56 protein-coding genes, 1 tRNA gene and 1 pseudogene (2 of these 58 cut by a window edge) are annotated in these 56587 nt (G+C 58.7%); 17 read left to right on the top strand and 41 right to left on the bottom strand.

Annotated elements, in window-relative coordinates; all coding sequences use genetic code 11:
- The 5 genes and pseudogenes from E0502_RS12710 to E0502_RS15325 all read right to left on the bottom strand — a co-directional run.
- On the bottom strand, window positions 1–873 hold the beginning of the coding sequence (locus E0502_RS12710) for a hypothetical protein (RefSeq protein ID WP_240049067.1). Its footprint begins 4029 nt before the window's first position; only the first 873 of its 4902 coding nucleotides appear in the window; it begins with the start codon at window positions 871–873; its stop codon lies beyond the left edge, outside the window.
- Window positions 874–1057: 184 nt separating this feature from the next.
- Window positions 1058–2122 (bottom strand): DUF11 domain-containing protein, encoded by a 1065-nt coding sequence (locus E0502_RS12705; RefSeq protein ID WP_137678362.1) that lies wholly within the window; start codon window positions 2120–2122, stop codon window positions 1058–1060.
- A gap of 71 nt (window positions 2123–2193) precedes the next feature.
- Window positions 2194–2673 carry a hypothetical protein gene (locus E0502_RS12700; protein WP_137678361.1) on the bottom strand — a complete coding sequence of 160 codons (480 nt, stop codon included), beginning with the start codon at window positions 2671–2673 and terminating at the stop codon, window positions 2194–2196.
- Between the two features lie 29 nt (window positions 2674–2702).
- Window positions 2703–3680 (bottom strand): DUF11 domain-containing protein, encoded by a 978-nt coding sequence (locus E0502_RS12695; protein ID WP_137678360.1) that lies wholly within the window; start codon window positions 3678–3680, stop codon window positions 2703–2705.
- A 540-nt stretch (window positions 3681–4220) separates the two neighbouring features.
- A pseudogene (locus tag E0502_RS15325) lies at window positions 4221–4436 on the bottom strand (IS3 family transposase); the annotation flags it as partial.
- A 679-nt stretch (window positions 4437–5115) separates the two neighbouring features.
- Here E0502_RS15325 and E0502_RS12690 point away from each other — a divergent pair.
- A complete protein-coding gene (locus tag E0502_RS12690) occupies window positions 5116–5331 on the top strand; it encodes a hypothetical protein (RefSeq protein ID WP_137678359.1) in 216 nt (71 codons plus the stop codon).
- 9 nt (window positions 5332–5340) lie between these two features.
- Here E0502_RS12690 and E0502_RS12685 read toward each other — a convergent pair whose 3' ends face one another.
- From E0502_RS12685 to E0502_RS12675, 3 genes are all read right to left on the bottom strand, one after another.
- Complete coding sequence (locus E0502_RS12685) at window positions 5341–5946, bottom strand: response regulator transcription factor (protein WP_137678358.1); 606 nt, start codon at window positions 5944–5946, stop codon at window positions 5341–5343.
- A gap of 339 nt (window positions 5947–6285) precedes the next feature.
- Entirely contained in the window at window positions 6286–7428 is a 1143-nt protein-coding gene (locus E0502_RS12680) for a tyrosine-type recombinase/integrase (RefSeq protein WP_137678357.1), read from the bottom strand.
- Between the two features lie 9 nt (window positions 7429–7437).
- On the bottom strand, window positions 7438–7917 hold the full coding sequence (locus E0502_RS12675; protein WP_137678356.1) for a hypothetical protein: 480 nt from the start codon (window positions 7915–7917) through the stop codon (window positions 7438–7440).
- A 266-nt stretch (window positions 7918–8183) separates the two neighbouring features.
- Here E0502_RS12675 and E0502_RS12670 point away from each other — a divergent pair, with 266 nt between their 5' ends.
- Window positions 8184–8363: a helix-turn-helix domain-containing protein gene (locus E0502_RS12670; RefSeq protein WP_137678355.1), complete on the top strand. Its 180-nt coding sequence runs from the start codon at window positions 8184–8186 to the stop codon at window positions 8361–8363.
- Window positions 8364–8843: 480 nt separating this feature from the next.
- Here the strand turns inward: E0502_RS12670 and E0502_RS12665 are convergent, their stop codons facing one another.
- A complete protein-coding gene (locus E0502_RS12665; RefSeq protein WP_137678354.1) occupies window positions 8844–9389 on the bottom strand; it encodes a hypothetical protein in 546 nt (181 codons plus the stop codon).
- A gap of 364 nt (window positions 9390–9753) precedes the next feature.
- Between E0502_RS12665 and E0502_RS12660 the strand changes: the two genes are divergently transcribed.
- Complete coding sequence (locus E0502_RS12660) at window positions 9754–10344, top strand: PilZ domain-containing protein (protein WP_137678353.1); 591 nt, start codon at window positions 9754–9756, stop codon at window positions 10342–10344.
- Window positions 10345–10972: 628 nt separating this feature from the next.
- Here the strand turns inward: E0502_RS12660 and E0502_RS12655 are convergent.
- The 4 genes from E0502_RS12655 to grxC form a co-directional block, all read right to left on the bottom strand.
- Window positions 10973–11049: transfer RNA gene (locus E0502_RS12655), tRNA-Arg, on the bottom strand.
- A 192-nt stretch (window positions 11050–11241) separates the two neighbouring features.
- Window positions 11242–11712 carry a DUF1178 family protein gene (locus tag E0502_RS12650; RefSeq protein WP_137678352.1) on the bottom strand — a complete coding sequence of 157 codons (471 nt, stop codon included), beginning with the start codon at window positions 11710–11712 and terminating at the stop codon, window positions 11242–11244.
- 6 nt (window positions 11713–11718) lie between these two features.
- The gene (locus tag E0502_RS12645) at window positions 11719–12534 is read right to left on the bottom strand and encodes a carbon-nitrogen hydrolase family protein (RefSeq protein ID WP_137678351.1); all 816 of its coding nucleotides are present in this window, start codon (window positions 12532–12534) and stop codon (window positions 11719–11721) included.
- On the bottom strand, window positions 12535–12798 hold the full coding sequence (gene grxC, locus E0502_RS12640; protein WP_137678350.1) for a glutaredoxin 3: 264 nt from the start codon (window positions 12796–12798) through the stop codon (window positions 12535–12537).
- Between the two features lie 168 nt (window positions 12799–12966).
- On the opposite strand from grxC, the gene E0502_RS12635 reads away from it, so the two are divergent.
- Complete coding sequence (locus tag E0502_RS12635) at window positions 12967–13446, top strand: Hsp20 family protein (protein ID WP_137678349.1); 480 nt, start codon at window positions 12967–12969, stop codon at window positions 13444–13446.
- A gap of 324 nt (window positions 13447–13770) precedes the next feature.
- Here the strand turns inward: E0502_RS12635 and E0502_RS12630 are convergent, their stop codons facing one another.
- The 3 genes from E0502_RS12630 to tpiA form a co-directional block, all read right to left on the bottom strand.
- Window positions 13771–15405 (bottom strand): CTP synthase, encoded by a 1635-nt coding sequence (locus E0502_RS12630; protein WP_137678348.1) that lies wholly within the window; start codon window positions 15403–15405, stop codon window positions 13771–13773.
- A 92-nt stretch (window positions 15406–15497) separates the two neighbouring features.
- Entirely contained in the window at window positions 15498–15860 is a 363-nt protein-coding gene (secG, locus tag E0502_RS12625; protein ID WP_137678347.1) for a preprotein translocase subunit SecG, read from the bottom strand.
- Window positions 15861–15962: 102 nt separating this feature from the next.
- Entirely contained in the window at window positions 15963–16733 is a 771-nt protein-coding gene (gene tpiA / locus E0502_RS12620) for a triose-phosphate isomerase (RefSeq protein ID WP_137678346.1), read from the bottom strand.
- Window positions 16734–16925: 192 nt separating this feature from the next.
- Here tpiA and E0502_RS12615 point away from each other — a divergent pair, with 192 nt between their 5' ends.
- From E0502_RS12615 to lexA, 10 genes are all read left to right on the top strand, one after another.
- Window positions 16926–18857 carry a peptidylprolyl isomerase gene (locus E0502_RS12615; RefSeq protein ID WP_137678345.1) on the top strand — a complete coding sequence of 644 codons (1932 nt, stop codon included), beginning with the start codon at window positions 16926–16928 and terminating at the stop codon, window positions 18855–18857.
- An 18-nt stretch (window positions 18858–18875) separates the two neighbouring features.
- A complete protein-coding gene (gene trpE, locus E0502_RS12610) occupies window positions 18876–20423 on the top strand; it encodes an anthranilate synthase component I (RefSeq protein WP_137678344.1) in 1548 nt (515 codons plus the stop codon).
- A 68-nt stretch (window positions 20424–20491) separates the two neighbouring features.
- The gene (locus tag E0502_RS12605) at window positions 20492–21250 is read left to right on the top strand and encodes a phosphodiester glycosidase family protein (RefSeq protein WP_137678343.1); all 759 of its coding nucleotides are present in this window, start codon (window positions 20492–20494) and stop codon (window positions 21248–21250) included.
- Complete coding sequence (gene pip, locus E0502_RS12600) at window positions 21247–22212, top strand: prolyl aminopeptidase (RefSeq protein WP_137678342.1); 966 nt, start codon at window positions 21247–21249, stop codon at window positions 22210–22212. Before E0502_RS12605 ends, pip begins: the two co-directional genes overlap by 4 nt.
- 49 nt (window positions 22213–22261) lie before the next feature.
- Entirely contained in the window at window positions 22262–22867 is a 606-nt protein-coding gene (locus E0502_RS12595; RefSeq protein ID WP_137678341.1) for an anthranilate synthase component II, read from the top strand.
- A complete protein-coding gene (gene trpD / locus E0502_RS12590) occupies window positions 22864–23856 on the top strand; it encodes an anthranilate phosphoribosyltransferase (protein WP_137678340.1) in 993 nt (330 codons plus the stop codon). Before E0502_RS12595 ends, trpD begins: the two co-directional genes overlap by 4 nt.
- A 4-nt stretch (window positions 23857–23860) precedes the next feature.
- Window positions 23861–24646, top strand: a complete 786-nt coding sequence (trpC, locus tag E0502_RS12585; RefSeq protein WP_137678339.1) for an indole-3-glycerol phosphate synthase TrpC — start codon at window positions 23861–23863, stop codon at window positions 24644–24646.
- A gap of 154 nt (window positions 24647–24800) precedes the next feature.
- The gene (gene moaC, locus E0502_RS12580; protein ID WP_137678338.1) at window positions 24801–25277 is read left to right on the top strand and encodes a cyclic pyranopterin monophosphate synthase MoaC; all 477 of its coding nucleotides are present in this window, start codon (window positions 24801–24803) and stop codon (window positions 25275–25277) included.
- The gene (locus E0502_RS12575) at window positions 25252–26451 is read left to right on the top strand and encodes a molybdopterin molybdotransferase MoeA (protein WP_240049066.1); all 1200 of its coding nucleotides are present in this window, start codon (window positions 25252–25254) and stop codon (window positions 26449–26451) included. The genes moaC and E0502_RS12575 overlap by 26 nt, the downstream gene beginning before the upstream one ends.
- Before the next feature lie 82 nt (window positions 26452–26533).
- Entirely contained in the window at window positions 26534–27220 is a 687-nt protein-coding gene (gene lexA / locus E0502_RS12570; protein ID WP_137678336.1) for a transcriptional repressor LexA, read from the top strand.
- Window positions 27221–27241: 21 nt separating this feature from the next.
- Here lexA and E0502_RS12565 read toward each other — a convergent pair whose 3' ends face one another.
- The gene (locus E0502_RS12565; protein WP_137678335.1) at window positions 27242–29422 is read right to left on the bottom strand and encodes a ComEC/Rec2 family competence protein; all 2181 of its coding nucleotides are present in this window, start codon (window positions 29420–29422) and stop codon (window positions 27242–27244) included.
- Between the two features lie 29 nt (window positions 29423–29451).
- Here E0502_RS12565 and gltX point away from each other — a divergent pair, with 29 nt between their 5' ends.
- On the top strand, window positions 29452–30876 hold the full coding sequence (gltX, locus tag E0502_RS12560) for a glutamate--tRNA ligase (RefSeq protein WP_137678334.1): 1425 nt from the start codon (window positions 29452–29454) through the stop codon (window positions 30874–30876).
- A 35-nt stretch (window positions 30877–30911) separates the two neighbouring features.
- Entirely contained in the window at window positions 30912–32198 is a 1287-nt protein-coding gene (locus E0502_RS12555) for a citrate synthase (RefSeq protein ID WP_137678333.1), read from the top strand.
- A 9-nt stretch (window positions 32199–32207) separates the two neighbouring features.
- On the opposite strand, the gene E0502_RS12550 is transcribed toward E0502_RS12555, so the two are convergent.
- The 4 genes from E0502_RS12550 to E0502_RS12535 form a co-directional block, all read right to left on the bottom strand.
- Entirely contained in the window at window positions 32208–33575 is a 1368-nt protein-coding gene (locus E0502_RS12550) for a sensor histidine kinase (RefSeq protein ID WP_137678332.1), read from the bottom strand.
- A 3-nt stretch (window positions 33576–33578) separates the two neighbouring features.
- The gene (locus tag E0502_RS12545; RefSeq protein WP_137678331.1) at window positions 33579–34526 is read right to left on the bottom strand and encodes a hypothetical protein; all 948 of its coding nucleotides are present in this window, start codon (window positions 34524–34526) and stop codon (window positions 33579–33581) included.
- 37 nt (window positions 34527–34563) lie between these two features.
- Entirely contained in the window at window positions 34564–35763 is a 1200-nt protein-coding gene (locus E0502_RS12540) for a hypothetical protein (protein ID WP_137678330.1), read from the bottom strand.
- Between the two features lie 66 nt (window positions 35764–35829).
- Window positions 35830–36144 (bottom strand): Hpt domain-containing protein, encoded by a 315-nt coding sequence (locus E0502_RS12535; RefSeq protein ID WP_137678329.1) that lies wholly within the window; start codon window positions 36142–36144, stop codon window positions 35830–35832.
- A gap of 70 nt (window positions 36145–36214) precedes the next feature.
- Between E0502_RS12535 and E0502_RS12530 the strand changes: the two genes are divergently transcribed.
- On the top strand, window positions 36215–38836 hold the full coding sequence (locus E0502_RS12530) for an ATPase (protein WP_137678328.1): 2622 nt from the start codon (window positions 36215–36217) through the stop codon (window positions 38834–38836).
- Here E0502_RS12530 and E0502_RS12525 read toward each other — a convergent pair.
- From E0502_RS12525 to E0502_RS12435, 20 genes are all read right to left on the bottom strand, one after another.
- A complete protein-coding gene (locus E0502_RS12525; protein ID WP_137678327.1) occupies window positions 38833–39117 on the bottom strand; it encodes a DUF1467 family protein in 285 nt (94 codons plus the stop codon). The two genes, E0502_RS12530 and E0502_RS12525, sit on opposite strands and share 4 nt — an antisense overlap.
- A 4-nt stretch (window positions 39118–39121) precedes the next feature.
- Window positions 39122–40765, bottom strand: coding sequence for a ribonuclease J (locus E0502_RS12520; RefSeq protein ID WP_240049065.1), 1644 nt, complete (start codon window positions 40763–40765; stop codon window positions 39122–39124).
- Complete coding sequence (locus E0502_RS12515) at window positions 40762–41538, bottom strand: type III pantothenate kinase (RefSeq protein ID WP_137678326.1); 777 nt, start codon at window positions 41536–41538, stop codon at window positions 40762–40764. Before E0502_RS12515 ends, E0502_RS12520 begins: the two co-directional genes overlap by 4 nt.
- An 11-nt stretch (window positions 41539–41549) precedes the next feature.
- Window positions 41550–42260: a biotin--[acetyl-CoA-carboxylase] ligase gene (locus E0502_RS12510; RefSeq protein ID WP_137678325.1), complete on the bottom strand. Its 711-nt coding sequence runs from the start codon at window positions 42258–42260 to the stop codon at window positions 41550–41552.
- The gene (gene nuoN, locus E0502_RS12505) at window positions 42257–43720 is read right to left on the bottom strand and encodes an NADH-quinone oxidoreductase subunit NuoN (RefSeq protein WP_137678324.1); all 1464 of its coding nucleotides are present in this window, start codon (window positions 43718–43720) and stop codon (window positions 42257–42259) included. Before nuoN ends, E0502_RS12510 begins: the two co-directional genes overlap by 4 nt.
- Window positions 43720–45285, bottom strand: coding sequence for an NADH-quinone oxidoreductase subunit M (locus E0502_RS12500; RefSeq protein ID WP_137678323.1), 1566 nt, complete (start codon window positions 45283–45285; stop codon window positions 43720–43722). Before E0502_RS12500 ends, nuoN begins: the two co-directional genes overlap by 1 nt.
- Window positions 45285–47294, bottom strand: a complete 2010-nt coding sequence (nuoL, locus tag E0502_RS12495) for an NADH-quinone oxidoreductase subunit L (RefSeq protein WP_137678322.1) — start codon at window positions 47292–47294, stop codon at window positions 45285–45287. Before nuoL ends, E0502_RS12500 begins: the two co-directional genes overlap by 1 nt.
- A 6-nt stretch (window positions 47295–47300) precedes the next feature.
- Window positions 47301–47606 (bottom strand): NADH-quinone oxidoreductase subunit NuoK, encoded by a 306-nt coding sequence (gene nuoK, locus E0502_RS12490; RefSeq protein WP_137678321.1) that lies wholly within the window; start codon window positions 47604–47606, stop codon window positions 47301–47303.
- 97 nt (window positions 47607–47703) lie between these two features.
- Entirely contained in the window at window positions 47704–48324 is a 621-nt protein-coding gene (locus E0502_RS12485) for an NADH-quinone oxidoreductase subunit J (RefSeq protein ID WP_137678320.1), read from the bottom strand.
- Between the two features lie 27 nt (window positions 48325–48351).
- Complete coding sequence (nuoI, locus tag E0502_RS12480; RefSeq protein WP_137678319.1) at window positions 48352–48840, bottom strand: NADH-quinone oxidoreductase subunit NuoI; 489 nt, start codon at window positions 48838–48840, stop codon at window positions 48352–48354.
- Window positions 48837–49898, bottom strand: coding sequence for an NADH-quinone oxidoreductase subunit NuoH (gene nuoH, locus E0502_RS12475; protein ID WP_137678318.1), 1062 nt, complete (start codon window positions 49896–49898; stop codon window positions 48837–48839). Before nuoH ends, nuoI begins: the two co-directional genes overlap by 4 nt.
- Window positions 49895–51904 carry an NADH-quinone oxidoreductase subunit NuoG gene (gene nuoG / locus E0502_RS12470; protein ID WP_137678317.1) on the bottom strand — a complete coding sequence of 670 codons (2010 nt, stop codon included), beginning with the start codon at window positions 51902–51904 and terminating at the stop codon, window positions 49895–49897. Before nuoG ends, nuoH begins: the two co-directional genes overlap by 4 nt.
- Window positions 51904–52668, bottom strand: coding sequence for a hypothetical protein (locus E0502_RS12465; protein WP_137678316.1), 765 nt, complete (start codon window positions 52666–52668; stop codon window positions 51904–51906). The genes nuoG and E0502_RS12465 overlap by 1 nt, the downstream gene beginning before the upstream one ends.
- Window positions 52665–53972 carry an NADH-quinone oxidoreductase subunit NuoF gene (nuoF, locus tag E0502_RS12460; RefSeq protein ID WP_137678315.1) on the bottom strand — a complete coding sequence of 436 codons (1308 nt, stop codon included), beginning with the start codon at window positions 53970–53972 and terminating at the stop codon, window positions 52665–52667. Before nuoF ends, E0502_RS12465 begins: the two co-directional genes overlap by 4 nt.
- Complete coding sequence (locus E0502_RS15135; RefSeq protein WP_161593777.1) at window positions 53969–54109, bottom strand: hypothetical protein; 141 nt, start codon at window positions 54107–54109, stop codon at window positions 53969–53971. Before E0502_RS15135 ends, nuoF begins: the two co-directional genes overlap by 4 nt.
- Complete coding sequence (gene nuoE, locus E0502_RS12455; protein ID WP_137678314.1) at window positions 54109–54777, bottom strand: NADH-quinone oxidoreductase subunit NuoE; 669 nt, start codon at window positions 54775–54777, stop codon at window positions 54109–54111. Before nuoE ends, E0502_RS15135 begins: the two co-directional genes overlap by 1 nt.
- The gene (locus tag E0502_RS12450) at window positions 54770–55081 is read right to left on the bottom strand and encodes a hypothetical protein (RefSeq protein ID WP_137678313.1); all 312 of its coding nucleotides are present in this window, start codon (window positions 55079–55081) and stop codon (window positions 54770–54772) included. Before E0502_RS12450 ends, nuoE begins: the two co-directional genes overlap by 8 nt.
- Complete coding sequence (locus E0502_RS12445) at window positions 55074–55256, bottom strand: hypothetical protein (RefSeq protein WP_137678312.1); 183 nt, start codon at window positions 55254–55256, stop codon at window positions 55074–55076. The genes E0502_RS12450 and E0502_RS12445 overlap by 8 nt, the downstream gene beginning before the upstream one ends.
- Window positions 55256–56161 carry a hypothetical protein gene (locus E0502_RS12440; protein WP_137678311.1) on the bottom strand — a complete coding sequence of 302 codons (906 nt, stop codon included), beginning with the start codon at window positions 56159–56161 and terminating at the stop codon, window positions 55256–55258. Before E0502_RS12440 ends, E0502_RS12445 begins: the two co-directional genes overlap by 1 nt.
- Window positions 56158–56587 carry the 3' end of an NADH-quinone oxidoreductase subunit D gene (locus tag E0502_RS12435; RefSeq protein WP_137678310.1) on the bottom strand. It continues 782 nt past the right edge of the window, so the window shows 430 of its 1212 coding nt (coding positions 783–1212); the start codon falls outside the window, past its right edge; it ends in the stop codon at window positions 56158–56160. Before E0502_RS12435 ends, E0502_RS12440 begins: the two co-directional genes overlap by 4 nt.

Below are 56587 nucleotides of genomic sequence, written 5' to 3'. Positions count from 1 at the left end.
AATGTCTATTTCGAGTGGAGTCGGATCGGAAAGAACGAGGTCTCCGCCATAAGATGCATCGAGTATGACAAACGAACGACCGTCCGGATGCCGGAGCAGAGCGATCTGGTCAGGCTGGACTTCAGATGGCGCGGTGTATGGCGCAGGCGGCGCTATTTCGAGGCGATAGGTTCCAAGTGCGGTCAACGGGAACCAGTACTCTCCGGGCGCCATCGGATAAACGTTGCCGGAAGCATCTGTAATCGGCTCGCCGGAAATGACGGTCGATGGCCATGGGGTCACGCCATCTTCCCCGAATACGGTGGCTGGCTGTCCTGTAACGGCATCTACAAGGGTAACGCGTGCTCCAGAAACGGGTTCGCCCGTTTCACTGTCGAACACTACTCCGAAAGGGTCGGCGAGAACTTCCACATTGGCTGTGACGATGATGGCGCTCTGACCTGGCTGTGTTATAGCAATTTGAATTGGATTGCCGTCGGCAACGCTCAACTCGCAATTGCCCGGTATGGCTGATGGCGGCATCCGGATCGTCGGAATTTCGCCAACGAAAATGTCAGTGTTTGGTCCGGTTTCGAAGATTGTGATTGATTCACGATCGCCCGTGCCAGTCGTGATGACGGCTTGCAGTCGGTCAACATTTGACGGGTCGAGATTGGCTGCTGACGCGCGGACTACGAAAATGACCCGCTCGCCAGAGCTAACCACATTCGTTTGTGTGACCGCTGAGTTGATAACGGTGTTGTTACCGCCCCTCTTGGTCGCGAATTGCTCCCCCCCGCATTCAGGGAAGCGATAGGACAAGACGTTGGAGGAACCGGTGGTTGGCCGGAAGGTCGTTATGGTTGGCGGCGCGTCATCGACAACAATCGACACCTCGTTGGATTCCGTAGAAAATTCCGCTCCCTGCGAAATCCAACGAGCTTTTGCGATATTGTCGATAGTCTGTGCATGCACTTGTCCTCCAAGCACGACCAGAGGCAGCAGCACTACAATGAGTGCTGCTGCCAAGGTGCGCAAAAAGAGGCTAAAACGCATATACACTCTCAACCGTGCTCGATCAGTCGATCGTCACACGGAAGTAAAGCGTACTCGTCGCTCCAGCCGCCACATCGGCAAGCGGATTGCTGACCGTTGTTGTGGAGACAGTGTACGATTTGTCGGTCGGGGTCCCACCTGTGCAGAACCCGCTACCGTCAAGCGAACCATTGATGACTATGTCACCTGTGCCACCGAACTGATCGGGTGCGAAGGTTACCTGCGTTGGCAACGGGTCAGATACGACGATTTCAGTGGCTGCGAAGCCGCCGGCATTGATTACGGCGATGCAGTACTCGACCACTGCGCCAGGCACGGCTTTTGGGTCAGTCGTTCCGTTGACCGGATCTGAAATCACACGGCTGATCTTGCTGACGGTAACTCCGGCATTGGCAACGACGAAGCTGTTGAGGTCGGAATGATCGCCCTCGTTCGCGTTGTCGACCGTACCAGCACCATCGGCGAGTACAGTATCCACGCCAGCTGTGTTGCCGCCCGCCGTATTCGCGAATTTGACGCCAGCACCCGTGCCGGTTGCGGCGATGGTAGCATGGGCATCAGCCACGAGATTTACATCAACTTGATCGCCAGCTGTCAGTGCACCGGGCAGATCGCCTACGACGTAAACCGTGCGGGTCTCATCTTCGGCCATGTCTTCAAGGTAAGTGACAAGGATGTCTTCACCGGCCTGGAAACCAGCGGTGGTGCCGTCTTCCACATAGAACTGCACGTTCGACAAGTCTCCGCTGTCCGTCGTCGACTGGTCGAGCGACAGAACGAGATCGACAGTGTCGTTGGTCAGGTTGGATACCTGGAACGCCACGGCGGCCCCGGTTTCGCCGGAAACGACGGTTGTCGTCCCATTGACGTCGGCTACGGTAAGGTTGACCTTGCGGTCGACCGTCAGCGTATCGGTGTCCTGCACTGCTGTCTGGGAAACATCGTTGACCTTGAAGTTCACGGTCACGGTGTTGGTGATATCAACACCGGCATTGGTGCCGAGATCGGCGGCCATTGCCGGACTGACGCTTAAGGCGACGAGCGCTAATGAGCTCACTGCCCCAAGCAATTGCTTGGATCGTGTCATTGTTAATGGTCCTCTTTTTTACCTTGCGATTAAGTTACCGCTCACAAGGCATGGCGGTAATCTCCCGCTGATCAGCGGATGATGGCTGGGTACTCGACGCGACCACGTTCGCCGGGTGCAACCTCGGCAAGCGTCCATCGAACATGAGTGACATCGGCATGCGTAGCGGGCCGGACTGAACCGTCGTCCGCTGCAACCGTAAGCGCTGCAAGAATCCCCCAACTTGCTCCGCCATCGACAGAGACAGCCAAGCCGGCATCGGCATCGGACGCGAGGCGAACTGCTGAAGGCAACGGGTTTGTCACCACAAAGTCGGTCACAGCCTCGGATCCGCTGTTGCTGTAGTCAGTGCTGAAGATCAATCGATCGCCAGGAACGACAACGTCCGGCTCGACGCGCTCGATTGTTGAAATCCCCGCTTCGTCGACGACGGTCTTCTCAACCATGACGTCACCCGAAAGCGCGATCGGCTGCTCTTGCGCAATTGCCGGTCCGGAGACTGCCCCAGCTGCCAAAATCGCTGCAGCCATTTTGATAAAATATGTCTTCATTGTCAGACCCTTATTTCTATTCGCCAACTTCAATCGATGACCACATCGAATGTGACTGAACTGTTCGAACCGCCAGCGACGGAGCCCAAATCGACTAGTATGCCGGATGCGGATGCTTCCCCGGCATCATCGCCGGTGGCATCGGTCAAACTGTTCCCATCGAGCGCAAGAGTTCCTGCCCGATACGAAGTGCCTGTCGGAAAAGTGTCGGTAATGACGAGATCATTTGCGGTTCCGGTGCCGCTTACATTTGCTGAAATCGTATAGGTTACGATCGAACCAGGCACTGCGCTCGTACCGCCGAATGGGTCGAGAATGCTTGCCGATTTGATCAGATCGACCGACGTAATACCTACGAGCAGCGAGCCTATGGCGTTGTCGCTTGCGCCCGTGAGACCGACTATGGCATTGCCGCCATCAACGCCCTGTCCCGCAAAGGTCGTGCCCGGTGCACCAGTTCCGGTCACGGCGTTGGCAAGAAGGTCTACATCGCTCGCATCGCCATCGGCCGCTGTGTTCGGAACGGTGACCAGAACAAATATCGTCAATGTAGAATCGGCATCCAGAACTGCGGTCGTCTCCGGTCCGGTGAGGATGGTGTCCACTCCAGGATCGTAAACGCCGTTGCCATTGGTATCGACTGCGATACCATCGACCGTCGTGTCGAAATCATTGCCTGCGACACTTGGGTTGGCGATCAGCTCGAATGCTTCGGGGCCGTTTCCGGTGTTGGTAAGCTCGAAAGTAAGAACTGCATCACCCGGGCTCGCGGCCACCGGGCCGGAGTTTAGCGACGTTACCGTGACATCAAGCAACTCGTCGACCCGTACGACTACCGTGTTTGAAGCGGTCGTCTGCTTCCCAGAGCCATCATCGTATGATGCGCTCGCAGTGTTCTCGATCAATGTTCCCGCGCCTACGCCGTCGGCGTTGGCTGGAATTGCCCAGAAGGTCGCAACAATCGCACCAACGCTGGACAAACGGTAAAGGTTTCGCTCGGTTTTCATACCGAACTTCTACCTAATTTTGGTTACCAAACTGTTAGGATTTGGAGGCGTATGTCAGCTAAATTCCTGAGCAAAATGGCTCGAACGACGGGTCTGCATGCGCAGTCGTCAGAACCATTGGCACAGCCCGCGGCGTAAATCAGCGGAGCGTTGGCCTCGTCTTGTTGGTTTATATTATGCGGCGAGCTTGCGGTGTTGCTAGCGGCGATGTTGGACGTCTTTCGTTTGATCGCTTCTCATCGTTTGATGATGGCTTGAGCCCTGCCGAATTAGGCATCGGCAGGTGTCACAATCCATGCTCTTGTAGAGATGGCTGAGCACCGTACGCTGTGCTCCGGTTCGCTTTGCCAAGGACAGCGCCATTTCGAGATTGGCGTGAGTCGGAAGAGGTTCGCGGCGCAAACAGTGGGTTAAGAGCAGATCAAGGCATTCAAGCAATTCAAACATCGACCGGATAATTCTACTGAAGTTCGCCGCATATTTTATTGATTTAATGTCTAATTCACACCGAATTGCCGTTGTTTCGGTCGGTCCATCCAGCATCTTGTCGAGGCTTGGGTGGTAACGCTGGTGGATGAAGTGCTCAACGAACTCTTCGATCTGGTTTTCTAGATCACCTGGCACGCAGCAATTCTCCAGCAGGATGCGGTTATTCAAGTTCTGGTGCCACCGCTGGATCTGGCCATGCGTTTCCGGATGGAACGGAGCGTCGCGAAATTGGCTCATGGGCTTCGCCTCGATGTATTCCGCGAGCTGGGTAATGCTTTCCCTTGCGGCACAGCTCAGCACTGCTGTCATCACCGCGCAGGCGATCTAGCACGATCCTGATCTTGCTTTAAGCTGAGATACGACCGTGCGCTGTCCGGCGAATTTCTTTGGCTATCCATTCAGTACTCGCTTGGGATTTTGAGGATCTCGGTCGCTATTGGACAAGCCGCCTCGCAGGTTCCGACCGCCAACTTCAGACTGGCTGCTTCCATCCATGGCTAGACTATCAGCAGGGCCTTGTGTCCCGCCGAAAGAAGACTGGCCGCTATCCTAGGGATCAATCAGGACCGATCAGGCCGCAAACAACCCAACTGCCGAGAATTGAACGACGATTTTGGAGCGTCTCTCCCAGCCAACTGGGCACCGCTCCATCAACGCGCATGTACGAGCCCTACGCCATTGGGTTAGGCCACCTTGACTAACGCTGAAAATTCTCGTTTCGAGCCTTGGGGCGCACCTGAAGGACTTGACGAATATGCAGGACGGATCCCCATTAAGATTTTGGATGAAAAGCGCGACCAGGATCCTCGCCAGACTGGAGACTGACGAGGGTTCCGACGCGGCCAGCTTAGCCCGCGACGTCGAAAGGTGTCTGGCTAAGTTTCCAAACGACCCAATTTTCAGCAGGACTTACCTTGCGCCAGACGGAGCGACTGACGCGAAATCCATGCAAGACCGTCTTATCATCTCTGTGCTTTCGACAATACGGGACGACTCCTCCTACATGCTCAGCAACAATCCTGAAGGTGTTGCGATTGCGACCATTTCACCACGAATCAACGAACAGGAGGCAACACTATCAGCGGCTACCGAAGGCAAAGCGCTACTAGGCGCTTTGTTGCTTTGTCACATCAAGCAACCACTCGCTTTCGCCGACAAATAGTGCCCGAGTTTAGCTAGCCAAGCCGGCAGCCCAAGCCACTTTTGCTGCGACGGTGCTGTTTCTGGCGTCTAGCTTCTTGATCGCGTTTCCGCGATGGATCTCCACCGTGCGAGGACTGAGTCCAAGAGATTCTGCGATTTCCTTGGTAGATAATCCGTCTGCGATCTGGGTGAGAACAGCGGTCTCCCGCGGCGAAAGGTTCTTTATGAGATTCGCGGCATGATATTTCTGCCATTTCCCCGCTGCAAATTCTGGCCAATTGCTTTTCACGCGTTCAAGGCAAGCAAAGAAATCATCGGCGTGTAACGGAAGAGCAAGATAGTCGACCGCACCAGCGTTCAGCGCCAAAATTACCCGCCTAGGATCCGGGTTTTTACCGTACGCAATCAATGGAATGAAGCTGTCCGATCGCGCGGTCCATTTGACCATATCGTCCAGTGAATTATTGTTATCATGAACTAAAAGGCTTCCGGATCGGACCCTCCTGACTTTAAGTTCGTGTACTGTGGCACAGGGGATGACAGGCACTCCAGCTTGCAGCAGCTCCCTGCAGACCAAGTGACGCGTGGCATCATCATCGTCGACGGCGTAAACACTTGATGACGGATTAAACATTTGCGACTCCTTTAATCCTATACGAATTCGACCTTTCCTTTGCGCTCACGTCCTCAATACGTATTGTCCCATAGTTAAGCAAATTCTACAATTAAGGGGGAATACCTACCCACGAGCGTCAATCTGCAGAAAATATAATATTTGTTTAGTTTTCATCCGTCAGGACCGCTGGGATTGCGGCTTGGGGTTTTATTTTCGTTCCATCGTCACTACGACGAGACCCAAACCCTCCTAACTCAAAACCTCAAATCTGTGCCAAAGGTGCTGACGGGGAACAGTACGGAAATGCAGCCTTGCGCTTCGAGCACGGCAGCGATCTAGCAGCCGAGAGGCCGAGAACTACTGCATTAGGTCTGACTGAGCAGCAGCAATGATCGCTGCATCACCTGACGGGTCAGTAAGTAAATGCCCATATGTATCCAAGGTAATCTGTATACTCGAATGCCCCATCCACACCTGAAGGCGCTTAAGGTCGATCCGCTGTTTAATCCAAGCACTTGCCGCGGCATGGCGGAGCGCGTGAAATCCGTAACGGGATTTCAACTTAGGCTGTCCGTTGTCATCCACACCAATCTGATCGCATACTTCAGCCAAAATCTGGATCGGCGCAAACTTGCGCCGGAGCAAATGACCATAATCTTGAACGCCACCTTGGCTGTTCGGGAAAGCGAGGTTTTCCGGCCCGATTGGGCAGCGCAATTTCCATTCGCGCAATGCCTGCATCAGGGATGGGGCAATTGGTATTGTTCTATAGCCGGCCTCCGATTTTGGCGGACCAATGACTTTGTATTTATCTGCCCTTTGCGAAACAGTAATCGTGCCTAATTTTAAATCTACATCATCCCACCGCAATCCTCGCAGTTCAGACGATCGAAGAGCGGTTAAGATGGCCGTTAAAAGCAAGGGCCGCATATCATCTGAGGCCGCTCTCAAGATTGCTTTAAGTTCATCTCGTGAGGGAATTGCGATCTTTGGCTTTTCGCGTGACGAGCGTACAACCTTCACATCGCGAGCAACATTCTGCGCCACCAAGCCTCTACGCTGCGCTTCCATGAGTATGCTTGACAAAGCCTGCAGGGCTTTGCCAGCCATTGCTTTCGATCGCATTTCCAAAAGTTGGTCCCGGTAAGCCTCAACCATCGGGCGAGAAAGTCTGGAAAGGCGTTCAGAGCCTATTAGCGGAACTACGTGAAGGCGGGCTAACTGTTCATACTGTTCTACTGTTCCGCGCTCTCTTCCTTCCGCTCTGGCCTTTCCTATCCAGAGCTTCGCAGCGGCCTCCACCGACACCGACTGGCTGTCGGCAGTGTGTACGCCCTTCGACACCTCCCAAGCCGCTTGTGTGCTCCACACTTCAGCGTCTTTCTTGCGAGCAAATTGTTTGAACCGGCGCTTACCGGTTTGATCATGGTAGCTGACGAGCCATGCTGATTTTTCCTCACCTTTGGGCGAAGTCCAGCTACGTTTACGAATTGTGGCCATTTTCAATCCTCAAAACGGTATAGTTGCTCCGCCGTCTGCATAGTCCCACAGTTGTTGGTCATCCGCTCTCGATTTAGACCAACGGCCATACTCCGGTGCCCATTTGGGATTTACGACTTGCCCCACATCCCCTGCCAATCGGTTGATCCGCTCTAGTAGATAATCCGCCCGGATTAGAATTATTCCAGAACGACCTGGCTGGTCAGGCTTCGGTATGCACAGCACGTTCTCATAAAGAGATTTCAGATCATGGACTGAAACCTTCTCTTCAGCCCGCCCTTCTGTTGGAACAGGAGGTGAGCCAGAAATACACACAAAGGTTTCGAAATTTTTCTTTAGACGAAGCTTGTCGCTTGCCCTTCCGAACGCAGCGGCGAACCGGTCCCAGTTCTTGGACACCAAATCGGTTGCCGCTTTTGCAGCCAATCCAGTGCCTATCACCTCGAACGCAACTGCCAATTGCAACAAATGCTCGGCGGAATAGCTCATTCGCACACCTCGCCCAATATTGACGCCCCGAGGGAACTCCAATCGCTGAAGTTGTTTCATCCTTGATCTGAACGTGCCGATCCGATCGGGATGGACTGATAAGAATGCTGCCAATGTAGCCTCTAGCTGACCGTACGTTAGCTTCACCTGCGTTATCCCCAAATATTGGTTACAGGTATAGCCCTATCCTCTTGCGCGGAGCGAATGCAACTGTAAAGGTCTTTTTGGAGAGAGATGTATCTTAGCCGTGCACAAAGGTGGAACATATGCTGGCAAATGACCTAATCAAAGGCGCAAAAGCTGTTGAAGCGGAAACAGGCGGAATGATCTCTCAGCGCCAAGTATATCACTTGGTCGAAAACGGTCATCTTCCTGTGATCCGCAAGGGACGCTCGATGTATTTTCGACGCTCTGAACTCGAAGCGGCTTTTCGCTCCCAACGTTAATTTGAATACTGCCTAGCTGGGTTGGTTAGACACTCTGGCGGCTAGGCAAGCCCATTACCAGAAGGGGTCCGGTCACAATGGAAAGCCGAGTCCGAAAGGCAGAGCGGCGACCGGCGAGGTTTAGGAAAGCCTCGAAAGCAACTGCCAAGCATCTGGCGTCCTAACGACCAGAAGCGCCCTAATGCGACGGTCGGCTCGGAGGTTCATACTCACCGATTTAGCGCGAAAGTGGCCGGACTGCCTTTGCCATCGGAACGCGACATGCGGGTCTAGAGGCAGGGGTAGTTGTCCTATGCCCTTTCGCTCTGGTCTCTCCAAGGTTCATATAGGAGTTCTAGTAACTTAGAACTCGATTAGAGAATGTCAGGCAGAACGATCAATCCAGTCACCAAAGGTTGTTGTATATCTCGATTGCCGGCCAAAAAATGCTGCGAATTTCGGGCGAAAATTTTCGCCAACACCTTCGCCAACATCTCTGCGCTACCCTTGAATCCTCTGCATAACCGCATGCATTTGCGCCCCGCACTCCTCGTCCAATTCCCAATAGCGCTTCTCCAGTCGCTCGTAGGTCTTCCGCCACATGCCCTTTGGCCGCCGGATAGGCTGCTCCCAGCCGTGAATGCATCCCAGCCGCTTCTGTAGCCGAAATAGAGCCTCAAATGGCCGGTCCCGCTTTGCAATCCGCTGGCTCTCATATCCAAGTTGCCATACTTTGCGGCTGGCGAAGATGTCACCGCCCTCCGGACAATAGAGCTTGCCGACACGTTCGCCACTAACAGGGCAGTGCATCCACCAGCGTTTTCCGCCAAAGTGCGGCACCGTGTATGAAAGCCTTACGGTTTGTACGTATTCGGTTTTCTCACCCGTTGCGTGGCGCGTCACCATAAAGAGCAGTTCGAGAGTCGCGCTGTGAGGGGCGCTCATATTGCATGTGTAGCTGATGTTCCCGGCTGGCCTGCCGTTGCAGGTCCAGTGCAGCCTGCCCGCTCGCACGCCGCCTGGCTGAGCCAAGCCTTCGCGCACCATCCACGCCAGATCGAGTCGCTTGGCACTGTCTGCCAGCGGCTTCCCATGCTGACTGCCTGATCCGTATCCACCCATACGAACTGTTTTAACAGAGCAATACAGCTTAGTGAATCTTTTCGAGGGCCTAGGTCCACAGCCAACTGAGACGAGCATACCTTTAGGGCTAAAGATTTACCCTCTGCCCACTAGCATCCCGAAACCAGACAGGCGGCTCTTCAAGAATTTACGATAAAAGCGGACTGTTCGCTATTGACCCAATTGCGAACGTTCAGTGATCTTTTCTCGTAGAAGGCTAAGCAATCATGCGTAGCAACGCGACAGAGCTTATTTTACCATCATCTGCGAGAACTCTTGGTATCGCACCATGAAAAACCTCGCTATTTCTGCCGAAGTGCCCCGAGCATCAAGACGTGCACACGAACGCACGCGAATGTTTATTGCGGCGAGCCTTTCTTCAGCGTCCACGACGGGCATAGTGCGTGTGCGCAATCTCTCAGTCTCCGGAGCATTGCTAGAGGCAGATGATTTGCCGTCGGTAGGTTCGCGGGTAAAACTACGGAAAGGGGAATTGAGCGCCATGGGCACTGTAGTGCGCCGCGATGTGCGCCTGGCGGGAATTCACTTTGAACGCCCAATCAATCCCGCCGATTGGCTGCCCAATAAAGCGCGGTCGCAATTGATGGTCGACACTGTCTTCCAAACTATCAAGCCGCTTTATGAGGGCGGCCCTCCCAAGGAGAACGTGACGGCAAATGCACGTGCCGAGGCAAGTGCTCTACCGTCTAGCCAAACCTCTCGTGACGAGCTCGAAGGTATAGCTGATATGCTCGATGCACTCGCCGATCAGATGAGCGAAGATCCTGCGATCATCGCAAGTTATCTGGACAAACTGCAGGTTCTGGATGTTGCATCGCAAAAGCTGCGCAAAGTGGGCCGCAATCTGCCTAATCTCTGAAGCCCTGAACGCAACTTCGGCATCCTGACCGTTGTCACCGAACTAAGTGCGCACTAGTAGCAGATCGTGAGTGAACGACCTAATTGCTGCCGTCAGACCTTGCGCCTCAAAGCAAACCAAACAAAGACGCAGGGACCGCCGTATAATCCTTGCCTTCCAGCTCAGACGCCAACTCCTCATCATTATGAAGAGCCCGTCGATATTGATGAATGCGTTTTCAAACATGGTAGTTAGCTAGCGCGAAGCCGCACCGCCGCCGATTATTTTCCTAAATCAATTGGGAATTTTCCCTTGCTGGAGATTTAGGCATGGGCGGCCACAAAAACTCGATTTTGCTACTTTGCATTATTATTGTGATCCGCCCTCACGCGCGGGCGAGAAACTGTGTTTGCGATTGAACCGGTCTTCTGCCCCGGTCTAGCATTCGCAAGCTAGAGAAATTTGACCCCCCCCCTCGTGCGCTGCGCTTACAACGCAACCTCATGTTCCATTCTTGTTGCACGGAATAGCCGGAGCCAAAGGGGAAGCCACGGAAAACCAGGGAATTTCATGTTCCTGACCCGAAATCGGAATCGGGCCTTCACCTTAGGCAAGAATCCCACATATAATTGTAATCACTGACGTTTCTTGGTGCGCCCGACAGGATTCGAACCTGTGGCCCCCAGATTAGGAATCTGGTGCTCTATCCGACTGAGCTACGGGCGCCCCGGTTCGCGGCAATAGTGTCGGCTGGTTCCGGATGCAATCGCGCGATCGGCAATGGCCCCCAGATAGCCCTCAGCTGCGCTTCGGTCGTCTCCGCCGCTGCGCGGCTCCGGCAAGGAATCTGGTGCTCTATCCGACTGAGCTACGGGCGCCCCGGTTCGCGGCAATAGTGTCGGCTGGTTCCGGATGCAATCAGTTGAGTTTGTCCGGCTCGGCAATCGGAAACGGCAGCGGTGCGACTTCGATGCCTTCATCGAGCAATTCCCTGGCTTCCTTCAGCGTAGCCTTGCCGTGGATCGCTTCGAGGTCTTTTTCGCCATAGTACATCGCGCGCGATTGCTCGGCAAAATCGTCGCCGACATATCTGCTACTGGCCAAAGCCTTCTTCTGCGCGTCTGCCAGCGCTTTCATCGCCTTGCGCACTTCTGGCGGAATTTCACCTCCGGTGACCGGAGTCCTGCGATCTTCCATTTGCGAGGCCTGATTGCCCCGGTTGCCCTTGCGCGGCACCGCAGGAGCCATCGGCGCTTTCTCTACCGCTGATGAACCACATTCGGGGCAGGATACAAGCCCGCGCCCCTTTTGGCTGGCGTAGTCTTCGGACGAGCCGAACCACCCTTCGAATGTATGGCCTTCGCTGCAATGGAGGTCGAAAACGATCATCGCGCGCTAGTTGATTATTTTGCGGCGGTTGGCAAGGCTCGGCACCTGCCGGCGGACGTCTGCGATACGAGCCGGATCAATCTCGGCGAAGGCAATTCCCTTTGCCTCAGTGCCCATATCGAGCAGGACTTTGCCCCACGGATCGACTACCAGGCTATGGCCAAAAGTGCTGCGTCCGTCTTCATGATCGCCCGCCTGGGCTGCGGCGACCACAAAAGCGCTCGCTTCGATCGCACGCGCCCGTTGCATCACATGCCAGTGGTCGAGTCCGGTTGGTCGGGTGAAAGCAGCGGGAATGGCAATGACGTCACATTCCGCGCGGCCCAATGCCTCGAACAGGGCCGGGAAGCGAATGTCGTAGCACACCGTCAAGCCGAGCCGGCCCACCGGCGTTTCGACAGTGACAACTTTGTCGCCGGGAGCGTAGGCGTTCGACTCGCGCCAGCTTTCACCATCGGCGAGCTCAACATCGAACATGTGCATCTTGTCATAACGAGCGGCGATGTCACCGGATGCGTTGATCACAAAGCTACGGTTGGCCCACCGTTCGCCTCTACCCGCGACTGCCAGAGATCCGATTGCCACCCAAATGCCGTATTTGGTCGCAGCTTCACGCGCCGCAGCAAGCACGGGGTTTGCCGATTCTTCGACAATATGGCGGGCAGCACGCTGCCGGTCGCGATCGAGCAGACCCGACATCTCAGGCGTGAACAGCATGGCTGCCCCGCCCTGCTGCGCGCCCTCTATCGCTTCGACGAGATCGCTCGCGTTGCGTGCCGGATCAATCCCGGTGCGGGCCTGAAAGAGGGCAATCCGCACCATTCAACCGGCCAGCAAAGCGTCCAGCTTGCCATCCCGGTCCAGCGCAGCAAGTTCGTCCGATCCTCCGACATGGGTATCACCAATAAAAATCTGCGGAACCGTGCGCGCTCCCGGTGCGCGTTCCAGCATTTCGTCGCGCTTTGCGCCGCCCATGGTGATGTCGAATTCATTGTATTGCGCGTTTCTGCCATCGAGCAGCTGTTTTGCGCGAAAACAATAGCCGCAGCCGAATTTGGTGTAGATGTCGATCTTGGGCTGGCTCATTCGAAAATCCCTGTTTTCCGGTTGGTTGAACAATCTTGAAACTGCCGGTTCTTTTCCTATTTCAGCAATGGCTGTCCGGTGCCTCATCGGGTCTGACAGCCACAAGCGGGAAGCGCCGGTATTCGGGCTTCTCATACAGTCAAATTGCTCAATGGAGGATTTGTTTCGATGTCACGTTTTGATTTTACCCCGTACCGCCGTTCAACCGTCGGTTTCGACCGCCTGTTCGATATCCTCGAGAACCAGGCTCGCGCCAGTTCAGGCGATAATTATCCCCCCTTCAATATCGAGCGCCGCGGCGATGACGAGTATCGCATCACGCTGGCCGTGGCGGGCTTCAAGCCGGCCGATCTCGATATCACTGCGCAGCAGAACCTGCTGACGGTTCAAGGCAAGAAGCGCGATGAATCCGAAGTCGAGGGCCAGATATTGCATCTCGGTATTGCCAATCGCGGTTTCGAGCGGCGTTTCGAACTGGCTGACTACGTCCGCGTGGAGAACGCCGATCTGGAAGATGGCCTGCTGGTGATCGACCTGGTGCGCGAAGTGCCAGATGCGATGAAGCCGAAGAAGATTGCGGTAAACGGCCAGTCCGGCCTTTCAGTGATCGAAGGCAGCAAATCGAGCGACGAATCCAGCGCCGCTTAAGCTGCCGCTTCGTTCCGATTAATGACGGCCCGCCTCTCCTGAGCGCGGGCCGTTTTCGTTTGCGGCGCTGAAACGAAAAGGGGGCGAACCCGAAGGATCGCCCCCGCGGTACCGAGGTACCGCCTTGTCCGAAATTCACCGTCCGGGTCGCAGAAGACGGTCAAGATCGGAGCAAGCTCAATCTGCAAGGAAAGCCTCCCAACCATCTCTCGATGCAGGAAGGCACGTCCTCTCAGACGGTTTGTGGGCCATTTCTATCAAAAGATAAAGTACGGAATCGACAGTGAAACGTTATAATCGGCACAATTCAGGAAAATTGCGTCGTTAGACCAGCCGTGACTGCCGCAGCGCGGCGGAGACGAATCCGCTGAACAGTGGGTGCGGATCGAACGGTCTGGATTTCAATTCGGGATGAAACTGGACACCGACGAACCAGGGATGGTCGGGCCGCTCGACGATTTCCGGAAGAAGCCCGTCGGGAGACATGCCGGAGAACACCAGCCCTGTGCCTTCCAGCGATTCGCGATAGGCGGCGTTCACTTCATAGCGATGGCGATGACGCTCTGAAATCTCCGTCGCACCACCATAGATCGCACTGACGTGGCTGTTCGCAGCCAGATGCGCCGGATAGGCGCCGAGTCGCATGGTGCCGCCCAGGTCGCCGCCTGCCTCGCGCGTCTGGAGGCCTGCCTTGCTCATCCATTCGGTGATGATGCCAACCACCGGTTCGCCCGTATCGCCGAACTCGGTTGAAGACGCATTGTCATGCCCGGCCAGGCGCGCCGCTTCGATGCAGGCCATCTGCATACCCAGGCAAATTCCGAAAAACGGGACATTACGCTCTCGTGCGAAGCGGACGCTGGCAATCTTGCCTTCGCTGCCACGTTCGCCAAACCCGCCGGGGACCAGAATACCGTGCAGCGGTTCGAGCTTCGCCGCGATATCAGACTCGTCGCCTTCGAACACTTCGGCATCGATCCATCGGATGTTGACCTTCGCCCGGTTTGCCATGCCGCCGTGGACCAGCGCCTCGTTGAGCGATTTGTACGCGTCTTGCAGGCCGACATACTTGCCGACCACGCCGATCGTAACCTCGCCTTCGGGGTTGAAATAGCGGTCTGTTACGTCTTGCCAGCGCGTCAGGTCCGGCTCCGGCGCGTCGGTTATGCCGAAGCCCCGCAATACCTCGCCGTCGAGGCCTTCATTGTGGTATTGCAGCGGCACTGAATAGATCGAAGGCGCGTCGAGCGCGGGGATTACCGATTCCGCACGCACATTGCAGAATTGCGCGATCTTGCGCCGCTCACCGTCAGGCAGAGGATGTTCGCTGCGGCACAGCAGGACATCCGGCTTGATCCCGAGCGATGCGAGTTCGCGAACCGAGTGCTGCGTCGGCTTGGTCTTCAGCTCGCCTGCGGCCGCAATATAAGGGACCAGCGTCACATGGACGCTGAGGGTTTGCATCGGCTCCAGCTCGTTCCGCAACTGCCGAATCGCCTCCATGAACGGCAGCGATTCGATATCGCCAACCGTCCCGCCGATTTCGCACAGGACAAAATCGAGATCCTCGACTTCCGCCAGCGCGAATTCCTTGATTGCATCGGTCACATGCGGAACGACCTGCACGGTCGCGCCGAGATAATCGCCGCGGCGTTCCTTGGTGATGATGTCCTGATAAATCCGGCCACTGGTGACATTGTCGCTCTGCCGGGCGGATACACCCGTGAAGCGCTCATAATGTCCCAGGTCGAGATCGGTTTCCGCCCCGTCGTCGGTGACGTAGACCTCGCCATGCTGATAGGGGCTCATCGTCCCCGGATCGACGTTTAGATAGGGATCGAACTTGCGAATCCGCACCTTGTAGCCGCGCGCCTGCAGCAATGCTGCGAGGCTTGCTGCCATGAGACCTTTGCCGAGCGAGGAGACCACGCCGCCGGTGATGAAAATATACCGCGCCATGGGAGAAAAGCCTTACGCGTGGAATTGGACCCGGCGCAAGCGGAATGAACCGGCAAAAGGCCGCAATCCACAGTCAGCGCAATGAAATGAACTTAATTCGTGTTGCCGTCGAGAGGATCACTGCTCGGAGCAGCCGGCGTCTCTGCCGGAGCTTGCGTCGAGCCGCCCAGCGGATCAGCCGGGGTCACGTTGCGGTCGATCGTCGTCGTTATTTCATCAGCGGAACCGGTTTCGACGGCAACTGCTGCCAGCACGATCGACAGGACGACGAACGCAACCGCGAGCCACTTTGTCGCGCGGGTCAGAAAATCCGCTGCGCCGCGGGCGCTCATCATTCCGTTAGGGTTGCCGCCAATCCCGAGGCCGCCACCTTCGGAGCGCTGCATCAGAATGACACCGACCAGCGCAGCTGCAACGATCGCCTGGACGATTGTAAGAAAGAAAAAGAGGGACATTGAATACTTCTCGATCTGTGTTCTTCAGCGCCATGTAGTCACCCTGCACCGCCTCGGCAAGCGTCGGCAAGCGTTGGCAAGCGCAAGGGGCCCGCCTGGTGATCAGGCGGGTTGGTCGTTCAGTTCTGCAGCGGCAATCACAATGCCGAGGAAACTCTCTGCTGTCAGGCTGGCGCCGCCGACCAGTGCGCCGCCAACTTCGTCAGCGGAAAGCAGCTCGAATGCGTTATCGGGATTGACGGAGCCGCCGTAGAGGATGCGCACTGCTGCGCCCTGCTCTTCGCCAAACATATCGCTCAGTGTTGCCCGGATTGCGCGGTGCATCGCGCCGATGTCTTCCACCGTCGGCGTACGACCAGTACCAATCGCCCAGATCGGTTCGTAAGCAACCGTCAGACTTTCCTGCGCATTATCAAGATTTTCCGGGAGGGATGCCTTAAGCTGGCGGGTCACATGGTTTTCCGCCTTACCGGCATCGCGGGTCTCTTCCGATTCGCCGACGCAGAGAATGATCCGCAATCCTGCTTCGATAGCCGAAGAGCATTTCTCGCGCACGAGAGCATTGGTTTCGCCATGGTCCTGACGGCGTTCGCTGTGACCGAGTATCACGAATTTGGCGCCCGCATCAGCGACCATGACCGCCGATATATCGCCGGTATGCGGTCCCTCGGCACCGGGATGACAGTCTTGAGCGCCGACCGCGATTTGCCCGGCTTCCCGGTGGACCGGGTGAATCAGCGTGTAAGGCGGCGCAATCGCGACTTCGACCTTCATAAGATTCTGCGCGGCACGGTCGATCGAACGCGCCTGCGACAACATCGCGCGCGTCCCGTTCATTTTCCAGTTGCCAACGATATAGGGCCGTTCGGCCATAGGAGTTTCCCGAATATGTTCTGAATGTTGGTTGCCCGCTTATATGGGGCGTGAGGGGCGCTCCGCTAGACCGAGTTTGCCATCAGGTCAAAACAAAGCGGTGACTGTTGCCGCGAGGTCGCAGGGCGGATAAAGCGCTTGCCCGAAGGCGGCCACATGGCCCCGCAGGTTTTCTCTCGGAATGGCAGGCGCATGCAGATTTTTCGCAATTTCTTCAAATCCAAACTGGGCATCCCGATCACGCTGGCGTTTGTCGTCCTGATCGGTTTTGCATTTGCGACCAGCGATGTTGCGATGAATTCGACCTTCGGCGGTGTCGCCGGGGGTGAACGCGTCGCCGTGGTCGGCGACGAGAAGATCAACTCGTCCGACCTGGTCGATGCGGCCAACAACGCGATTCGCAACATTCGCGAACAGAATCCCACGATCTCCATGCCGGCCTTTATCGAGCAAGGCGGACTGGATGACGTGATCGAACAATTGATTGCGCGCACTTCGCTTGCCGAGTTTGCCCGCGAGTATGGTTTGCGGGCCGGAGACAATCTGGTGAACAGCGAGATTTTGCAGATACCCGGAATCCGCGGGGCAGACGGCAATTTCAATCAGGACGCATATCTCGAATCACTCTCGCGCATGGGAATGACCGATGCCAAGCTGCGCGATGAACTCGGTTCACTCTTGCTCGCCCGCCAATTGCTGGTGCCGGCGCAGTTTGGCGCCAAAGCCCCCGAGAGCGTTTCAAGCCAATACGCCGCTTTGCTCAAAGAGACCCGCCGTGGCACGGTAGGGCTGCTGCCGAGCGCTGCATTCGCGCCCAAGACGGATCCGAAAGACAGCGCACTCACGGCTTACTACAACGAGAACAAGGGCGATTATGTGAGACCAGAGCGCCGCACGATTCGTTACGCGACTTTCGGTGTCGATGCGCTCGGCGAGCGTGGTGAGCCGACGGCGGAAGAAATCAAAGCGTTCTACGACGAAAACCGCCAGCAGTTTGAAGCGACAGAGCGAAGGACAATCACTCAGTTCATTGTTCCCACTCAGCAGGCAGCAGCCTCGTTCCGTGAACGCATTGCAGGCGGCGCGACAATTGGTCAGGTCGCCAGTGAGGCTGGCCTCACGACTGCAACCGTCGAGAGCGTAACCAAAGAGGAATTCGCCGGACAGACGGCAGCAGCCGTGGCCAATGCCGTGTTTGCTGCTGAGCGCGGCAGCGTGGCCGCCCCGGCGCGGAGCGGGCTTGGATACCACGTAGCGCGCATCGATTCGGTTGACCGGCAGGCCGGCCGCACTCTGGATCAGGCGCGCGAAGAAATCCGCGAAGTTCTTCGGTTTACCAAGCGGCGTGAAGCTGTGACCGATCTTGCGTCTGAACTTGAAGGCCAGATTGTCGATGGCGCATCGATCTCGGAAATCGCAAAGGAAGTCGGTGCAGAGCTAAAGGTGACCCAGCCCCTGACGGGTGCAGGCATCGTTTATGGCAACGCGCAACAGCGGGCACCCGAAGTGCTGGCACCAGCGATCCAGACCGCATTCGACATGGACGAAGGCGAACCCGAACTGGTCGAAATCGAAGCCGGGGAAACCTTTCTTGTCTTCGAGGTAGCCGAAATCACCCCATCCGCATCCGCGCCGCTAAAGGAAATTCGTGAGCGCGTGGTGGCCGACTGGAAAAATGCGCAAGGGGCAAAACTTGCCAAGGCCGCCAGCGACAGGATCCTTGCCCGGCTCAAAGAGGGCCAGACGCTCGCCGCAGCGATGCAGGCCGAGGATACAGCCCTGCCACCGGCAGATCCGGTCAATCTTTCGCGCCAGCAGCTGGCTCAGCTGGGGCGCCGCGTACCGCCGCCTCTGGCACTGATGTTCAGCATGGCGGAAGGCACCTTCAAGAAGCTGGAGGCACCGCAGAATGCGGGCTGGTTCATCGTCGACCTCGACGACATCGAAGCCGGCGAAATCGCGCAGGATGATCCTCTGTTGACGCAGACACGGCAGGAACTCGCTCGCGCGATGGGCGCAGAATACAATCAGCAGTTGCGCAACGCGATCAGCAAGGAAATGGGTGTCGAGAAGAACGACGACGGAATCGAAGCTGTTAGAAAACAGCTCGTCGGCGAACAGTAAAGGGCACGCTGCCCTGCCATGCCATCTGACGAAGGATCTTCGGATAATCCCGGCGAGGTGCCTGGACTGGCCAATGCCGCAGAAGCGCTCCAAGCTCTGGCGGCTGGCAAGCCATCGCTGGTCTGGCGCCGGGTCATCGCCGATGCAGAGACTCCGGTCGGCGCTGCCGCCAAGCTGATTGAACCCGGTCGAGGCGACTTCCTGCTCGAGTCGGTCGAAGGTGGGGAAATCCGCGGGCGCTATAGCCTGCTGGGCCTCGCGCCGGATCTCGTGTTCCGCGCATCGGGTGATTCAGCCGCAATCAATCGAGACTGGCAAACCGACCGGGAAGCATTTGCCGGATGCAGTGCCGGATCAATGGAATCTTTACGCGCGCTGGTTGGCGAATGCCGGATCGAAGTGCCTGAAGAGTTGCCCCCCGCCCTCGCCTGCCTGGTGGGTTACTTCGGATACGAGACAATCGGTCTGGTCGAAAAGCTTCCCCGGGCACCCGCCAACCCGCTTGATCTGCCGGACATGTTGTTCGTTCGCCCCACGGTTATTCTCGTGTTCGACGGCCTGACAGAGAGCCTTTTCGCGATTGCACCCTTATGGCCGGATCAGTCCGAGCCCGGGCAGGCCTTGTTCGGCGCCTGCGAGCGCATCGACGAGACTTTGAGGAAGCTCGCTCAGCCCACGCCCGCACAGCCGAGATTGCCGCAAGCGCCCGCGATGGCCCTCAATCCCGAGCTGGAAAGCGAGACCTATTCCGGCATGGTTGCCCGGGCGAAGGACTACATCGAGGCGGGTGATATCTTCCAGGTCGTGCTGGCTCAGCGGTTCACCTGCCCGTTCCCGCTCCCTCCGTTTCAGCTATACCGCGCATTGCGGCGTGTGAACCCGTCCCCGTTCCTCTATTTCCTCGACCTGCCCGGCTTTGCGGTGGTCGGCTCGAGCCCCGAAATACTCGTGCGGGTCCGAGACGGGGAAGTCACCATCCGCCCGATCGCCGGGACAAGGCCGCGCGGCGCGACACCAGCCGAGGACCGCGCCGCCGAGGACAGCCTGCTTGCCGATCCCAAGGAACGCGCGGAGCATCTGATGCTGCTCGACCTGGGCCGCAACGATGTCGGCCGCGTGGCCCGCGAAGGAACGGTCGAGGTAACCGGCAGCTACACCATCGAGCGCTACAGCCACGTCATGCACATCGTCAGCAATGTGGTGGGCCAGCTGGGCCCAGGGCATGACGCGCTCGATGCATTGTTCGCGGGCTTTCCGGCGGGCACGGTCAGCGGCGCGCCAAAAATCCGCGCCTGCGAGATTATTGCCGAGCTTGAGCAGGAGACCCGAGGGGCTTATGCAGGCGGCGTCGGTTACTTCGCGCCCGACGGTTCTGTCGACAGCTGTATCGTCCTGCGCACCGCAGTCGTCAAAGACAGCATGATGCACGTGCAGGCGGGCGCAGGCATCGTGGCGGACAGCGACCCTGCCTACGAACAACGCGAATGCGAAGCGAAAGCGAGCGCCCTCCTTGCAGCGGCGAAGGAAGCCGTGCGTGTCGCCAGTGAACCGGGATTTGGCCAGTGAGAATACTATCAATTGCGCTTGTTGCAGGTCTTGCCGCCTGCTCGCCTGAGCCTGAGGGAGAGCCGGTCATGCGCACGGAAATCGGTAGCGGAGTCGCCGAGCAGACCGAACAGACCGCCGCGCCCGAGCCGGACGCGCCCGCGCGCGCATCGGCTTGCCGGGATGTGACATTCGACGGCGCGAAGTTCACCCATTGCATGGCCGATCCGGCGAAGCATCGAATTGTCACGGATCTCGGACCGGACGGCGACGCACCTTATCGTAGCCTTCCCAACCTTGCTGGCGGCCGTCCGTCCGACGCCGCGCTTGTCGCATTTGCGGTCAATGGCGGCATGTATGACGGCGAAGGCAAGCCAATCGGCTATTATGTAGAAGGCGGCGACCGGCTGAAGGAACTGAACCGCAACGAAGGACCGGGCAATTTCCACATGATGCCGAATGGCGTTTTCTTCGGCACGAACGGCAAATGGCAGGTCCGCGCGTCGGATGATTTCTATTCCAATGTCGGCGACAGACCGCAATTCGGTACGCAGAGCGGCCCGATGCTGGTAGTCGGTGGCAAGCTGCACCCGGAAATCAGCGACGACGGCCCGAGCAAGGCCATCCGCAACGGGGTTGGCGTAGACACGCAAGGCCGCGCACATTTCGTGATCTCGAACCAGGCGGTCAGCTTCGGCAAGCTCGCGCGGTATTTCCGTGATGAACTCAAGACACCCAATGCGCTGTTCCTCGACGGGAATGTCTCCGCATTGTGGGACCCGGCCAAGGAGCGGCTCGACAATGGCGCGCTGCTCGGCCCGCTGATTGTGGTGGAGGAAAAGCAATGACGATCACCTATGAACGTACACTCTACCCGGAGATAGAGCCTTACGAGAGCGGTATGCTCGACGTCGGCGAAGGGCATTCGCTTTATTATGAGCGGGTCGGCACGCCGGGCGCGAAGCCTGCGGTTTTTCTCCATGGCGGGCCCGGCGGCGGGATGAGCCCGGCGCATCGCCGCCAGTGGAATCCCGAGTTGTACGACGTGCTGCTGTTCGACCAGCGCGGCTGCGGCAAGTCGCTGCCTTTCGCGGAAATCGAGCACAACGACACCTGGCGCATCGTCGAGGATATCGAGCGGCTGCGCACAATGTGCGGGCACGGCGCGTGGCAGGTCTTCGGCGGCAGCTGGGGCGCGACGCTCGCGCTCGCCTATGCGCAGAAATACCCCGAGCGGACCGCCGAACTGGTGCTGCGCGGCGTGTTCCTCGCGCGCCAGAAGGAAAAGGACTGGCTCTACACCTACGGCGCAAGCGAGATCATGGCCGAACAGTGGGATGAATTCTCCGGCCACATCCCGCAAGACGAGCGCGGCAATCTCGTTCAGGCATATCACGACCGGCTGACCAGTGACGACGAAGCGACCCGTCTTGCCGCTGCGAAGGAGTGGTCGCTGTGGGAAGGAACCGTGGCAACTCTGCTGCCCGATGAAAGCCTGCTCGGTGAATTTGCCGACCCGTCCAAGGCCGTCCCCTTTGCCCGCATCTGCGCGCGGTTCTTCCTCAACGATTTCTACCTTGAGGAAGCACAATTGCTGCGCGACGCGCACAAGCTGAAGGGCATCCCCGGGATTATCGTCCAGGGCCGCCATGATATCTGTACCCCGCCAACTTCGGCCTGGGCGCTGAAAAAGGCATGGCCGGAAGTCGATCTGCGGATTGTCCACGACGCCGGCCACAGCGCGGGCGAGCGGGGGATTATCGATGGTCTGGTGCGCGCCACGGATGAACTGGCCGGCAAAACGTCCTGAAACCTAAACTTGCTTGCCTGCGTAGTAGGCACAAGCAAAGGCACTGACCATGATCCTCGTCATCGACAATTATGACAGCTTCACCTTCAATCTGGTCCATTACCTGATGGAACTGGGTGCCGAGGTGCGGGTCGAACGCAATGATGCGCTGTCGGCGAAAGAGGCGCTGGCGACAGGCGCGAAGGGTTTCCTGATCTCGCCCGGACCGTGCACGCCCAACGAGGCTGGGATCAGCCTCGACCTCGTCGCGGCCTGTTCCGATGCGGGCAAGCCGCTGCTCGGCGTGTGCCTCGGGCACCAGTCGATCGGCCAACATTTCGGCGGGCGCGTGGTGCGCGGCGGGCTAATGCACGGCAAGACCTCTCCTGTCGAACACGACGGCACCGGCGTTTTCGCTGGCCTCCCCTCGCCCTATACCGCCACCCGGTATCATTCTCTGATCGTCGATGACATTCCTGACGAGCTGGTGGTCAATGCGACCAGCGAGACGCCAGGCCTCGACGGCACCGCCGTGATGGGTTTTCGCCACCGTGAGCTGCCGATCCACGGTGTGCAGTTCCACCCGGAAAGCATCGCCACCGAGCATGGCCACGCGCTGCTTGCCAATTTCCTTGAGATCTGCGGCATCGAAACCCGCGAAAGAGCGCCAGTATGAAGACCCTGCCCCTCGCCGTTCCGCATATGAACGAAGCCGAGGCCGAGGAGGTCTTCGGCTGGATCCTCGACGGCGACGCAAGCGATGAAGAGATCGCGCGTTTTCTGCTGGCGATGACCGAACGGAGTGAAACTTCGGACGAGATTGCCGGCGCAGCCCGGGCCTTGCGCGCTCGTCTGATACCCATCCAAGCGCCTGACAATGCGGTCGACTGCTGCGGGACCGGCGGTGACGGACATCACACGCTCAACGTATCGACTGCAGTGAGCCTGGTCGTCGCTGCGGCAGGCGTTCCGGTGGCCAAGCACGGCAACCGCGCCGCCTCGTCCAAATCGGGGGCTGCGGATACGCTGGAAGCGCTCGGCCTGGATATGGAAGCTGCGGGAAAAAGCGCAGAGAAAACGCTGGCAGAACTCGGAATTTGTTTCCTGTTCGCCAAGAACCACCACCCCGCGATGGGGCGCATCCAGCCGATCCGCCAAGAACTCGGCAAGCGGACGATTTTCAATCTGATGGGTCCGCTATCCAACCCCGCAGGGGTAAAGCGGCAACTGATCGGTATCGCTCGGCCGGGTTATGTGCCGATCTACGCCGCCGCCAAGGCCAAGCTGGGCACCGAACGCACCTTTATCGCCTCGGGCGATGAGGGGCTCGACGAACTGAGCCTCGCGGGCGGTAATGAACTGGCCGATGTTACCGGCAGCGAATTCGAAATGCGCCGTGTCGATGCGGGCATGGCTGGTCTCGAGCACGCGCCGGTCGAAGCCATTCGGGGCGGCGATGCGGCGCACAACGCCAAGGCACTCAAAGCCTTGCTCGAGGGGATGCCCGGACCCTATCGCGATGCTGTGCTGCTCAATGCCGCGGCAACATTGATTATCGCCGACAAGGCCGCTGATTGGGCGGAAGGTGCCGCGATCGCTGCGGAATCGCTCGATAGTGGCAAGGCTGGAAAACTGCTCGCCAACTGGATCGAGATGGCGAACTAAGCTTATGAACAAGCTCGAAGAAATCTGCACCACCAAGCGCGAGGAAGTCGCGGCTCGCAAGACATTGGCGACAGTCGCCGATCTGGATGCACGCGCAAGCGAACAGACCGCGCCGCGCGGGTTCTTGCAGGCGCTTGAAAACAAGGCCGAAAGCGGCTTCGCGTTGATTGCCGAGATAAAGAAGGCTTCGCCATCGAAGGGCTTGATCCGCGCCGATTTCCGCCCGCACGCCCACGCGATCGCCTATGAGAAGGGCGGCGCGGCGTGCCTCTCGGTTTTGACCGATGCGCCCTATTTTCAGGGGCATGAAGACTATCTGGTCGAAGCCCGTGCCAGCTGCGCCCTCCCCGTATTGCGCAAGGATTTCATGGTTGATCCCTGGCAGGTCGCCGAAGCACGCAGCATGGGGGCCGATGCGATCCTGATTATCGTCGCAGCGCTGAGCGACGGCGCAATGGTGGATATCGAGGCGGCAGCAATCGAGCGCGGGATGGATGTGCTGGTCGAAGTTCACGACGAGGCCGAGATGGACCGCGCGGCGCAGCTTCGTTCACGGCTGATCGGGGTCAATAACCGCGACCTCAAGACCTTCACCACCGATCTTGCGACCACCGAGCGCTTGGTCAAGCTCGCCCCGGAAGGCACGTTGCTGGTTGGCGAGAGCGGCATCAACAACCATGCGGATTGCCAGCGGCTGGCGAAAAGCGGTGTTCGGACCTTTCTGGTCGGCGAAAGCCTTATGCGGCAAGACGATGTCGAAGCCGCCACCCGCGCTCTACTGACAGGTTAGGCCTGTCCTACTGCTGACGCGCTTGGCATAAGGCAGTCATGACTATGCTCAGCTATTCCGGTTTGTTCGCACTTTCCCCGCATTCCTGGGCGCGGAGAATTTCAGTCTTTGGACTGTGTTCCATGTGTTCCACTTGCCTCATGCGAGCGACAGATTGAGCCGGCTAACGCACCTCGATTCGACCGGAAACGCGCGCATGGTCGATGTCGGCGCCAAGCCGGAAACCTCGCGCGAAGCGGTGGCGGAAGGGTTCATCCGCATCCACCCGACGGCCCTCGCCGCCATCAAAAACGGTGACGCGCCGAAGGGCGATGTCCTCGGGACTGCGCGGATCGCGGGCATCATGGCCGCCAAGAAGACAGGTGAATTGATCCCGCTTTGCCACCCTCTGGCGCTCGATGCGGTCAACCTCGACTTCGTGATTGAGGACGCCGGCGTGCGAGCCACAGCGACTGCATCACTGACCGGCAAGACCGGTGTAGAAATGGAAGCGATGACCGCTGTCTCGGTGGCGCTGTTGACGGTCTACGATATGGCCAAGGCTTTGGACAAAGCCATGGTGATTGAATCCGTTCAGCTCTCCTCCAAATGCGGCGGCAAGTCCGGTGACTGGACGCGCAGTGGCGGCTGAGATGCTCTCGCTGGAGTCGGCGCTCAGGCAGTTGGTCAAAGTGGTGCAGCGAACGCCTGTCGAATTGGCCAGCCCGAACGGTGCCTTGGGCCGGTACGCAGCTGGCGATGTGCGCGCAAAGCGGTCGCAACCCTGCGCCGATCTCTCCGCAATGGACGGTTTTGCGGTCGCGGGAACAGAGCCATGGACCGTGGTCGGAGAAAGCCGCTGTGGTGCTCCGTTCGGCGGTCCGATCGGGCCGGGTCAAGCGGCGCACATTTCCACCGGAGCCGTCATCCCTGAGGGCGCATCCGCAGTGCTGATCAAGGAAAATGCTCAGCTTTCGGACCACACGCTCCAGGCAATCGAGCATCCGGAGGACGGCGCGCACATCCGCCGAAAGGGTTTCGACTTTGCGACGGGCGAGCAGGTCATTGCCGCAGGCCAGCGGATCGGCCCCGCTCAACTCGCACTGCTGATTGCCGCTGGCTGTGACGCGATCAATGTTGGTAGGCCGCCCCGGATTTCCATCCTCGAATGCGGCGATGAACTCGATGCAAAGGCCGCAAAACCAGGCCAACTCCCCCCCAGCAACGGGGCAATGCTCGCCGCCATGTGCGCGTCACAGGCATGTGAGACCACAGTTTCTGCGCCGCTACCGGACGATCTCGGAGCTATCGCCGAGGCGATCGAAACAGCTGGCAGTGCTGACCTCATCGTGATCAGTGGCGGTGCTTCGGTTGGCGACCACGACCTTGTTCGGCCGGCGTTGAAGTCCATCGGTGTCGAACCGGATTTCTGGCGCGTCGCCATCAAGCCGGGCAAGCCGCTTTTGGTGGCACGACGCCAGAAACAGCTGATCTTGGGGCTGCCCGGCAATCCCGTGAGCAGCTTCGTCACCGGGTTTATGTTCATGCTTCCGGCCATCCGCGCAATGCTCGGGGCACGCGATCCCTGGCCAGCACGAATGTATCTGCCGGCCGCGCACGATCTGCCGCCGGTCGGCCCCAGACGTGAATTTCTTCGCGCGACAATCGCACCGGACGGCGCAATACCGCTCGATCAGCAAGACAGCAGCGCACTGTTAGCCCTTTCAAAAGCAAGCTGCCTGATCGAACGTCCGGAACACTGCGGAGGGCTCAAAGCGGGAACGCCTGTTCCGGTCTATCTCCTCGGAAATGGCGGAAACGCTTGACCTGATGGAACGAGTTGCCTAATTGTTCCTCATTCGTTCGCAATGTGAGCGGAATGGAACAGGCGGCCAAGGAGCTAACGCCATGCTGACCAAGAAGCAGCACGAATTGATCCAGTTTATCCAGCAGCGACTGGAAGAGACCGGCATTTCACCTTCCTTTGAAGAAATGAAGGAAGCGCTCGATCTGAAGAGCAAGTCGGGCGTCCACCGCCTGATTTCCGCGCTGGAGGAACGCGGCTTTATCCGCCGCCTGCCCAATCGTGCTCGGGCGCTGGAAGTTCTCAAGCAGCCGGAAGACGCCTTGCCTGCTGCAGCGAGAGGGGCGGCAAGCGACGTGGTCTCACGGACAACCAGTGCTCCGAAGGCTGCGCCCGAACCGGCGAACGATGTAATCGAGATTCCGCTGCACGGCCGCATCGCGGCCGGCATGCCGATTGAAGCGCTGGAAGGCCAGTCCAGCCTGCCTGTACCTGCTGCCTTGCTCGGCCCGGGTGAGCATTTCGCGCTAGAGGTTTCAGGTGACTCGATGGTCGAGGCAGGAATCTTCGATGGCGATTTTGCGCTGATCCGCCGCACAGATAGCGCGCGTGACGGTGAGATCGTGGTCGCGCTGGTCGACAACGAAGAAGCGACGCTCAAGTATTTGCACAAGGATGGCGGAATGGTTCGGCTCGATCCGGCCAACTCCAGCTATTCCCCGCAGGTCTATCAATCTGGTCAGGTGCAGGTGCAAGGCAAGCTCGCGGGCCTGCTTCGCCGCTACCATTGATCTGCGGCGGCGCGGGCCAGGTTATTCGCTTTTCCCGCGCCACCAGCCATGCTCCCCCTGCCCGCCGGCAACGGTGGTGAAGCGTTCATTCTTGAGATCGATCGTTAGACCGCCCGTCCTGTCGAGCAATCGGCGATCCGCCTTGAGCCAGCGCGGACTGCAGCTGTGCGGCAGGTACCGGTCAGCGATCACGATATCGGCTCGTTCGCATGCAGCGGCCAGTTCGCGTTCCGATACCAGCTCGCGGCTGCGGGACATCAACAAGCTCCACGCCTTGCCATCACGTTGCATGTTCAGGACGCAGAAATCAGAACTGCAACTCGCACCGGGCCAGTCAACAAGCGCGACAGGCTCGCCGTCCATCCCGGCCATTTCGAGCAGATTGTCCTTGGCGTAATCGCTCCGGCTCTCCCGCAACACAAGCAATCGATCGCCCTCACCCACGATGCCGACATGGCGTCCGTCGCTGGAAATCAGCACATCGGGCACCGGCTTGATCAGGAACAATCCTGTCGCGATGGCCCAGGGCACAAGCCCGAGCAGCCTGACCCGCCCTTGCCACAGAGCCATCCATAAGCCGCCGATCAGATAGATCGCGAACAAACCGCCCCCCATCTCCGGCATCAGCTTGACTGCACCTGGCTGGTTTGCAGTCCAATGAGCGATGCCGAGCAAGATCTCGAGTGATTTGCCCGCCAGCCACCATGCCGGTGCCCCGAGACCAATCGTATCGAGAAATAATGCGACAGCGATCAGCGGCATCGAAATGAACGTCACCAGCGGGATTGCGATCACGTTGGCAAAGGCACCGTAGACACCCGCCCGGTGGAAGTGGAACAGGACGATCGGCATCAATGCGAGTTCGATAACGAGGCCGGTTATCAGCAGCATGAAGGTTCGGCGGCCGTACTTGCTGAGCCAGCGCTCTTCCCTCGGGGCCAGAAAGGCCTTCACCGGTGCCGAATTGTGCAACGCGACAATGGAGAGAACGGCAGAGAAGCTCATCTGGAAACTTGGTCCGACCAGGGATTCGGGCCAAAGCAAGAGAACAAAAAACGCTGCCGCCGCGACCATGCGCATCGAGAGCGCCTCTCGTCCCAATGCGAGCGCAATCAGGACCAGCACTGCGCCGATACAGCTTCGCACCGTCGGCACCTCTGCGCCGGTTAGCAACGTGTATCCGATGCCTGCCAGTGCGCCCACACCCGCAGCCATGATGGGCAAACGCACGCGCAGTGCGAGCCACGGCCATAACGCAAGCAGTTTCAAAGCGAGGACGTAGGCCGCAGCGATCACCGCACTCACATGCAGCCCGCTGATCGAAAGCAAGTGGGTCAGGCCGGCGTCACGCATGGCCTCTTCATCGGCTTCCAAGATCGCCCCGCGATCACCGCTCGCGAAAGCCGCAGCGATGGTGCCAGGGGAGCCCCCCAGGTTGCTGCGGACATGTGCGGCAAGCGATCGCTGGAGAGGGCCAAGCCTCGCCCTATCGTCGTTCGCCTGGATTACCTCTATCTCGCCGATCAGGGATCCTGAGGCGGCGAGCCCATCAAACCACGCGGTCCGCGCGAAGTCGTATCCCCCCGGGAGCATCGGCGGCGCGGGCGGCATCAGCCGCGTACGCAAGCGGATGACCGCGCCTTCACTTGCCCCAACGACGTCCGCATCCATCGGCACATTGACCCGCACCTTGCGCGCGGCTCCACTTTCGGCATCCCGCATTGCAAGGACAAGCCGAACCCGGTCGCGTGCGGGCTGTTCTTCCCGCTCGAGGATACGCGCTTCGAACCGTTCCACCTGGGGATAGGGAATGGGTTCCACACCGACGATTTCCGAACGGGTCCAGACAGTCGCAATGCCGAAGGCTACCAACAGGCAAACCGCAATCGCTGCGCGGCGCAGCTCCGGCCAATTTTGCGCATCCGGTCGCACTGATGCCGCCGCAATGGCGACAAGCAAGACCGCGCCGATCGCTGCCATCCATTGCCATGGTTCGTCGAGAATAAACCATGTTCCAATACCAAGTGCGAACGCCACGGCCAGCCAGGGTCCGCGATCGAATCCGCTCCGCCCAAGAAAACCCTCCAGGACCGTTGCAATGCTGGACATTGCGGCCTTGCTGCGCCAAGTGCGCTGCACTGCAGCATCGCCGCTATCGGGGCCATCCCCGATCGGCACAATGGGCGCATTGGTTGTCGCCATCTAAGTGACTGGAAAGGAAGCGAGAGCATATGGCAAGCGATAGCGGACAGGATCGCGGAAAAGTGGTCACACGCTTCGCCCCTTCACCCACCGGATATTTGCATCTTGGCGGTGCACGCACGGCCTTGTTCAATTGGCTCTTTGCGCGCCATCACGGCGGCAAGGCGCTGCTGCGGATCGAAGACACCGACCACAAGCGGTCGACTCAGGATGCAATCGACAAGATCCTCGAAGGGCTCGACTGGCTTGGCCTGGATTATGATCAGCCACCTGTATTCCAGTCGCAGCGAGCGGACCGGCATCGTGAAGTCGCTTTGGCGCTGCTCGAAGCGGGTCATGCGTACAAATGCTTTGCAACCACCGAGGAGCTTGAGGCGATGCGCGCGGAGCAGCGTGCAAACAAGCAACCGCAACGCTATGACGGGCGCTGGCGTGACCGCGATCCTGCGGATGCGCCGGACGGAACGCCATTTGTTGTTCGGCTGAAAACGCCGATCGAAGGCGAAACAGTTATCAAGGATGCCGTTCAGGGCGAAGTGCGCGTCGCCAATGCAGAAATCGACGATTATGTGCTCCTGCGGGCAGACGGCACCCCGACATACATGCTGGCGGTGGTCGTCGACGACCACGACATGGGCTGCACCCACATCATCCGCGGCGATGATCATCTCAACAACGCGTTCCGTCAGTTGCCGATCATCAAGGCCATGGACCAGATCGAAGGCGGCTGGCCGGAGCCGGTCTATGCCCATGCTCCGCTGATTCACGGGCAGGACGGTGCCAAACTGTCGAAGCGCCACGGTGCCGTAGGCGTCGAAGCCTATCGTGACGAGTTGGGCGTTTTGCCCGAAGCGCTGTTCAATTACCTGATCCGCCTGGGGTGGGGCCACGGCGACAAGGAAGAGTTTACCCGGCAAGAAGCTATCGAGCTGTTCGACCTCGACGGGGTTGGAAAGAGCGCTTCGCGTTTCGATTTGAAGAAACTGCTCAACCTCAACGGTCACCATATCAGGGAGGCCGATGACGAGAGGTTGGCACGGCTGGTCGCTCCGGAAATTGGTGTCGGGACTGATATCGCACTGCTGGCAAAAGCAATGCCGGTGCTCAAGATGCGCGCGAAGGATACGCACGAACTCGCCGAGGGTGCGGCTTTCCTGTTCAAGCAGCGTCCGCTGGAAATGAGCGAAAAGGCGTCCTCGCTTCTCGACGACGAAGGCCGTCAGCGGCTGAAGCTTGTTTCGGAGCGGTTGAAGTCTGAAAATAGCTGGACAATCGAGGCTCTCGAAGCCACTACCAAGGCGCTTTCCGAAGAGCTCGAATTGGGCCTCGGCAAGCTGGCGCAGCCAATGCGAGCCGCGCTGACCGGGACGACGACGTCCCCCGGAATTTTCGATGTACTGGTCCTGCTCGGCCGGGAAGAGTCGCTGGCGCGAATTGACGCGCAGGCCGCTTGAGCAGGCACCGGATGACAGTTTGAAGGAGAAGACAATTGGCAGACAAGCAGGCTAAGCTGGAAGTGGGCGGTCAAACCCATGAATTCCCGGTCCTCGAAGGCAGCGTCGGCCCGGATGTCGTCGATATACGCAAACTTTATGGCCAGACCGGTCGATTCACCTTTGACCCGGGCTACAAATCGACCGCAAGCTGCGAAAGCGCGTTGACCTATATCGACGGCGATGAAGGTGTCTTGCTTCACCGCGGCTATCCGATTGGCCAGTTGGCGGAACATTCGAGCTTCATGGAAGTCGCTTACCTGTTGCTCAACGGCGAGTTGCCGCAGCAGGAAGAGCTTGACGACTTCACTTACACCATCACGCGCCACACCATGCTGCATGATCAGATGCGGCAGTTCTATCAGGGCTTCCGGCGCGATGCGCATCCGATGGCGATCATGTGCGGCGTGGTCGGGGCGCTGTCGGCGTTTTATCACGACAGCACTGACATTTCCGACCCGGAACACCGCAAGATTTCCAGCCACAGGCTGATCGCCAAAATGCCGACCATTGCGGCCATGGCGTACAAATATTCAGTCGGGCAGCCGTTCCTCTATCCGGACAATTCGCTCAGCTATACCGGCAATTTCCTGCGCATGACCTTCGGCGTGCCGGCAGAAGAATACGAAGTGATTCCGGCAGTCGAAAAGGCCATGGACAGGATCTTTATCCTCCATGCAGATCACGAGCAAAACGCGTCGACTTCGACGGTTAGGCTCGCAGGTTCGTCCGGTGCAAACCCGTTCGCTTGCACGTCCGCCGGCATCGCTTGCCTATGGGGTCCGGCGCATGGCGGCGCGAACGAGGCGGCGCTCAACATGCTGCGTGAAATCGGTACGCCTGACCGCATCCCGCATTATATCGAGCGCGCCAAGGACAAGAACGATCCGTTCCGCCTGATGGGTTTCGGTCACCGCGTGTACAAGAACTACGATCCGCGCGCGACGGTAATGCAAAAGACAGTGCGCGAGGTTTTCGATGCGCTCAAAGTCACCGATCCCGTTTTCGAGACCGCACTGCAGTTGGAAGAGATGGCGCTCAACGACGACTATTTCAAAGAAAAGAAGCTGTTCCCCAACGTAGACTTCTATTCCGGTGTGATCTTGTCCGCGATCGGCTTCCCGACGACGATGTTCACCGCGCTTTTCGCTCTTGCCCGGACAGTTGGCTGGGTGGCGCAGTGGAACGAGATGATTTCCGATCCCGCGCAGGTCATCGGCCGCCCGCGTCAGCTTTACACTGGTCCAACACAGCGCGACTATCTGCCGGTAGACAAGCGCTAAACTGGAAGCCTATTTCCCCGGTGGCAGGTCGAGCGTGAAGCGCGCGCCTGCCCCGGGGGCGCTTTCTACGGAAAGCTCCCCACCCATCGCGCGGGCGATCCGGCGCGATATGTAGAGCCCGAGGCCGGAGCCTCCGTCGCCCGTACGGCCAAGCCGTTCAAATTTCTCGAATATGACCGCCTGTTGATCGGCGTCAAGACCCGGGCCCTCATCACTCACCTGAACGCGAGCATGTCCGCCCATCTGGGCAAGGGAAATTGTAACGGTCGAGCCCTCGGGCGCGTATCGGATCGCATTGCCAACAAGGTTGAGCAAGATTTGCAGCACCCGGCGGAATTCTGCTCTCGCAGGAACGCTCTCATCGAAACCCGGCGCTTCTAGTCTGATATTCTTCTCCTGCGCGCGGACTGAAAGGATCCCGGTCGATCGCCGCGCAACATCGCCAAGGTCGATCTCGTCCGGCGCAGTGGAGAAATCATCCGCTTCGACGACTTCGAGATCGGACAAATCCTCGATCAGCGAAAGCAAGTGCTGCCCTGCGTTGGAAATATCGGCCGCATAGCTGCTGTATTCTTCGGCCAGGGGCCCGGCCATTTTTGTCCGGATTGTTTCGGCATTGGCGATGATCCGCGCAATCGGCTGACGCAACACCGGAGCGAGTTCGCGGCCGATAGTGTGCGAGACGCCGGATGTCCTCGCTGCGGGTTCGCTCGCCACCGGGGTAAGAATCCGATCCGGTATCAAATAGAGTTCAAACCCGTCAGCCCCGGACCGGGCTGGACCGAGCGGGACGAGGTGAACCGACCAGCTGCGCTCGGAACCAGCGATTGTGCAATGGGCACCGTCGAGCAAACGCCAGTGCAAGGGCTGGCGGTGACTGTCTCCGGGAAACGTAACGAATTCGGTCCACGGACGGCCGGTTGCGGCCGCCATAATCCCGACTGCATCTACGACATCGGCTGCGCGCCCCTCGACTGCAAGAATGCACTGGTTGGCGTCGAGCCTCGCGGCAATTTCTGCTACGCTTCGATCGACATCAAGGCGGCGCTGTTCATATTGCGGATCGGCTTCGATCTCGTATGCTGTCGCCTGCCAGTCGGAGATCCCGAGAATACAGCCCCCTGCTTTCTCATTGGGGACCAGTTCAACCCAGCCTTCGATGCGTTCTTCACCGTCGAATGCGCTGAATCCGCGTGAGACCTGGCGGTTGTTGGCAAGGCACTGCATCACCGCTTCGCGCAATTCCGGAATCGCAATCGGACCGGGCACTTCCCCGCCACAACGCAGTTGAAGCGAAACCAAAGGCTCCTGCGCTTCAGCAAGGATCGCATTCTCGTCCACCTTGGCGCGGGCAAGGAAAGTGCCGGTCAGACGCATTGCTTAGGCTCCTTCCTGCCCAGCAAGTGTCGCAATCATGGCTTGCGCACGGTCAACCCGCAACGCTTCAAAGCCTTCCGGCAAATCAATGTCCGGGTGGAAATACTGGAACTGTTCTTCGACCTGTTCCGGCTCGAGCCCGGCAGCACGGAGCGACAGAACAAGCCGCCCGACCTGCTGCTCGCTCGTCGAGAGGATGGCGGTGGAGCGTATTTGCTCCGTTTTTGCGGCAAGAGCCGAGGAGAACAGCCCCATCCCGCCATGGCTGATGGAAATCGCTTTGACCGCATCACGTCCCAGCGCCGCAACCATGCGATTGAGCAGACCGATCCGGCCGATCCCTTCGTCAAACGTGCTTCTGAGCATCATCTCCGCCTGGGCCGTGATGTTCTCCGTTCCGATGCCTGCAAAGGCACGCCAGCGAAGCAGAACGGTGTCGAACAGGGCCCCGGGCAATTCGCGCAGCGGTAGCTCCATCCGTTGATGTTGCTGGAAGAATCTCGCCTGCGCGGCAAGAATGGCCATGGCGCCGCCTGCGATGGCATCCTCTTTCGAGGCAATAAGCGATTGGAGCATCGGCGAGACGACCGGGTCGATGCCCGAGCGTTTCTGCAAGTGGCGCGCAGTCTGCGCTTCGATGGTCAAGGCATGCGAGTGCAGCAGGAAATCCTGGTCTGCAAGTAACTCGGCCGCGAGCGCATCTTGCCCCGCTTCCACGAACGCAGCTGGATCGGCTTCGCTCGCTGCATCCGCTTGGGCGCGGAGTAATTGCCCGGCCACATCGACAGCAAGACCACGTATTGTCGCGATGACCTGATCGTTGAACAGGGTATTGTCCGGTGTCGACACGAGGTGGCCGAGAATCGGCGCGAGCGACACAAGCACACCATCGCCATGCGCAAGTTCATCGCGCAGGATCGTTTCGACAGGAGTTTCAGCTTGTGCGTTCATCGGGTCCTCTGTGAGCTTTCGCCATAGCCGCCTATGGTTAAGCGCCCGTTAGCCTCGCACGAATGGCCAAAGACAATTCGACCACAAGCGCAAACAAAGCAAGCATCTGTATTACAGGGTGAATTACCGAGAAAATCAGACCGCCAGCTGCAATCAGCGCCAGAACGGCCCGATCCTGAAGCAATGGAATTCTTACCGGCGGACCCTGCAGTGACGAAAAATGGAGCAATCCGAACAGCATCACAGCTGCGAACACGATATCCACTCTTGTGTCCGTCGGAACGGAGATAAAAAGGGCGAGCATGATTGCACTGTCGAGCGTCAGCAGCTCGGCAAGTTCTGCCAAGCGTTTCCTCCGGCTGACATCAGCGGCGGCAATTGCGACCAACCCTGCGCTCTCGCCCGCTCGCGACAGCATGGCCGCAATAGCCAGCGTGACCATGCCACCTGCAACGAAACCGGAAAAAGCGAGTCCAATAGCGGCAACGATTGCCAGAATAGCGCCCGCCCGCAGACCCGCGCTCATACCGCCTGGCAAGCCCGCCGACGCAGCTTTGCGCATCACAAGCCGATCCAGGCCTGCGTAAATCGGGCGCCTCCATGATGCCGGGACCATCGACCGGGATATTGCGCGGCTTCGCCATTCTGCCAGATCGACCTGATTGGTGATCAACCCCCATTCGTTTGCTGTGAGGTAATCACCATCTAACAAACTGATTTGCGATCCAGACTGAAGTCCAAGCCGCAAAAGGCTGGAAACGCAGTCGATATCGTCCGGAAAGTCATGCAGCTTTTCAACCAGAGCGCCGCGTATGATCATTGCCCCGGCCCATGCCCGGTCCCGGTCAATCCGTTCGAAGCCCAGAGGCACGGCGCTGTCTGCGGGCAGAGCAAGAATATTGGCTTTGTCGGCAAGATGCGCTTTCGCGATATCCGGATCACACACCATGCCCTCGGCAAGAACCAGCAGCCTGTCCGTTGCCGTCACAGCGCCGGCTAGCGCACGATTGTGTGAGGCGATGATGAAATCCGCATCCTGCTTTTCCGTCAGGTGCTGGAGTTGCATCAGTTCCTTGCTCGGTCTGGCCGCGAGGCAGACGACCCGCTTACAGCCCAATTGCAGAGCGAGGCGCACTTGCCGCAGCAATATGCTTCCACCCGCAAGTGGAGCCGTGCCGAGCATGCTCCCTTCATTGTCGGATGCGCTCTCACGCGCTGAGATGAGCGCTATGAGCATGATGGGCAGACAGGCAGCATGGGCGGCGACTTACGACGAGCAGCCCCGGCTTGCCAAGCGGCTAAATCACGCTCTGCCGTCTTGCCCGATGAATTCGCGGTAGAACGTTTCGATCCGGCGGATGACTGTGGGTTCGCCGGGAGCGGCCTCGACCGCTTCTTGTGACAATTTGATCAGCGCATCAGCATGAAAGCTGGCCGCCAGGCCTTTCAGCCTCTGAGCGGCCATTTCCCAGTTCGCGTCGCAGCGCGATCGTTTGAGCAAATCTATCTGGCGCGCAACGCTTTCCCCAAAGGCCACGCGAAGCTCCGCCATCAAGGCCGGATCTTCACCTGCCGCAGCTGCGAATGTCGCGTCGAGGTTTCCACTTTCGAATGCCATTGCGCCACAGTCTAACGCTGTTTGGTTAAGCCGGGGTTTAACCTAATCAATTCTGTGGTATTCTGCCGCAATGACCGGGGGATCAAACATCCGAGCTATTGGCTCCGAAGACGCTGCACGAGACGCAGCAGAGGCTGACGTATCCATCGAGGAAACAGTCGAGCTGACAGAGGACGACAGTTATGAAGAGTGGGAGCCGGAAGAGGCTTATCGCCCTTCGCTTTGGCGCTGGTCGACGCCGGTTCTCGCGATTCTTGCTGTGGCCGGATGGACAGGTTTTTTTGGCTGGGCGCAGCGGGCAGATATCCTTTCAGGCGGCACGCCGCAGCAGTGGATTGGGTGGATCACCGCGTGGGCGGTTCCGGTCTTGCTCGTGGTTTCGCTGTGGATCCTCGTCACACGAAATAGCCGCCGCGAAGCAGTCCGCTTCGGGAAAGTGGCTGAAAATCTGTCCCTGAAGTCGGCAGAGCTGGAACAGCGACTTTCCGTCGTAAACCGCGAGTTGAGCCTTGCCCGGGAATTTCTGGGATCGCAGGCGCGGGATCTGGAATCACTTGGGCGCGTAGCCAGTGAGCGCTTGTCGGAGAATGCAGACCGGCTCCAGACGCTGGTGGCCGATAACAGCCGCCAGATTGATTCCATCGCACAAGTCAGCACCACCGCGCTTGAGAACATGAACCGGCTGCGCGACGATTTGCCAGTCATCGCCAATTCCGCTCGCGACGTATCTAACCAGATCGGCACCGCAGGGCGCACCGCGCATGGGCAGATTGCCGAATTGGTGAGCGGTTTCGAACGGCTTAATGCGTTCGGAAAAGCAAGCGAACAACAAGTTATGTCGCTGCAAGAGCGGATCGGTGGCGCGCTTGCGACTTTCGAAACGCAAGCAGCCGAAATGGAAGCCCTGGTTGAGGCACGCTTCGGTGCTCTGCACGAAAAGAGCGAAGAATTCCGCACCGAGCTCGACGGGCGTGAGGTCGAGGCGCTCGCCGCGATGCGGCGCCGCGCGGATACGTTGGCGGAAGAGTTTCAGAAAACCCGCGCTGTGATTGAGGATGAGGAGCAGGAAGCCATTCGCTCATTGAGAGCACGCCTGCTCGCACTGCGTGAAGAAGCACAGACGATCAGCCTGTCGGTCCGCGAAGGCGAGAATGACGCAATCGCAAGATGGAGCGGACAGATCGAAACACTCGATACGCAGCTTCGCGAGGCTATCGAGGAAATTCAACGGATCGACGAACAGGCGCTGGAAGCCGCCAACAGGAAGCTTGAAGCTTTGCGGCAGGAAGCGGAAGCTGTCGATACGAACATTGCCGTTCGTGACGCCAAGCTTGTCGAGCAAATCAGGCTGCGTCAGTCGGCCATGGCGACCGATGAAGCGGCGGCCATCTCCGCTCTCGAAGAGCGCTTCGCTGCGCTCGACCTGGCGATCACTGAACGACGCGAGAGCCAGCTGGCAACTGCTGAGACGCTTGCTGAACGCAGCGAATCCATTGCTGCACGCATCGAGGGTTTGCGCACGGTTCTCTCGGACATTTCCGAGCAGGGAGAGAGCACGCAGAACAGCATAACTGGCAATATCGAAACACTCTCCGCCCGACTGGACGAGAGTAAGGACTTGCTGGCAGGAACCGACTCCGCTGTTGCGGAGCTGACCGAAGCCAGCGTCCGCCTGCTCGAACTCATCCAGGCCAGTTCACAGCACAGCAGCGAAATCCTGCCGGCGGCGCTCATCGATGCCGAGACGCGGCTCGAGAATGTGCGTGATCAGGCGACCGAACTGCAATCGCTGATTGGCGAAGCCGGTCGCAAGAGCGAAGACCTGTCGGCCTATGTCATAACCGCGCGCGACACGAGCCGTGAAGCGATCGCTGATCTCGACGGATTGCAGCATCGCTTGTACGAAAGCCATGATGAGCAAGATCGCAGATTGGCTTCACTTTACGATAGTCTTACCGCTTTGGCCGGGCAGAGCGATCAGCTTAGCGAACGCGCGCGGACGTCGCTTGCGGAAGCGATAGAAGCGCTCCAACAGGCTGCAAAAAGCGCGCCTGCCGAGATCGAAACGATATTGACAGACCGGCTTGGCGAATTCGCGACGGAAGTCAGCGCCAAGAGCGCGGAAAGCGTGGAACGGGCAGTCGAAGACGGCGTGACCCGGTCCATCGCCCGGATCGAAGACAGTGCCATCAAGGCGGGCACAGCTGGTCGCGAAATCACAGTGCAGCTGCGCGATCAATTGGCCAAGGTCAACGAGTTGGCGGGCAATCTGGAAACCCGCGTGGCGCGGGCACGCGAACTGGCCGAGGATCAGGTCGGTAACGATTTCGCCCGCCGCGTTGCCCTGATAACCGAAGCGCTCAATTCAAACTCGATAGACATCGCCAAAGCGATTTCGACCGACGTGAGCGATACGGCATGGGCATCATATCTGCGCGGAGATCGCGGTATCTTCACCCGTCGCGCGGTGCGCTTGCTCGACAACACAGAAGCACGCGATATCGCCGAGACGTATGCTGCAGACCCGGATTTCCGCGAGAACGTAAGCCGCTACATCCACGACTTCGAAGCCATGCTGCGGACTATGCTTTCGACGCGGGACGGCAATGCTCTGGGTGTTACCCTGCTCAGTTCGGATATGGGTAAGCTTTATGTGGCGCTGGCGCAGGCGATCGAGCGTTTGAGAGACTAGGTCCCGGCGGCGTCGAACAGCCAGCCCAAAAAGTTCAGATCCTGAATGCCGATCCAGCCGTAGATGTAGTTGAGCACATAGGCGGCGGTGAGAAACGCTGCGATAACGGACGTACGCACCGCCAGCCTGCCCGGACGGAAATTCGCCGGCGCACTGTCGGCTTGCCCGGGAACTTTGGGCACGCCGGCTTCCTCATGCGTCTTGATCCCGAAGGGCAGCGACACGAAAGCGGTAATCACCCACACGAGCGCGTAAATCGCAACGATAGAAGTCCACTGCATGGCTTCAGCCGATCATCCGCACGAGAACATGAGGCTTTTTTCCGCTCCAGCGCTGAGCGGCACGTCGGGTCGCGAGCCTTGCTGCTTCCATGATTTGCGCGGAATCCTTGCGCGCGTGGCCCTTCAGTCGTCCAATCGCTGAGCCTACATCTTCCATGGCTTCTGCGATGAAATCCGGCTCATCTTCATCCAGCGGCAAGCCAAGCGGCTCGATATGTGGTTGCAGCTTGCTATCCAGCGCCACGAACACTGCGCCATTGTAGGCAATACGGCGACGCATCGCGATCGCTCCGCCGTCAGCCGGAATAATGATATCTCCATCGAGCACCAATCGCCCCGCTCTGACCTCAGCCAGCTTTTCGGGCTTGCCGGGCGCGAGCCGGATCATATCGCCGTTTTTCTGGACAACCGTGTGCTGGATACCGCTCTCGCGGCCAACCCTCGCCTGTTCCTGCATATGACGCATTTCACCGTGCACCGGCACGAGTATTTCAGGGCGCAACCACCCGTATAGTGCCTCCAGCTCCGGACGCCCCGGGTGGCCTGAAACATGGATCGCGCTCTGACGATCGGTCACCATCACTATTCCGCGTTCGGCAAGCTGGTTCTGTACCTTTCCGATGGCAATTTCATTGCCGGGAATCTGGCGACTGGAAAACAGGATTACATCACCGCGCGCCAGTTCTATCGGGTGGTTGCCATCGGCGATACGGGACAACGCAGCGCGCGGCTCACCTTGCCCACCCGTAGCGATGATCATCACTTCTCCGCGTGGCAATCGCATCGCTGTATCGAAATCGACCGGCTGCGGGAAATCGGTCAGATAGCCGCTCGATTGGGAAACTTCGAGAATCCGGTCCAGTGACCGACCGGCAACGCAGACCTTGCGCCCGGTCTCCCGCGCGACTTCGCCCAGCGTGTGCATGCGGGCAACGTTGGAAGCAAATGTGGTCACCAGGACGCGTTTGCCGGTGTGCTTGGACACCTCGTCCATCAGCCCCTGGTATACCGCCCCTTCCGAGCCGCTGGGGTTCGGATTGAAAACATTCGTTGAATCGCACACCATGGCGAGCACGCCGTCGTCTCCGATAGCGGTCAACTCTTCTTCGGTCGTTGGTTCGCCGATGATCGGGTCTTCATCCAGCTTCCAGTCGCCAGTATGGAATATCCGGCCGTATGGGGTGTCGATGACCAGCGCATTCCCTTCAGCAATAGAATGGGCCAAGGGCACGTAGTTTACTGTGAAAGGACCAAGATCGAATGGTTCGAGATCGTCGATCACGAAGAGAGCGACATCTTTGGACAGCCCTGCTTCCTGAAGCTTTCGACGAACCAGTTCTGCCGTAAACGGAGTCGCGAAGAGCGGTACACCCAATTCGGCGGCGAAATAGGGTACCGCTCCGATATGGTCTTCATGTCCGTGGGTCAGCACGATCCCGACCAGATCCTTGGTGCGCTCCTCGATAAAATCCAGGTCGGCGAAAACCAGGTCGACACCCGGGTATTCGTTGCCGCTGAAGGTCATGCCCAGATCGACCATCAGCCACTTGCCGTCACAGCCATAGAGGTTGACGTTCATCCCAATCTCGCCCGACCCGCCCAGGGCAAGGAAAAGCAGTTCACTTTCAGGCGAAAAATCTTTTTTCACTGGTTTGCACGCTCCGCAAGTATGGCGAGTCCCTGAATCGTCAGGTCTCCATCGACATGGTCGAAAATATCGGTTTTTTCGTCGAACAGGATGGCAAGACCGCCGGTCGCAACAACCTCTGCCGGGCGGCCAATTTCTGCCCGCATTCGGGCTATCAGGCCTTCCATCATCGCCACGTGAGCCCAGAACACGCCGATCAACATCTGGTCTTCTGTGTTGCGGCCGATAACGCTGGTCCCTTCCGGCGCACGGATGGCAATACGCGGCAGTTTCGCCGTTTTGCCCACCAGCGCATCGAGCGATAGGTTGATCCCAGGCGCAATAATGCCGCCTTTATAAGCGCCATTGAAATCGACCGCTTCGAACTTGGTTGCCGTCCCGAAATCGACCACGATCAGGTCGCCGCCATATTTGTCGTGTGCTGCGAGTATGTTCAACGCCCGATCTGCCCCCAGCGAGCTGGGCTGGTCGACGTCGATCGCAAATGGCCATGCTGCAACGCCCTGCCCTGCGACAATCGGTGTGATCCCGAAATATTTCTCTGCCAAAACGGTGAGATTATGGTTCGCCCGCGGGACGACCGAAGCAAAGATAATCTGCTTGATGTCCTCGCGAGAGAATCCCTCGATCTTGATCAACTGGAGGAGCCACACTGCGTATTCGTCACCCGTCCGGCGCGGATCGGTCGCAATGCGCCAGCGTGCCTTGATCTCCCGCCCGTCAAACAGGGCAAAGACCACATTGGTATTCCCGACATCGGCAGCAAGCAGCATTTCAGCCTCCTTCAGGCAAGCAAGACATCGCCCGCATGGATGGCACGTGTGGTGCCGTCTTCCAAGCGAAGCAGGAGAGAACCTTCGGGTGCGAGGCCGGCAAAGGTGCCGGATTGCGACGTATTGGCCCCGTCATGGACAGAGAGCGGTGTTCCTACCGGATGCGCCGCGGCCATCCAACGGTTGCGGATCGGCTCAAGACCGAATTGCCTCCACCGATCGAGTTCTCGCGAAAAATGGCCTGCCAGAGTTGTAGCAAACAATTCGCAATCGGGTGCAGGGCCGACATCGGCTAGCGATGAAGTCGCGCGATCAGGCAAGTCAGGCGCAATTGCCAGATTGACACCGATGCCGACTATGATGGCGTCGCCTTCCCTCTCAAGCAGAATGCCCGACAGCTTGTCGCCCGACAGCATCAGGTCGTTGGGCCATTTGAGCGTCAGCATTCCGGGCTCCGGCAGCAACTGTACGACCGCTTCATACAGGGCCAGACTGGCAACCAGCGTCAGAGTATGCGCAGGTGGATCGCGGTCGGACGGGTGAACGACAGTAGAGCCCATGAAATTGCCGTAGCCGTCAAACCAGTCCCGGCCTTGTCGCCCGCGCCCGGCGCTCTGGCGCTCGGCAATCAGCCAGTCGCCTTCAGGCACATATTCACCCCTGCGCAAGCGCGCAGCCAGGTCGGCATTGGTTGAACCGGTTTCAGCAACAGTGTGTATCAAGCTGCGAAAAAGAGCGCCGCTGCCGCGCGGTCCGCCCAGTCACCCAGCCACAGCGTCAGCAGGAAGCCGAGCGGCGAGACGAACAGCGTCGTCAGCGCCAGAACGGACCAGTGAGCCATATCGGATTTGCCTTCGACCACCTCTGCGGGCGCATCGAAATACATCACCTTGATGACCTTGAGATAATAGAACGCCCCGATAACGCTGGCTGCGATGCCCAATGCAGCCAGCAAGATCAGATCCGCGTTGACTGCAGCCTGAAAGACCACGAACTTGCCCCAGAAACCCATCAAAGGCGGAATACCGGCAAGACTGAACATCATCGCGGCCAGACACAGCGCCAACGCGCCATGCGAGCGAGAAAGGCCGGCGATATCGGACAGCTTTTCGACCTGGTTTCCATCACGATCCCGCAGCATCAGAACGGCAACGAAACTGCCGAGGGTCATCGCGACGTAGAAGGTGAGGTACACCAGCATCGCCCCGGCCCCTTCCTGTGTCCCGGCTGCAAGGCCGATCAGGATGAATCCGATATTGTTGATCGAACTGTAGGCGAGCAGCCGCTTGAGGTTTTCCTGACCGATCGCCCCCAGCGCACCGACTACGATCGATGCCAGAGCTGCGAAGATCACAATCTGTCGCCACGAACCGATTTCCGGTCCGAAGGGATCGAGCGCAATGCGCATCAGGATTGCGACCGCCGCGACCTTGGGCGCTGTGGCGAAAAAGGCAGTCACCGGGGTCGGAGCGCCTTCATAGACATCCGGTGTCCACATATGGAACGGCACTGCAGCGATCTTGAAGGCCAGACCGGCGAGCACGAAGACAATGCCGAACAAGAGGCCGCCCGAAAGGCCGCCGTCCATCGCCGCGCGAATCGAAAGGTAATCGGTCGCCCCGGTGAAACCGTAGACAAGGCTCATACCGTAAAGCAGGATGCCGGACGCCAGCGCCCCAAGGACAAAGTATTTGAGGCCCGCTTCCGCTGAGCGATCATCGTTGCGGGCAAAACTTGCCAGCACATAGGATGCAAGGCTCGACAGCTCCAGGCCGATGTAAAGCGTCATCAGGTCGACAGCGGACACCATCATGCCCATACCGACCGCACCGAACAGCATCAGCACCGGATATTCAGGGCGGTATTCACCCGATGGCCCGAAAAAGCGCGGTGTGACGATCAGGCAACCGATGGTTGCAAGATAGACCAGCAGCTTGGTGAACCCTCCGAAAGCATCCATCCGGTAGACGCCGCTGAAAGCATCGCCACCGAGGGAATACGCCGGGTCGATCAACAGATGCGTAGTAAAGATACCCGCCCCGAAAAGGGCAGCGACCGCCAGTATCGTGACAAGACGTGCCGACGATTTACCCGCGAATGCTGCAACCATCAGCAGCGCGAGGCCAGCCACGGCCAAAATGATTTCCGGCATGGTGAAGTAGAAGGAAGACGCGTAGCTCATCACTGCTCTCCCTCGCTCTCATGACCTTCGCCATGATCGCCCGCATACTCAATGTAATTTGCTGCCTTTTCGCGAGGAGGGCCCGCTTCGATCTTCGCGTCACCTGCAGGTTCCGCGCGGGCAAGGCGCGCATCAAGTGCTGCGATATCCTGCCGCATCGGAGCAAGGAAGCTTTCCGGGTAAACACCCATCCACAACACCGCAGCCGCAATCGGCGTCAGCATGATGTATTCACGCATATTCAGGTCCGGCATCGCCGCCGCATCGGCGTTCTTCTGCTCGCCGAAAGCCACACGGCGATAAAGATAGAGCATGTAGCCTGCCCCCAGAATGATCCCTGTGGTCAGAACGAAGGTGGCCACACTCGACACTTCATAAATGCCCATCAGGCTGAGGAACTCCGCAACAAAACCGCTGGTCCCGGGCAAACCGATGCTGGCCATCGTAAACAACAGGAAAAAGATCGCGTATCTCGGCATATTGATCGAAAGGCCGCCGTAGCGGTCGATTTCACGCGTGTGCAGCCGGTCGTAAATCACCCCGACGCACAGGAACAGCGCGCCTGAAACCAGGCCATGGCTCAGCATCATGACCATAGCGCCTTCGAGGCCCTGCTGGTTGAATGCGAACAGGCCGGCGGTCACGATGGCCATGTGCGCGACCGAGGAATAGGCGATCAGCTTTTTCATGTCGTGCTGGACCAGAGCGATCAGGCTGGTGATGATCACCGCTGCCATCGACAGGCCCAATATCAGCCAGACAAACTGAGCGGAAGCTTCCGGGAACATCGGCAGGCTGAAGCGAATGAAGCCATAGCCGCCCATCTTCAACAGCACGCCGGCGAGGATGACCGACCCCGCGGTCGGGGCCTGCACATGCGCATCGGGTAGCCAGGTGTGAACCGGCCACATCGGCATTTTCACAGCGAAACTGGCAAAGAATGCAAGCCACAGCCAGGTCTGTGCCCCGACCGGAAAATCGTACTGCATCAGTGTCGGAATGTCCGTCGTGCCGGACTGGTTGGCCATCCACAACATGGCAATCAGCATCAGGACCGATCCGAACAGCGTGTAGAGGAAGAATTTGTACGACGCATAAATGCGGTTATCGCCGCCCCAGATACCGATGATCAGATACATCGGGATGAGACCGGCCTCGAAGAAAATGTAGAACAGGAACAGATCCTGCGCCGCAAAAACGCCGATCATCAGCAATTCCATGAACAGGAACGCTGCCATGTATTCCCCGACACGTTTCTGGATCGATTCCCAGCTCGCGAGTATGCAGATCGGCATGAGGAATACGCTGAGAACGATCAGCATCAGTGCGATACCATCGATACCCAGCGCATATTTGAAGCCCGCAAACAGGTTCTGACTTTCTTGAAACTGCCACTGCGCGCCGCCGACATCGTAATTGAGCCATAGCACCACGCCCAGTGCGAGATTGGCGAGCGTCGCCACCAGCGCTGTCCAGCGCGCGCCATTCGCCCCGACAAAGAGACAGACGAGCGCCGCGACCAGCGGAACGCCGAGCATTACGGAGAGGATCGGAAAGCCGTCCATTACATCAAAATCCAGGTAATCGCCGCGACCAGGCCAAGCAGCATGATCAGTGCGTAACTAGTGAGATATCCCGACTGGACCCGCTTGGCGGCACCCACGCCGCGCTCGACGATCCACGCCGCGCCGTTCGGACCGAAGCGGTCGATTATGCCAATATCGCCTCTGGTCCAGAACAGCCGGCCGATCCAGAACGCCGGCTTGATGAAGATCGTGTTGTAGAGCTCGTCAAAATACCACTTGTTGTAGACAAAGCGATGCACCAGGCTGAACTGCTCGACAAACTTGCCGGGAATGCTGGTGTCCTTGATATACGCCAGCCACGCCCCGAACAGACCGAGCAGCATCACCACCGTCGCCGTCAGCTTCACCCACAATGGCACATCATGCAGCGCGTGGATCAGGTTCTCGTTGAAGTAGATCGACGCGCCCCAGAAACCGTTCGGATCGACCATCTCGCTCGATCCGTCGATGAACGGATATTTGAACAGGTAACCGGCAAAAATCGCACCCAGAGTCAATACGCCAAGCGGTATCAGCATGGTGATCGGGCTCTCGTGCGGGTGATAGCCACCCGTCGTATCTTCGCCCGCTTCTTCCGGCGTCTTGTGAACGCTGTGCTGGATATGCTCGCTCTCGATCCAGCGCGGTTTGCCCCAGAAAGTAAGGAACATCAGGCGCCAGCTGTAGAAGCTGGTCAGCAATGCCGCGATCGCGCCCATCCAGAAAGCGAACATGCTCATGTTCGTACCGCGGGCAAACGCTGCCTCGAGGATCGCATCCTTCGAATAGAAACCGGCAAAGCCAAAGAAGCCCAGTACACCAACACCGGTGATCGCCAGAGTTCCGGCCATCATGGCCCAGAACGTGATCGGGATTTTCTTACGTAGCCCGCCGTAATAACGCATGTCCTGTTCGTGATGCATCGCGTGGATTACGGAGCCTGCACCAAGGAACAACAGCGCCTTGAAGAAGGCATGCGTAAACAGATGGAACATCGCCGCGCCATAGGCGCCGACACCGGCAGCGAAGAACATATAGCCAAGCTGCGAACAGGTCGAATAGGCGATGACGCGCTTGATATCCCACTGGGTGGTGCCGATCGTCGCAGCGAAGAAGCAAGTGGCTGCTCCGATGAAAGTGACGATCATCAGCGCGGTCGGCGCAGTCTCGAACATCGGCGACAAACGGCAGACCATGAACACGCCGGCGGTAACCATGGTGGCAGCATGGATCAGCGCTGAAACCGGCGTCGGGCCTTCCATCGCATCGGGTAGCCAGGTGTGCAAGCCCAACTGGGCCGATTTGCCCATCGCGCCGATGAACAGCAGGATGCACAGGATATCCATCGTGTAGAGGCGCATCCCGAGGAACGTTATGTCGCTGCCGCTCATGGCCGGTGCGGCTTCGAGGATCTCCGGGATGGAAACGGTGCCGAAGACAAGGAACGTGCCGAAGATACCGAGCATGAAACCCAGATCGCCCACGCGGTTGACCACAAAGGCCTTGATGGCGGCGGCATTGGCACTCGGCTTTTTGAACCAGAAACCGATCAGCAGGTAGCTTGCAAGGCCAACCCCTTCCCACCCGAAGAACATCTGCACCAAATTGTCGGCCGTCACCAGCATCAGCATGGCGAAGGTAAACAGGCTGAGGTAGGCGAAGAAACGCGGCTGGTCCGGATCTTCCTCCATATAGCCCCAGCTATACAGGTGGACGAGCGCGGAAACGGTGTTGATCACCACCAGCATAACCGCTGTCAGCGCATCGATGCGCAGCGACCAGTCGAAACTTAACGTGCCCGACTGCACCCACTGCAGCACCGGTACGACTTGCGGTTCAACGGTCCCCGCCACAAAGCCGAGGAAAATCGGCCAGCTGAGCGCGGCGCTGATGAACAACGCGCCCGTCGTGATGGACTTGGTAAACACCGCCGGGGCCGCCTTGTTGGTCAGCCCTCCGATGATAGCTGCCAGCAACGGCAGGAATACGATGGCAAGAATCGGATGCACTGGTGCTTACCCCTTCATCCGGCTTGGATCGTCGACAGCGATGCTACCGCGGCCGCGAAAGTAAACAACCAGAATAGCAAGCCCGATAGCCGCTTCGCCCGCTGCAACAGTCAGCACAAACATCGCGAACACCTGACCGACGAGATCGTTGAGGAACGCGCTGAAGGCGACCAGGTTGATATTCACCGCGAGGAGGATCAGTTCGATCGCCATCAGGATGACGATGATATTCTTCCGGTTGAGGAAGATGCCGAGTACGCCCAGCACGAACAGGATCGCACTGACAACAATGTAGTGTTCGATGCCGATCATTTGCGCCCCCTGGCAACCATAATGAGAGCGAAAACGCCAACAGCGGCCCCGCCGAGCACGATCAAGATGATCAGGATCTGGAAAATACCGAGGGACATTACAGCTCGACCCCCTCGCCCACGGGCGGGCTCTTCATCACCGTCGCCTCTTCAGGACGGCGGCGGTTCTGCTTGCCGACATCTTGCTGGCTCCGCCGCGATTTTGGCGGACGGTGAGTCAGGACGATCGCACCGATCATTGCCACCAGAAGCACGATCCCGGCAGCTTCGAACAGGAACAGGTATTTGGTATAGAGCAGCGCCCCGATATTCTCGATATTGCTTTCGCCCACGCGCGGCGCACCGACACCGCTTGGATCGCCCAGTTCGATTGCGCCGGTCTGGTAAGCGCCGATGCCAAGCACCAGTTCCGCCAGCAGAATCAACGCCACGGCGATACCCAAGGGGAAATTTTTCATGAAGCCGGCGCGAAGCTCGGCAAAGTCGATGTCGAGCATCATGACGACAAACAGGAACAGCACCGCGACCGCGCCGACGTACACAACGACCAGCAACATCGCGATGAATTCTGCACCGACCAGCACCATCAAGCCCGCCGCATTGAAGAACGAAAGGATCAGCCACAGCACGGAATGCACCGGGTTCCTCGCCGTGATCACCATCACCGCACTGGCGATGACGATTGTCGCGAAAAGATAAAAGGCGATTGTCTGGATCATTGGGTTTCAGCCATTTCTGGGCGGCCCCTATCGATAGGGCGCATCGGCTTCAAGGTTCGCGGCAATGGCCCGCTCCCACTTGTCCCCGTTCGCCAGCAATTTTGCCTTGTCGTAGAGCAGTTCTTCACGCGTTTCGGTCGCATATTCGAAGTTCGGCCCCTCGACCACCGCATCCACCGGGCAGGCTTCCTGACAGAAGCCGCAATAAATGCACTTGGTCATGTCGATATCGTAGCGCGTGGTGCGGCGGCTGCCGTCTTCGCGCGGCTCGCTCTCGATGGTAATCGCCTGCGCCGGGCAAACCGCTTCGCACAGCTTGCACGCGATGCAGCGTTCCTCGCCATTTGGATAACGGCGCAGCGCATGCTCGCCGCGAAAACGCGGGCTCAGCGGGTTCTTCTCGAACGGGTAGTTGAGCGTCACCTTGGGTTTGAAAAAGTATTTGAGTGTGAGGGCATGCGCCTTCACGAATTCCCACAGGGTGAACGATTTGATGAGGTGTGCGACCGTACTCATGCGGCTGCTCCAAAGTGACCGGTGGCCATCAGATATCCGGAAATGACGGCAACGAACAACAAGCTGATCGGCAGGAACACTTTCCACCCCAGGCGCATCAGCTGATCATACCGGTAACGCGGGACGGTCGCCATGACCCAGCTGAACATGAAGAAGAAGAACAGGATCTTGGCAAACAGCCAGACGATGCCGGGAATGTCGAACCACGGGATCCAGTCCACATCCAGCGGCGGCAGCCAGCCACCGAAGAACAGGAGCGCATTGAGCGCACACATCAGCAGGATGTTGGCGTATTCACCGAGCCAGAAGAGCGCGAAGCTCATCGAGCTGTATTCGGTCTGGTACCCGGCGACGAGTTCACTTTCCGCCTCGGTCAAATCGAACGGCACACGCTGGGTTTCCGCCAGGCTGGAGATGAAGAACATCACCCACATCGGGAACAGCAGAATATTGAACCAGTAACCGTTGACGATGCCGAGGCCGTGGCCGCGCTGCGCCTCGACGATTTCGCTCAGATTGAACGTTCCCGCCCACAAGACCACGCAAACCAGGATGAACCCGATCGAGACCTCGTAGGAAATCATCTGCGCGGCGGCACGCATGGCGGAGAAAAACGGATATTTCGAATTGGATGCCCAGCCCGACATCACGATGCCGTAAACCGACAGCGAACTGATCGCGAGAATGTAGAGCAGGCCGACATTGATGTCCGCCAGCACCACACCCGCATCGAACGGGATCACCGCCCACGCACCCAGCGCCACGGTGAAGGTGATGATCGGCGCGAGCAAAAAGATACCCTTGTTCGCCGCGCTCGGGACGATCGTTTCCTGCAGGAATACCTTGAGCCCGTCGGCAAACGACTGGAGCAGTCCGAACGGCCCGACTACGTTCGGCCCGCGCCGCAGGTTGATCGCCGCCCAGACCTTGCGGTCCATATAGATGATCATCGCGACTGCCAGCATCAGCGGCAGCGCGATCAGCAGAATGCCAGCGATCGTGGCGCTAAACCATGCCCATTCATAGTTCATGCCGAGGGATTGGAAGAATTCGGTCATTCGGCCGCCTCCTTCAGCTCGTCGCTATGCAGCAATTCCGCCGAGCATTGCTGCATCACCGCGCTGGCGCGGGCGATGGGGTTGGTGAGGTAGAAATCCTTGATCGGATAGGCCGAAATTGCGCCCTCGGCCTTGGCCTTGCTGTCCGCTTTGGGCAGCGCACCAAGATCGGCGAGTCCTTCCTCGCCCAGAGCTGGCACTTCGGCGATCATCGCGGCTTGTAATTCTGCAAAACTGTCGAAACCAACCGATACGCCCAGTGCATCGGCCAGTGCACGCAGGATGGTCCAGTCTTCACGCGCATCACCGGGAGCAAATACGGCCTTTTCGGCGAACTGCACGCGGCCTTCGGTGTTGACGTAGGTCCCGTCTTTTTCAGCGAAGCTCGCGGCGGGCAGAACGATATCTGCTGCGTGCGCGCCCTTGTCGCCGTGATGGCCGATATAGACCTTGAGGCTGTCGGCAAACGGCTCGAAGTCCATCTCGTCCGCGCCGAGCGCCAGCAGCACTTTGGGCTTGGCTGCAGCAATATCCGCCATGCCGCCCTTTTGTGCGTAGCCGAGCATCAGCCCGCCCATGCGCGCCGCGCTGAAGTGGAGGACGTTGAAACCGTTCCAGCCATCCTTGACAACCTTGAGCTTGTCCGCCGCAGCCAAGCCCGCGCCGAGCGCACCCTTAGCCAGCGCCGCACCGCCCATGATGATCGCAGGCCGTTCGGTTGCCTTGAAAGCGTCAATCAGGTCCTTCGGCAGCTTCGAGAGCACCGAGAGATCTTCGCCGAGGAAGGTCGCCGGATAGGTCGGGTCCCAACTCGGGCCGAGGATGTAGACCTTGGCACCGCGCTTCACCACCTTGCGCAGGCGCACATTGACCAACGGCGCTTCCCACCGGATATTGCTACCGACGATCAGGATCGCATCGGCGTTTTCGATCCCGGCAAAGGTCGTGTTGAAGTTGACCGCCGCGAGATTCGACACGTCGTAATCCATGCCGGTCTGGCGACCTTCGAGCAGGCTCGAGCCCGATGCCTTGAGCAGCGCCTTGGCAGCGAACATGGTCTCACAATCAACCATGTCGCCTGCAACGGCAGCGATGCTTTTGCCGGGCTTAGCCGTGGCGATCGCCTTGAATGCCTCTTCCCACGTCGCAGGCTTCAATCCGCCCTTCTTGCGCAGGAATACCTTGTCGAGACGGCGCTTGGTCAGCCCGTCCACCATGTAGCGACCCTTGTCGCTGAGCCATTCCTCATTCACGTCGTCATTGATCCGCGGGGTTGCGCGCATCACTTCGCGGCCCTTGGAATGCAGCGTGATGTTTGCGCCGACCGCGTCGGACACGTCGATGCTGAGCGTCTTCTTCAGTTCCCACGGACGCGCCTCGAACGCATAGGGGCGCGAGGTCAGAGCGCCGACCGGGCACAGATCGATCACATTGGCGGACAGCTCATGTTCCGCCGCCTGTTCCAGATAGGTGGTGATCTGCATGTCCTCGCCGCGATAAAGCGCGCCGATTTCATCCACTCCGGCGATCTCTTCGGAGAAGCGCACGCAGCGGGTGCAGTGGATGCAGCGGGTCATCACCGTCTTGATCAGCGGACCCATGTACTTCTCGGTCACCGCGCGCTTGTTCATGTCGTAGCGCGAGCCGCCACGGCCATATGCGACGGCCTGGTCCTGCAAGTCGCACTCGCCGCCCTGGTCGCAGATCGGGCAATCGAGCGGGTGATTGATCAGCAGGAATTCCATCACGCCTTCGCGCGCGGTCTTGACCATCTGGGTGTCGGTGCGAATTTCCTGACCGTCAGTGGCCGGAAGCGCGCAGGAAGCTTGCGGCTTGGGCGGTCCCGGCTTCACTTCGACCAGGCACATACGGCAGTTACCGGCAATCGACAGCCGCTCGTGATAGCAGAAGCGCGGGATTTCCTTGCCCGCAAGTTCGCAGGCCTGCAGAACGGTCGCGCCGTCCGGAACCTCGATTTCCTGTCCGTCTACTGTGACCTTGGGCATTATTCAGCTACCGTTTCTTCGACTGGGCCTTTTGACCACGCACTGTAATGGCTGCGCGCCCACATACCGTCGGCTATCATCTGGCGAACCATCGATGTGCTTAACTCTGGCGGTTCTTCCGCTTCGAGACAGGTCAGCAAAGTAGGCCAAAGCGCCTCCAGTGCCTCACCCTCACCCTTGCTGCCCGGAACTTCGCCGAGAAGAACATGGGCAGCAGGACCGTTGCGGAAAGTGATGCAGTCCGACACTTCGGCAAGAACGGCGGCCCGAGGGCTGCCTTTCACATATGCAAAGCGGTCTTCGATCAGCGTTGGTGCACCGTCTTCACGAACAGGCGAGTTCTTGCTCTCGTACAAATAGGCTTCTTCAGCGAGCAAATTGCGCAGCGTCGAATACTGAATTCGCGCAACAATCTTGTACTGGGATTGCTTCATCGACCGACCGAGACAGCGCCCGAAGTCGATGTCGTCGAAAAATTCGTCGCTGGTGAAGGCGGTTGCATCGAAGTCGATGCGGTCGAAATCGCTGTTGGCCAGCAACTCGGCGATCTCTTCCTTGTTGCCGTAGAAAACACATCTGGCGAGGCGCTTCTGCATCTGCCGTGCGTCCGTTTCGCTGGCGGTTTCCGGAGCCTGCTTGAACCGGGTTCCCAGCTGCGAATCCGGCTCCATGAAACGGTCACGCTTTCGTTCTAAATCGTCATCTTGCGCGAACGCGGGAAACGCGAGCGCAAAAGCGAGAACAGCGAGCGGAAATCTGATCATTCCGCCGCCTCCAAAGTCTCAGGCGCGAATTGCGCGTTGTGCTCGTGGATCCGGCGCTCAAGTTCCGGCCGGAAATGCTTGATCAGGCCCTGGATCGGCCATGCCGCCGCATCGCCAAGGGCGCAAATGGTGTGGCCTTCGACCTGCTTGGTGACCTGTTGCAGCATATCGATTTCCTCGATCGCGGCATCGCCGGTCCGCAGCCGTTCCATCATGCGCCACATCCATCCTGTGCCTTCACGGCAAGGGGTGCACTGACCGCAGGATTCATGCTTGTAGAAATAGCTGATCCGGGAAATCGCGCGAACGATGTCGGTCGACTTGTCCATCACGATGACCGCCGCTGTACCAAGGCCCGAGCCCACCGCTTTCAAGCCGTCGAAATCCATCGGGCAGTCCATGATCTGCTCTGCCGGAACCAGCGGAACCGAAGAACCACCCGGGATTACCGCGAGGAGGTTGTCCCAACCGCCGGTGATGCCGCCGCAGTGTTTATCGATCAGCTCGCGGAAAGGAATGCTCATTTCCTCTTCCACCACGCACGGCTTTTCGACATGGCCGCTGATCTGGAACAGCTTGGTGCCGTGATTGCCCTCGTTGCCAAAGCTGGAAAACCACGAAGCGCCGCGCCGCAGGATTGTCGGCACGACCGCGATCGATTCCACATTGTTGACTGTGGTCGGGCAACCATAAAGGCCCGCGCCCGCCGGGAACGGCGGCTTCAGGCGCGGTTGGCCTTTCTTGCCTTCCAGACTTTCGATCATCGCGGTTTCTTCACCGCAGATGTATGCGCCCGCACCGCGGTGCATGAACACGTCGAAATCATAGCCTGACTTGCTGGCGTTCTTGCCAATCAAACCTGCAGCATAGGCCTCGTCGATGGCCTTCTGCAGCGTTTCCGCTTCTCGGATATATTCGCCGCGGATGTAGATATAGGCCGCCCGCGCGCGCATCGCGAAACCGGCGACCAGCGCGCCTTCGATCAGCTTGTGCGGATCGTGACGGATGATCTCGCGGTCCTTGCACGAACCGGGCTCGGACTCGTCGGCGTTGATCACCAGGAAGCTCGGGCGGCCGTCCTTGCTTTCCTTTGGCATGAACGACCATTTCAGACCGGTCGGGAAACCCGCCCCGCCCCGCCCGCGCAGACCGGATGCCTTCATCTCGTCGATGATAGCATCATTGCCGCGCGCGATCAGCGCCTTGGTATCATCCCAGTCACCGCGCGCCTGCGCCGCCTTCAGGCCCCAGTCCTGGAAGCCGTAAAGGTTGGTGAAGATACGGTCCTTATCCTGCAGACTCATGCGAAATAGCCCTGCGAATAGATATAGATAGCGCCGATCACCAGCGCGGCGATGGCGGCGAATTTCACAAGGCCCGCGATCGCCTTGTAAGCGATGAAGGCGAGGATCAGCGCGACAGCAAAGGGTGCGAATTCCATCACCAATCCCCCCGGTAGTCGTGGTTCTCGGTGACCATTTCCTTAAGCGTGCTCGGCCCGCCTGACGGTTCGGACGTGCGCCGACCCGGCTCCTGCGTGCCTTCTTTGGGTTGCTCGCCAGCAGCCAGCGCGTCGAGAACCGCATCGAGCCGTTCGACGGTCAGGTCTTCGTAATTGCCATCGTTGATCTGGACCATCGGCGCAGTGGAGCAATTGCCCATGCATTCGACTTCGGTCAGCGTCCACAGCCCGTCTTCGGACACCTTGCCCTTCTCCATGCCGCGCTTCTTGCAGGCGGAGAAAATATCGTCGCTGCCGCGCAACATGCACGGCGTCGTGCCGCACACCTGAACGTGGAATTTCCCGACAGGAACAAGGTTGTACATAAAATAAAAGGTCGCAACCTCGACCACCCGAATTACCGGCATGTCGAGATAGTCCGCGACATATTCCATCACCGGCAGCGGCAGCCAGCCCTGCGTGTCGGTTTCCTCGCCGACCTGGCGCTGGGCGAGATCCAGCAGCGGCATGACCGCCGATTTCTGGCGGCCTTCGGGATATTTGGCGATATGCCAATCCGCCTTCGCCTTGTTGGCGTCGGTGAAAGCGAAATTGCCCCACCGCTCGCGCAGTTCGGGCGTATCGGGTGCGAGATGACGATCAGCCATTCTTTCCGTCCTTGCTGAATGCTTGCTCATCTTGCTTGTGGGCGAGATGCCTACGATCCATACGGCTTCCAAGCCAGAGTATGGGCAACCAAACCACCGAAACAACAATCAGCAAGATCGGGACGGTGACCCAAAAGTTCTCCGAAACAAACCCGAAAAAACCACTCGTCGCATCGCTGGTGAGCCCAAAAAAAATCAACGGCCCCGCCAACACAAGCGCGACGAAAACACCAGCCACAGCGAGTACGCTTTTTCTTGCTGCGCGCTGCTCAGCAGCTTGAGTGTCACTGATCCGCTCAGCCATGGCTCAGCCTGTGTTGCAAATAACGACCGGCATAGAGGCCGATCACCGCAGCGAAGGCAGTTGAGAGGACTTCCTTAAAGCTTACTGCTCCGTGGAATGCAGCAAGATAGGCCGCGACAGCCGAAGCGAAGGCCGCAAACGCCGCTATGAAGATGAAGAGTTCGCGCAGGACCATCAGCTTGCTGCCCGCTGCTGCGCTTCGAGCAGTTTTTCAGCCGTCGCGTAGTTGAAGGTCACTGAGTAGATCTTCCAATCGTCACCTTCCGCCCCTCCTACGCCGATGAAGGCGATGAGTTTCTTGCCTACAGCTGGGAATTCCCATGTGCAGAGAACCGAATAGCCGCCCTTCTCGCAAGAACCTGCCTTGGGCTTGCCCATCTCTTCATGAGCATACGCCACCTGGTCGATGAAGGCTTGTGCGCCTTGACCGTCCATTTCAACAAAGTTCTGGCTGAGGAAAGGATTGCGGAACGCGTAGAGAATGCGCGCAGACGGCGAGACCCGTTCGGCGATTTCGTCGCCCCGCCCATCCGTCACCGCCTGAGCCAGTTGGGTTGCACGCGCCAACCGGCGGGCGTCTTCCTGAGCCCTACGTTGCTTGGCAGCTTCGATTTCCTCAGGCGTCATCGGGGTCCGGCGCGCCATATTCATCGGTGGCACCATCGGCGGCGCACGCATGACCTTCGCCTCCGCCTCTGCGACCGATTTCGGCACCAGGTCGACCAGCGCGACGCTCTTTCCCTTCTCGTCAGGAACAACCATGCCCACGTAGGTCTCGTTCGCACAGGACCATTCATAGTGGAACATCGGGAACGAGCCGAGCCCGGTCCGCTTCACTTCCTTCGCGGGGCAGCCGAAGAGCGCCGCGATTGCCAGCTTCGGCGTAGCAAAGGCCTTGTCCGGAACACCAATCGTCTCGACTTGCGAGATCAGCCAACCGGCCTCTTCGACATCGCCCTGTTCGAGTGCAGAAACCGCCGAAGTCACCACCGCATGATCTGGAATATCGGTGCTTGGCTGGGCGCTTGCCGATACCGTGCCGAAACAGAGCGCAAGAATGCCGAATGCGCGCACAATCACCGGTCGCACTCCCCGAACACGACGTCGATGGCACCGAGAATTGCGGTCGCGTCGGGCAGCATGTGGCCTCTGGACATGAAATCCATGGCCTGCAAATGGCTGAAGGCAGTCGGGCGGATCTTGCAGCGATAGGGTTTGTTCGACCCGTCGCTGACGAGATAGACGCCGAATTCGCCCTTGGGGCTTTCGGTCGCGACGTAGACTTCGCCCGCCGGGACATGGAAGCCCTCGGTGTAGAGCTTGAAGTGGTGGATCAGCGCTTCCATCGACTGCTTCATTTCGCCGCGCTTGGGCGGGGAAACCTTGCCATCGGGGCTGGCAATCGGGCCTTGCGGCATATCCGCGATGCACTGCTTGATGATCTTCGCGCTTTCGTAAACTTCCTTCACGCGCACGACGAAGCGATCGTAGCAATCCGAATTGGTG

The sequence above is a fragment of the Parerythrobacter lutipelagi genome (genome assembly GCF_005434975.1).
GTDB classification, from domain to species: domain Bacteria; phylum Pseudomonadota; class Alphaproteobacteria; order Sphingomonadales; family Sphingomonadaceae; genus Parerythrobacter_A; species Parerythrobacter_A lutipelagi.
The sequence above is the reverse complement of the archived record's forward strand: the minus strand, read 5'-3'. Positions and strand labels throughout refer to the sequence as shown.

What these genes read in the sequence shown, in the direction of transcription:
- E0502_RS12605 (WP_137678343.1), top strand. Translation starts at nt 20,492, where the DNA reads ATGCGCACGGAAATCGGTAGCGGAGTCGCCGAGCAGACCGAACAGACC.
- E0502_RS12535 (WP_137678329.1), bottom strand. Translation starts at nt 36,144, where the DNA reads ATGGCATTCGAAAGTGGAAACCTCGACGCGACATTCGCAGCTGCGGCA.
- E0502_RS12445 (WP_137678312.1), bottom strand. Translation starts at nt 55,256, where the DNA reads ATGGTCCTGCGCGAACTCTTCATCTTCATAGCGGCGTTTGCGGCCTTC.
- nuoE (WP_137678314.1), bottom strand. Translation starts at nt 54,777, where the DNA reads ATGGCTGATCGTCATCTCGCACCCGATACGCCCGAACTGCGCGAGCGG.
- pip (WP_137678342.1), top strand. Translation starts at nt 21,247, where the DNA reads ATGACGATCACCTATGAACGTACACTCTACCCGGAGATAGAGCCTTAC.
- E0502_RS12595 (WP_137678341.1), top strand. Translation starts at nt 22,262, where the DNA reads ATGATCCTCGTCATCGACAATTATGACAGCTTCACCTTCAATCTGGTC.
- tpiA (WP_137678346.1), bottom strand. Translation starts at nt 16,733, where the DNA reads ATGGCCGAACGGCCCTATATCGTTGGCAACTGGAAAATGAACGGGACG.
- E0502_RS12635 (WP_137678349.1), top strand. Translation starts at nt 12,967, where the DNA reads ATGTCACGTTTTGATTTTACCCCGTACCGCCGTTCAACCGTCGGTTTC.
- E0502_RS12465 (WP_137678316.1), bottom strand. Translation starts at nt 52,668, where the DNA reads ATGATCAGATTTCCGCTCGCTGTTCTCGCTTTTGCGCTCGCGTTTCCC.
- E0502_RS12680 (WP_137678357.1), bottom strand. Translation starts at nt 7,428, where the DNA reads ATGGCCACAATTCGTAAACGTAGCTGGACTTCGCCCAAAGGTGAGGAA.
- E0502_RS12500 (WP_137678323.1), bottom strand. Translation starts at nt 45,285, where the DNA reads ATGGACGGCTTTCCGATCCTCTCCGTAATGCTCGGCGTTCCGCTGGTC.
- E0502_RS12550 (WP_137678332.1), bottom strand. Translation starts at nt 33,575, where the DNA reads ATGCGTCTGACCGGCACTTTCCTTGCCCGCGCCAAGGTGGACGAGAAT.
- E0502_RS12700 (WP_137678361.1), bottom strand. Translation starts at nt 2,673, where the DNA reads ATGAAGACATATTTTATCAAAATGGCTGCAGCGATTTTGGCAGCTGGG.
- E0502_RS12615 (WP_137678345.1), top strand. Translation starts at nt 16,926, where the DNA reads ATGCAGATTTTTCGCAATTTCTTCAAATCCAAACTGGGCATCCCGATC.
- E0502_RS12650 (WP_137678352.1), bottom strand. Translation starts at nt 11,712, where the DNA reads ATGATCGTTTTCGACCTCCATTGCAGCGAAGGCCATACATTCGAAGGG.
- nuoN (WP_137678324.1), bottom strand. Translation starts at nt 43,720, where the DNA reads ATGAGCTACGCGTCTTCCTTCTACTTCACCATGCCGGAAATCATTTTG.
- nuoI (WP_137678319.1), bottom strand. Translation starts at nt 48,840, where the DNA reads ATGAGTACGGTCGCACACCTCATCAAATCGTTCACCCTGTGGGAATTC.
- nuoG (WP_137678317.1), bottom strand. Translation starts at nt 51,904, where the DNA reads ATGCCCAAGGTCACAGTAGACGGACAGGAAATCGAGGTTCCGGACGGC.
- E0502_RS12565 (WP_137678335.1), bottom strand. Translation starts at nt 29,422, where the DNA reads ATGGCGACAACCAATGCGCCCATTGTGCCGATCGGGGATGGCCCCGAT.
- E0502_RS12690 (WP_137678359.1), top strand. Translation starts at nt 5,116, where the DNA reads ATGCAAGACCGTCTTATCATCTCTGTGCTTTCGACAATACGGGACGAC.
- E0502_RS15135 (WP_161593777.1), bottom strand. Translation starts at nt 54,109, where the DNA reads ATGGAATTCGCACCCTTTGCTGTCGCGCTGATCCTCGCCTTCATCGCT.
- lexA (WP_137678336.1), top strand. Translation starts at nt 26,534, where the DNA reads ATGCTGACCAAGAAGCAGCACGAATTGATCCAGTTTATCCAGCAGCGA.
- grxC (WP_137678350.1), bottom strand. Translation starts at nt 12,798, where the DNA reads ATGAGCCAGCCCAAGATCGACATCTACACCAAATTCGGCTGCGGCTAT.
- gltX (WP_137678334.1), top strand. Translation starts at nt 29,452, where the DNA reads ATGGCAAGCGATAGCGGACAGGATCGCGGAAAAGTGGTCACACGCTTC.
- trpE (WP_137678344.1), top strand. Translation starts at nt 18,876, where the DNA reads ATGCCATCTGACGAAGGATCTTCGGATAATCCCGGCGAGGTGCCTGGA.
- E0502_RS12675 (WP_137678356.1), bottom strand. Translation starts at nt 7,917, where the DNA reads ATGAGCTATTCCGCCGAGCATTTGTTGCAATTGGCAGTTGCGTTCGAG.
- E0502_RS12630 (WP_137678348.1), bottom strand. Translation starts at nt 15,405, where the DNA reads ATGGCGCGGTATATTTTCATCACCGGCGGCGTGGTCTCCTCGCTCGGC.
- trpD (WP_137678340.1), top strand. Translation starts at nt 22,864, where the DNA reads ATGAAGACCCTGCCCCTCGCCGTTCCGCATATGAACGAAGCCGAGGCC.
- trpC (WP_137678339.1), top strand. Translation starts at nt 23,861, where the DNA reads ATGAACAAGCTCGAAGAAATCTGCACCACCAAGCGCGAGGAAGTCGCG.
- E0502_RS12660 (WP_137678353.1), top strand. Translation starts at nt 9,754, where the DNA reads ATGAAAAACCTCGCTATTTCTGCCGAAGTGCCCCGAGCATCAAGACGT.
- E0502_RS12670 (WP_137678355.1), top strand. Translation starts at nt 8,184, where the DNA reads ATGCTGGCAAATGACCTAATCAAAGGCGCAAAAGCTGTTGAAGCGGAA.
- E0502_RS12525 (WP_137678327.1), bottom strand. Translation starts at nt 39,117, where the DNA reads ATGCAGTGGACTTCTATCGTTGCGATTTACGCGCTCGTGTGGGTGATT.
- nuoK (WP_137678321.1), bottom strand. Translation starts at nt 47,606, where the DNA reads ATGATCGGCATCGAACACTACATTGTTGTCAGTGCGATCCTGTTCGTG.
- E0502_RS12530 (WP_137678328.1), top strand. Translation starts at nt 36,215, where the DNA reads ATGACCGGGGGATCAAACATCCGAGCTATTGGCTCCGAAGACGCTGCA.
- E0502_RS12665 (WP_137678354.1), bottom strand. Translation starts at nt 9,389, where the DNA reads ATGGTGCGCGAAGGCTTGGCTCAGCCAGGCGGCGTGCGAGCGGGCAGG.
- secG (WP_137678347.1), bottom strand. Translation starts at nt 15,860, where the DNA reads ATGTCCCTCTTTTTCTTTCTTACAATCGTCCAGGCGATCGTTGCAGCT.
- E0502_RS12545 (WP_137678331.1), bottom strand. Translation starts at nt 34,526, where the DNA reads ATGAACGCACAAGCTGAAACTCCTGTCGAAACGATCCTGCGCGATGAA.
- nuoF (WP_137678315.1), bottom strand. Translation starts at nt 53,972, where the DNA reads ATGAGTCTGCAGGATAAGGACCGTATCTTCACCAACCTTTACGGCTTC.
- nuoH (WP_137678318.1), bottom strand. Translation starts at nt 49,898, where the DNA reads ATGACCGAATTCTTCCAATCCCTCGGCATGAACTATGAATGGGCATGG.
- E0502_RS12515 (WP_137678326.1), bottom strand. Translation starts at nt 41,538, where the DNA reads ATGCTGCTTGCTGCCGATGTCGGGAATACCAATGTGGTCTTTGCCCTG.
- E0502_RS12705 (WP_137678362.1), bottom strand. Translation starts at nt 2,122, where the DNA reads ATGACACGATCCAAGCAATTGCTTGGGGCAGTGAGCTCATTAGCGCTC.
- E0502_RS12540 (WP_137678330.1), bottom strand. Translation starts at nt 35,763, where the DNA reads ATGCTCATAGCGCTCATCTCAGCGCGTGAGAGCGCATCCGACAATGAA.
- E0502_RS12685 (WP_137678358.1), bottom strand. Translation starts at nt 5,946, where the DNA reads ATGTTTAATCCGTCATCAAGTGTTTACGCCGTCGACGATGATGATGCC.
- E0502_RS12450 (WP_137678313.1), bottom strand. Translation starts at nt 55,081, where the DNA reads ATGGCTGAGCGGATCAGTGACACTCAAGCTGCTGAGCAGCGCGCAGCA.
- E0502_RS12485 (WP_137678320.1), bottom strand. Translation starts at nt 48,324, where the DNA reads ATGATCCAGACAATCGCCTTTTATCTTTTCGCGACAATCGTCATCGCC.
- E0502_RS12645 (WP_137678351.1), bottom strand. Translation starts at nt 12,534, where the DNA reads ATGGTGCGGATTGCCCTCTTTCAGGCCCGCACCGGGATTGATCCGGCA.
- E0502_RS12695 (WP_137678360.1), bottom strand. Translation starts at nt 3,680, where the DNA reads ATGAAAACCGAGCGAAACCTTTACCGTTTGTCCAGCGTTGGTGCGATT.